Source organism: Cellulomonas endophytica, from assembly GCF_004123805.1.
GTDB classification, from domain to species: Bacteria; Actinomycetota; Actinomycetes; order Actinomycetales; family Cellulomonadaceae; genus Cellulomonas; species Cellulomonas endophytica.
Map to the genome: position 1 here is coordinate 1 of NZ_RWJX01000028.1, position 49,210 is coordinate 49,210.

The window sequence follows — 49,210 nt, forward strand, 5'->3', positions numbered from 1 at the left end:
AGGCCACCAGGACCTTCCACCCGCGCCGCACGGCCTCGAGAAACTCCGCAAGCTCCACCTTGGTCCTCTTCCATCCACTCGGGGGGGCCGCCGCTGCGGCCGGGCACGGCGTCGGCCGCACGGCCCGCCGCGACGGCGTCGCGCCGTCCACGCACCACGGGTGCGTCCGGGGCCGAGACTAACGGGGCGCCCTCGGGCAGCGGACCCCCCGGGACGTGATCTCCCTCGCGCGGGCGCCCCCGCCAGCGGCGTCGCGTGTCCATTTCACCCGTTTCGCCCAGCGCCGCCGCGGGGCCGCGTCACCCGGACGGCCGAGAGCGGCGCCCCGGGTCCGGGACGCCGCTCTCGGCGGGGTGCCGCGCCGAGGACGGCGCGGGCGGTCGCGGGTGGGGCCCGCTAGCGCGCGATCTTGTGCCAGCCGGTGGGGCGATCGGCGCCGCCGCGCAGGCGGGCGCGGAGCACCTGGACGGCCGCGACCGGCGGGACCGCCTGCATCCCGACGGCGACGAGCGGCCCCGGCAGGGTCACGCCCGGCAGGCGCCCGGCGTAGACGACGCCCGCGACGACGGCGGCGGGCAGGGCCACCGTGGTGAGCGGGGGCACGGCGGCCAGGCCGGCGACCGCGGCGGTCCAGAAGCCGAGGTTGCCCACCGTGATCCGGTAGAGCTTGTGGGCCACGTACGTGCGCCCCGCGGGCCGGCGCAGGAGCTGCGGCAGGCGCGGGATCTGCTCGGACAGCTGGCCGCGGGCGATGCGGGTGCGCCGCCGCCACTGCTCGCGGGGCTCCGCGGCGTCCTCCTCGGTGAAGATCTCGTCGTGGATGACGACGAGGCGGTCGCGGAGCAGGTACTCCGTGGCGAGCCAGAGGTCGTCCGAGACGGTGCCGGCGGGGACCGCGAGGTAGTCCGAGCGGCGCGTGGCGAGGAACTCCCCCACGACGCCGAGGTTGCCGCCCATGGCGGCGGCACCGGCCTTCGCGCTCTGCTCGTACCGCCAGAACAGGCCCTCGCCCGTGCCCCGCTCCGTCTTGTGCCCGGAGACGAGGTGCGCCTCCCGCAGGGCCTCGAGGACGAGCGACGGCCAGGAGTCGGGGACGATGACGCAGTTCGCGTCGGTGAAGACGAGGACGTCGGCCGTCGAGCGCTCGGCGGCGAGGTTCGCCGCGCCGGGCTTGCCCGCCCGCCCGACCTCCAGCACCTCGTCGGCACCGGCCGCGCGCGCCGCGGACGCGGTCTCGGCGTCGGAGGCGACGACCGTCACGCGCGACTCCCCGGCGTGCGAGGCCAGGGCCTTGTGCAGCGAGACGACCGTCGCCCCGACGGTGCCGGCCTCGAGGTAGGCCGGGACGACCACCTCGATGCTCGGGCGCTCCGGCAGCGGGGCCAGCGGCGCGAAGGTGGGCGTCGAGGGGAGGTTCCTCTCGAGGGCCGCGGCGAGCCGCGGCAGCACCAGGCCGGCGCCGAAGACGGCGGCACCGGCGGCGGCGGTGACGAGCGCTGGTCGGTTCATGGGGTGTCCTCCCGTCGTCGACGCGGGGCCGGGCCCCGGGCGTCGAGCGCCAGAGTAGACGTCCGGCCCTGGCACCGACCGGGCGTCACCCGGTTGCCACCCGTCGGCGTGACGTGAGCCACAGGGCCCGACGGCCGAGCTCGACCCTCGGGTCACCCGAGAGTGTGGTGTCGCACTTCACCCCTGCGGAAGGGGGAGGAAACCGCCCGGATCAGGACAGACTGGGGGCACCGAGCAGGGAGAGCGCCGCCGTGCGCGCCGACGCCCCCGGGCGGGCGGTCGGCGCGGGGCGCACGACGACGAGGGGACGCGGGGTTTGCTGGAGGCACGCCGGGGCAGGGCCGCACGCCGCTGGACGGCGGCGGCCGTCGTCGTCGTCGCGGCGGTGGCCGTCGCGCTGCTGCTCACCACCCTGCGCCCCGCCCCGGCACCCCCGACGCCGGCCGACCCGCTCCCGCCGGCGGGCGACGGCACGCTCTCGGGCGTGTACGGCCACGGCGCACGGGTGGAGCGGGTGGAGGAGTTCGAGCGCTGGCGCGGGCGGGACGCGGAGATCGTCGCCGACTTCCTCGCGGACGACGACTGGTCCTCCATCTCCGACCCGTGGCTCGTGCGGCAGTGGAAGGGCACGAGCTACCGCATGGCCTGGTCCGTCCCGATGCTCCCGCAGGGGGACGACACGATGCAGGAGGGTGCGGGCGGCGCCTTCGACGAGCACTTCGTCGGGCTCGCGCGCACCCTCGTCGAGAACGACCAGGCCGACTCCGTCATCCGCATCGGGTGGGAGATGAACGGCAGCTGGTACCCGTGGTCGGCGCTCGACGACCCCGAGGCCTACGTCGGCTTCTGGCGGAACATCGTCACCGCGATGCGCTCCGTCGAGGGCCAGGACTTCCTCTTCGAGTGGGCGCCCCAGCCCGGCGAGGGCTCGCGCGCGTTCGACAAGGAGAGCGCGTACCCCGGCGACGAGTACGTCGACCTCGTCGGGAGCTCCCTGCACGACCAGAGCTGGGCCCACGAGCCCGACGAGGACGAGGAGCGCTGGGAGCACGTCGTGACCATGGAGGGCGGCCTCCAGTGGAACGTGGACTTCGCGGCGGCCCACGGCAAGCGCAACTCCCTGCCCGAGTGGAGCCTGTCCTCCCGGTGCGACGGCAACGGCGGCGAGGACGACCCGTTCTTCATCGAGCGCGTGGCCGACTGGGTGGCGGCGCACGACTACTACTACGAGACCTACTTCCACTACTCCAGCTCCACGGAGTGCAACCGCGTGCACGCCCTCGACCCCGAGCTCTTCCCGCAGGGCGTGGCCGCCTACCTCGAGCGCTTCGGCGGGGACGAGCCGGCCGCGACCTCGACGGAGGACGTGGACGCGGCCCGCGAGGACGCGGCGACGGACCAGGAGGAGCAGGAGGAGGAGCAGGAGCCCCTCGAGCCCGCGGGAGCCGACGCCCGGGTGATGGTGAGCTGGCTCTCCGACCGCTCCGGGGCCCGTCCGCTGTGGTGGATGGGCGTCTCGACGGACGTCTTCGTCTTCCTCGAGGGGACGGAGGGCGTGACCCGCGTCCGGTACCACCTCGACGACGAGTCGGCGTCCGGCGAGCCCCTCGCCGTGCGCGACGCCGCCCCCTTCGACCTCGAGGGCGGCGACCCCGAGGTGGCGGCCGCCTGGGACGTGCGCGACCTCGAGCGGGGCAAGCACGTGCTGACCGTCGTGCTCGAGTCCGCGGGCGGCGAGCGCGTGCTGCACATCCCGTTCCTGCGCTGACGGGCGCGCCCGCCCCGCGGGGGCCTCTCCGCCGGGATCGTCGGGCGACCTGCCGGGCCTCGCGCGTGCCATAGCACCGCGCGCCCCGCCATATGGCAAGGATCACCCCGAAAGGGCGAATTTCACCCCACTTCTCACCCGTATGGTCGAGGCACGAGGCGTCCGGAGGTCGTGGACGCAGCCCGGGGACGGCACGGGGCGGTGCCAGTTCCGGCGGGCACCCGGCGAGGCCCGAGGCCCGCCGGCGCCCGCGCCCGGGGACGGGACCGAACGAGGAGAAGCATGCACACCACCACAGGACGGCTCCGGCGCGCCCGGACGGCCCTGCGCGCCGCGGCCGTCGCCGCCGTCGCCGCCGCGCTGACGACCGCGGGGCTGGCGACGCCGGCCGCCGCCGCCGACCGGGAGACGCTCTCGGGCGTCTACGGCCGCGGCGCCCGCGTCGCCACCGTGCAGGAGTTCGAGCGGTGGCGCGGGCGCGACGCCGGCGTCGTCATGGACTTCGTCGACGGCCGCTCGTGGGAGACGATCCGGGACGCCTACGCCGTGCAGTACTGGGCCGGCCGCGGCTACGAGACGGTCTACTCCGTGCCGATGCTCCCCGAGGACAGCGGCTCGATGCGGGCCGGGGCCGACGGCGCGTACGACCGGCACTTCGCCGAGGTCGCGCGCGTCCTCGTCGCGACGGGCCAGTCCGACGCCGTGGTGCGCATCGGGTGGGAGATGAACGGCCGGTGGTTCCGCTGGTCCGCCGTCGCCGACCCGGGCACCTACGTCGCGTACTGGCGCAGCATCGTCGACGCCATGCGCGCCGTCCCGGGTGCGTCCGACCTGCGCTTCGAGTGGTCCCCGCAGCCCGGAGACGGCGCCCCGGGCTTCGTGCCCACGCGGGCCTACCCGGGCGACGCCTACGTCGACGTCATCGGCAACTCCCTGTACGACCAGAGCTGGGGCCACTCCCCCTCGCAGCGCGAGCAGCGGTGGCGGCACTTCGTCTCCATGCCCTACGGGCTGGAGTGGACCGTCGGGTTCGCGCGCAGCCACGACAAGGAGCTGTCCCTGCCCGAGTGGGGCCTGTCCCACCGCTGCGACGGCAACGGCGGCAACGACGACCCGTACTTCATCGAGCGGGTCGCGCAGTGGACGGACGAGCACGACTACCTCTACGAGACGTACTACGACTACACCGGGCCCAACCCGTGCGACCAGCAGTTCCGCATGGGCAGCGGCCGGTTCCCCGCCGGCGCGGCCGCCTACCGGGAGCACTTCGGCTCGGGCGCGTCGGCCGACGAGGACGGCACGCCGTCCCGCCCGGCCCCGGCCCCCGCCCCGGCCCCCGCGCCCGGCGTCGGCACGCCGTCCGGGGACGACGAGCTGCGGGTCAGCTGGTCCTCGGACCGCGCCCGCAGCCAGCCGCTGGAGTGGATGGGCGTGTCCGCGCGCCGGGTGTTCGTCACCGCGCGCACCGCGTCCGACGTGGAGCGCGTGCGCTTCTACCTCGACGACCCGGACGCGTCGGGCACGCCGCTGGGCGTGGACGCCTCCGCGCCGTTCGACCTGCGCGGCGGGACGGCGTCCCGTGCGCTGCCGTGGGACGCCCGGGGCCTGTCGGGCGGCCGGCACACGCTGACGGCCGTGCTCGAGACCGCGTCGGGCAGCCGCACCCTCACGGTGCCGTTCCTCAGCCGCTGACGCCACGTGCCCGGCACCGCACCGCCCGGGGACGACGGAGGGCCGGGACCCCTGGGGTCCCGGCCCTCCGTGCGTGCGGTGCCGGTCCGACGGCCCGCACGAGCGCGCGCCGTCAGCGCCCGTGCACCACGCGGTAGTCGTCGTAGGAGGCGCCGAGGAGGCCGAGCACGAGGCCCGCGCCGCGCGCCACCTGCTGGGCGCCGGCCACCCGCCGCGCGGTGCTGCGGACGCCCAGCAGCGTGCGCACGACCCCGCCGAGGACCGTGAGCACGCCCATGCCGACGCGACGCACGTACCGCACGGGCGACCCGTCGAGGGCCCGCAGCGTCGCGCTGCGCACGAGGCCGTAGCGGTAGTGCCGGGCGACGAGCCAGCGCGCCGAGATCCGGCTGACCGGCACCTCCTCGGACACCACGGCCTCGTCGGCCCACACGATCCGCCGGCCCAGCCGGTGGACACGCTCGAAGAAGAACGTGTCGGAGCCGCCCTGCATGCCCACGGACGCGAAGCGCAGGCCGTCCTCGGTGAACACCTGCCCGAGCACGAGGACGTTGCTCGTACGCGCGTAGTTCAGCTCGGTGCCCGTGGGGAACCGCTCGCGCTCGTAGAACCTCCCCTCGACGACCCAGGCCGGCGGCGTGCCGACGAAGACGGGCTCGACGGTGCCGGTGACGACGTCGGCCCCCGTGCTCTCCTGCACCTCGAGCAGGACGCGCAGCCACCCGGGCACCACCACCTCGTCGTCGTCGAGCACGAGGACGGCGTGCAGGGGGTGCTCCGTGCCCGCCGGCGCGTGCCCGCGGGCCCACTCCAGCGACGCCTCGATGCCGGCGTTGCGCGCCACGGGGATGCCCGGCACGGGCTCGTGGACGTAGAGGAGCTCGTGCGGGTAGCCCGCCGCGCGGGCGGTGACGGCCTCGCGCGCGGAGGCGCCGGGGTCGTTGTCGACGACGACGACGGCCACGCGGACCGGGCGCGACGCCGGCTCGAGCGCCGCGAGGGAGTCGAGCAGCGCCGCGAGGCCGACGGGACGCAGCTTCGTGCAGACGTCGATGGCGACGAGCAGCGGCTCGGCGGCGGCGCTCACGCGGCCACCTCCGTGCTGCGGCGGCCGGCGAGCACGCCGAGCACGAGCCGCTCGAACCGCTCGGCCGTGGGCAGCGCGGGGCGCTCCTGCGGCAGCGGCCCCACGAGCGCCTTCGCGATCGCCGTCCCCATCGCCGGCCCGTCCTGCGGCGGCACCGGCACGACCCACCCCGGGTAGAGCGGGGCGAAGGGACCCATCGCGCGGGTGGACGTCATGACCACGACGCTCCCGCTGCCGAGCGCCTCGCCCAGGGCCGTGAGCCCGTTGAGGCTCTCGTCCTCGACGAGGGGCAGGACGAGGACGGTCGCGCAGCGGTACAGCGCCCGCACCTCGTCGAGGGAGACGGCTTCCTTCGCGCCCGCCGCGGGCACGTGCACCGCCACGGAGTCCGAGGGCTGCACGGGGCAGCTGCGGTCCGCGACGACGACGAGCGGGAAGCCCTCGGCGCGCTGGGCCGCCACGAGGGTGTCCCAGTCCCGCTTGCTCTTGCCGATGGCGAACGCGAACGGGCGCCCGTCCCGGGCGGCGGGCGGCAGGAGGTGAGAGATGTCGGTCCCGGCGGCGCCGTCGCCGAGGAAGTCCTGGCTGGCCCCCCACGGCACCCAGAAGGCGTCCTGGTCCGGCCGCAGGGCGGGCCCGACGGCCTCGAGGTCGCGGGGGCTGAGGAAGGCGAGGGCGTCGTGGCCCGCGAAGACGCGGGCGAACAGCCCCGGCCGTTCCCGCAGCGCGCCGGGGAGCCCGTGGACGAGCGTGACGACCCGCCGTCGGGGCACGAGGCGGCGGACGAGGCCGGGCAGGAGCGCGCCGTAGGTGTAGGTGGAGTAGACGACGTCCGCCCCGGAGACGAGCCCGCGCAGGTTCGTCACGAGCACGCGCGCGGCGCGCTTGTCGTGGAACCAGCCGGGCAGGCTCTCGCCGACGAACCGCGCGCCGAAGCCGGGCGGCGTGAGCTCCTGCACGCCGAACAGCAGGTGCCGCGCGTACCGCCCCTCCCGGAACCGCCCGACGTTGTCCCGCAGGTTGTACTCGTTCGCGACCGCGACGCGGATCACCGGCCCGCCCCTCTCTCGATCTTCTGCACGATGCGGTCCCGGAGGGGCCGGAGGGTGGCCTCCCAGGACCAGGAGCGGGCGACGGCCGCCCGCCCCTCGGCCGACAGGCGCGCGAGCTCCGCCGGGTCGGCCAGGAGCCGGGCCACGGTGCCCGCGAACTCCCGGGGGTCGTCGGCCACGACCACGCCGTGGCCCCACAGGTCCTCCATGCCCTCGGCGCCCAGCCGTGTGGAGACCACGGGCCGGCCGTGCGCGAGGGCCTCCACGATCTTCAGGCGCGAGCCGCCTCCGGTGAGGAGCGGGCAGATCGCCAGCGCGCTGCCCGTGTAGACCGGCCCCACGGCCGGCACGTCCCCGCGCACGTCCACGCCGTCGACGTGCAGCCCCGTCAGGGCCGGGCCGGGCGAGCGTCCCGCCACGGTGACCCGGGTCGCCGGGCGCGCGGCCCGCAGGTGCGGCCAGACCTGCCGGGCGAACCACAGGACGCCCTCCTCGTTCGGCTCCCAGTCCAGGGAGCCGACGAACGCGACGGTGTCGCCCGAGGGCGGGGTGGGCTCGGCGGGCAGGACCGCCCCGTTGGGCGCCACGAGCGCGTCCACGCCCAGCGCGAGCAACCGGCGCCGGTCGTTCTCCGACACGCACGAGACGATCGGCACCTCCGCCCCGAGCCGGCGCTCCCACGCGCGCATCCGCCACACCTCGGCGGCCAGCAGTCGGCGCTGCACCGGGTCGCGACGGGCGGCCCGCTGCGCCAGGAGGTCGCTCTCGACGTTGTGCAGGTCGAGGGAGTCGATGCGGCTCACGGCGGGCACGGCGACCGCCATGTGCGGGAAGCCCACGTGCAGGTGGGTCCCCGGGGTGAGGAGGGAGGCCACGCGACGGGCCATGGCGGCGGAGAACCAGCGGCCGATGACGAGGGACCCGGCCGCGAGCGTGCCGCGCACGTCGTCCGACCCCTCGAAGGCGTGGACGGTGACGCCCTCGGGCACCAGCGCTTGGTCCGGCTGGGCGCCGAAGCCGACGACGTGGACGTCGTCGACGACCGTGCCGAGCATGGCCGCGACGTTCGACTCCCGCAGGGCCGCACCGCTCGTCGAGGGCCAGGGCACCTGCTTCGTCACCAGGACGGCGCGGGTCACGCGCTCACCGCCTCCCACCACTGCCGGGCGACCGCGTCCGGGTCGCAGAGGACCGAGAGCTCCGCCTGCGCCGCGGCTCCGAGACGGGCGAGCGCGGCGCGGTCGTCGTCGGCTCGCCGCAGCCCCGCCGCCACGCCCTCGACCTCGGGGTCGGGGGCGTGCAGGCCGGTGCGGCCGTCCCGCACGAGCTCGGCGGGCCCGCCGCCGACGACGAGCGCCGGCACCCCGAGCAGCGCGGCCTCGGCGACCGTGCGCCCGAAGGCCTCGCCGGTCGCGGCGCTGACGAGCAGGTCCGAGGCGGCGATCCGCTCGAGCACGCGGTCGTGGGGCAGACGCCCCACCAGGTCCGCGTCGGGCCAGCGCCCGCGCAGCTCCTCCAGGCCCTCCGCACCCCGCAGCGGCGCGCCGACGACCTCGAGGGCCACGTCGCGGCCCTCGTCGAGCAGGCGGCGGTGCGCCGCGAGCACGACGTCGACCCGCTTCTCGCGGTCGAGCCGCCCGACGACGAGCGCACGCAGCGGCCCGCCGGCGGCCCGGTCGCCCGACGCGCCGGCACCCCCGCGGGACCCCGCGGGGATCGCGACGGGCCGCGGGACGACCCGGACGCGGCGGTGGGGGAAGCGCCCGACGTGCTCGAGGGCGGTGCGGCTGACGCTGACGCTCCGGCCGGCCGCGTACGTCGCGGCGGACTGGACCGCCGCGCCCGCGGGCGTGAAGGGGCCGTCGTGCAGGTCGAGCACGACCCCCTGGCCGCGCAGGCGCCCGGCGAGGGCGAGGGGCAGGTGCAGCCACATGCTGAAGCTCACCACCGGCCCGCGGCCCCACAGCGGGAGGCCGGCGAGCGCGGCCGCGCCGAGGAGCATCGCGCCGGGCGTGCCGGCCGCGCCGACCTCCGTCCCGAGGCCGGTCAGCCGCAGCACGTCGCGGTGGCGCAGGGCGAGGGTGGCGTGGCCTCGGGCGCGGGCCCGCTCGAGCAGCTCGCCCTCGGGGGCCGCGACCCGGGCGGGGACGGGCACGCCGTCCAGCAGGGTCAGCAGGCTCTCCTCCGCGCCCCAGCACGCGGTGCTGAGGGACACGACCGTCAGGCGGTCGGGGGTGGTGCCGGTGGCGGGCGGTGTGCCGGTGCGGGGGGTCACCCGGCTCCTCTCGTCGAACGCTCCCCCGGCGCCGCCGGGGCGTCGCCGGGACGGTGCCCGGGCGGCGGACCCCGCCGTGCGGGCCGCGGGCACCGGCGGCACCGGCGCGGGGCCGGTCGTCCGTCGGGTGCTCGGGCCGCGGCGGGGAGGGGGCCTGCGGACCAGGGTCCGCCGGCCCGTCCGGGCTCGGCCACCCTAGCCCAGCGCCCCCGCCGGGCGGGGCCGACCGGCCGCCGCCGTCCGTGAGCGACGTCACCGGCGCCGCGCGCGCCGGAAGGGCCCCGCGAGGGCCCCGCGAGGGCCCCGGGAGTGCGCCGGCGAGGGCCGGGCACCGTCCCCCGGCTCAGGTGCCGTGCAGGTGGCGGTACTCCTGGTAGCGCAGCCCCACGGCCCCGGCGACGAGGCCGCCCCCGTACCAGCACTCGCGCAGCCCCTGCACGGCCGCGACGGCGCCGGACCGGTGCAGGCCCGCCCCGGCGACGGCCGCGACGCCCTCGGCGATCTTGCGCACGCCGCCGAGGGCGCGGCGCGCGCGGCGACGCGCGGAGGCCCCGTCGCGGACGAGGGTCGTGCTGCGGCTGGTGCCGATGCGGTACGCCCGACGCAGCACCCAGCGCAGCCGCGCCCGCGAGGCGGGGACGTCCTCGACCATGACGGCCTCGTCGACCCACAGCATCACGGCGCCGCTCCGCTCCATCTCCACGAAGAGCTCGCGGTCGGAGCCGCCCGTGTGGCGCAGGGACTCGTCGAAGGGGCGCGGGCGGGGGGGCATGGCCGCGCGGCGGACGAGGACGCCGCAGGTGCGGACGTGGTGCCCGGGCAGCTTCGTCCCCGTGGGGAAGCGGGTGCGCTCGAAGAACCCGCCGTCGGCCATCCACGCGGGCGAGCCCACCGGCAGGTGCGGCACCGACGGGCCGATGACGACGTCCGCGCCGGTGAGCCGCAGCTCGTCGACGAGCCGGCGGAGCCAGTCGGGGCGCGGCGCCTCGTCGTCGTCGAGCCAGCCGAGCACCTCGACGTCCCCCGCGAGCTCCACGACGCGGTTGCGGGCCAGCGGGATGCCCCGCTCGGCCTCCACGTCGACGACGAGCGGGAACGGCAGCCCGGGGCGCAGCCGCTCGGCCACGGCCCGGCCCTGCGCGCCCACGGCGTCGTTGTCGACGACGACCACGCGCACGTCGACGTCCAGGCCCGTCACGTCGAGCGCGGCGACCGCGCGCAGGAGCCTCTCCAGGCCGTGCGGCCGGCCGCAGGTGATGATGCCCAGGGCGATCGTCAGCGGCGGCGGGGACCCGGGTCCCGGTGCGTCGACGGGGTCGGCGGGGCGCACGGCCTCACGCGCCCGTCTGCCGGCGGGCGACCTGGCTGCCCACGCCGACGACCGCGGCGAACGTCCGGGGGAACAGCAGGCGCATCGCGGCGCCGTAGACGGCGAGCGCGAGGACGCTCACCCCGACGAAGGCCACCGCGAGGTGCGCCTCGCCCTCGGCGGGCCGGAAGGGCGTGTAGGCCGCCCACCACACGCCGACGGCGAGCACCGTCGAGGCCGCGGGCGGCAGGAGCATGACGACGTAGCGGTCCAGGCCCAGCCCGACGGTGCGGCGCAGGACGTGCGCCACGTTGGGCAGCCACGTCGCGTAGGCGGTGACCGTGACGGCGGCGGCGACGCCGACGATGCCGCCGAGCCACAGGCCGACGACGATGCCGACGATCTGCAGGCAGACGCCGAGGGTGCTCCAGAAGAGGACGAGGCCGGCCTCGCCGCGCGCCGTCGCCAGGGGCGAGAGCAGCATCCGCACGATCATGGGGATGCCGGCCAGGGCCAGGACCTGCAGGGGGACGACCGCGCCCTGCCACTCGTCGCCGAACGCGACGGAGACGCCGGCCTCCGCGCCGATGACCATCACCCCGAAGAGCGGGAAGGCCACGACGGCGACGGCCTGCGTCGCGGTGAGGAACCAGGACGTGGTGCGCTCGTCGTCGTCCTGCAGCCGGGCGAAGATCGGCAGGGCCACGCCGTTGACGACGGAGCCGATCATCTGGATCGGCATCCGCAGGAGCCGGTAGGACAGCGCGTAGAACGCCAGCTGGGCCGGGCTCGTCACGCGCCCGATGAGGATGTTGTCGACGTTGCCGCCGATGTAGATCATCACCTGCGTGACGAGCATCTTGCTGCTGAAGCTCGCCATGTCCCGCAGGCTGCGCCAGGAGCCGCGCCAGCTCACGTCCCGCGCGAGCATCACGAGGCCGACGGCGATGACGACGTCGTTGACGAGGATCTGCACGACGAGGGACCAGTACTCCGCGCCCAGCAGCGCGGCCACGACGCCGGCGACGCCGCCGGCGAGGACGCCCGCCGCCTGCAGCTGCGCGAACTCGCGGAAGCGCAGGTGGCGCCGCACGAGGTTCTCGCGGACGAGGGTGATCCCGCGCAGGAAGAGCGCGATGCTCAGCACGCGGAGCACGGCGGTGAGCTCGGGGGTGCCGAAGAAGTCGGCGATGGCCGGGGCCGCGACGAGCGTGGCGACGGCGAGGGTCGTGCCCATCGCGAAGTTCAGCCAGGCGACGCTCGCGACGTCCGTCGGCCGCAGCTCCTTGCGCTGGATGAGGGCGAGCCCGAAGCCCTGGTCCAGGACCACGACCGCGAACGTCGTGTAGAGGGTGGCCATCGAGAAGATGCCGAAGTTCTCCGGGCCGATGAGGCGGGCCAGGACGAACGTGAAGACGAGCCGCCCCAGCAGGGAGGCGACGGAGGCGAGGAAGTTCCACTTCACCGAGGAGAGGGCGTGGGACTTCAGGTCGCCCTCGGGGCCGCGGTCGACGTCGTCGGCCGCGGCGGGCCCGGCCGGGGCGGCGGGCTCGGCCGGGGCGACGGGAGCGGCCGTGCCGGGGGTCGCCGCGAGGAGGTCGCCGCCGTCGGGGCGGTCCTCGGGGTCGCTGGTCACGTCGCGCGCCTCTGCTGCACCACGTGCACCCGTCCGGTGCGAAGGCATGCCGCCAGGGTACGGGCGGCCCTTCGCGCACCCCCGGCCCGGAGGGGTCCGGGCGCTGTGACCCTCACCTCGCGCTGACCAGGGCGTCCGCCGGCCGCGCGCCGCCGTGGGGGCGACGCCGCTGGTCAGGGCGTTCACCCGGGCGCCGGAGGGTGAAGTCCCGCGGTGTCACCCGCGCGCGTGGCGGACCGGGTGAACTCCGCCGTCCCGGCGCGACGGACGGGGCCGCGCCCTACGCTGGGTCCGAATTGCCCGGATGGCCGGCTGCGCGACGCGCCCGTCCCCGGGCCGCCCGGCCATCGTCACGGGAGGGGACCGTCGCCGTGAGCCCGCATCTGCGCGTCGCGCTGCTGAACAACTACTCCATGCGGTACGCGCTGCGGAAGTACGAGCGCGGCATCTACCCGGGGCAGCACCTGTGGGGGCACCCCCTGCACGGCTCCCCGCGGCAGACGGCGTGGACCATCCCGCGGTGGTCCATCGCCGCGCACCTGACGAACGCCCCTCCCGGGGCCGAGTTCCTCCGCAAGGCCGTCATGCGGACCCTCGGGGACGTGGCGGCCGCCGCGTGGGTGCTGCTGCACCTCGCCGAGGTCGACGTCGTCTACGCGGCCGACGGCGGCAGCTTCGCGGCGCTCGCGGCGCTGCGGCGGCTCCACCTGTTCCCGCGGCCCGTCGTCGCGATCGTCCACCACGTCCCCACCTCGCGGTGGCAGCGGTGGACCCTGCGGGGCCTCGACGGGTGCGTCTTCCTCTCGGAGCACGTCCGCGAGCGCTGCGCCGCGTTCCTGCCGGCCGCGCAGCCGCAGGTCACGCTGCCCTGGGGTCCCGACCTGCACTCGCGCATCTACGCCGAGACGGCGCCGCACGCCGAGCGGGTCGACTTCGTCTCCGCGGGCAAGACGAACCGCGACTACCGGGCGCTGCGGGCGGTGGCCCGCCGCGACCGCCTCACGGGCTACATCTTCGAGGCGTCCACCACCACCGCCTTCCGGGACGGCGAGGAGACGCGCACGGAGTACTCGCCGCCCTACCCGGAGATCGTCGCGCGCGTGAAGTCCGCCGCGGCCGTCGTCGTCCCGCTGCGCCGGGGCGAGGTCCTCGCCGGCATGACGGAGGTGGCGGACGCGATCGCCGCGGACGTGCCCGTGGTGACGACGGCCTCCGTCGCGTTCCCCTACGACCTCGAGGCCGTGCGGGCGGGGGTCGTCGTGCCGCCCGGGGACGAGGACGCGCTCTCGGAGGCGCTGGCCCGCTGCCGCCGGGGCGAGGCCGGCACGGCGAAGCACCTGGAGCCCGACTACAACATGGAGCGGTTCTCCACGGGGCTCGACGCGTTCCTCACCTCCGTGGCCGACCGCACGGCGGCGCCCGCGCTGACGACCACCGCCTGACCGGGCGGACCGCCCGACCGGCGGCACGGGCCGCGCACGCGGCAGCGCCCCCACCGCCGAGCGGTGGGGGCGCTGCCGTGCGCGGGCCCGGGCGGGGTCAGCGCGTGAAGGTCACCTGCGAGTACTTCGACCCGAGGGCCGTGGCGTACTTCACCGTGATCGTGTGCTGGCCGGGGGCGAGCGCCGTGACGTCGAAGGCGTTGGCCGCCGTCGCCGTGCCGCCCGCGAGGTCCCAGGGCGCGGTCTTCTCCGTCGAGTACGGCGTCCGCTGCATCTGCGGGTCGTCGACGTACCAGGTGATCTGGAGCGGCGTGAAGTCCGGCGTGGCGAAGACGTACACCTTGCCGGTCAGGGTGGAGCCGTCGAGGACGACGCCGTTCGCGCGGTTCGCGGTGGTGCTGACCTTGACCAGCGCCGTCATCGGGTCGACCGGCACGGTCCCGGGCGGGCACTCCTCGGCCGTGGAGGGGCCGGTCGGGGTCGTGGGCTCCGGGTCCGGCAGGAACCGCGCCTTGTACGCCTCGCGGGCCAGGGGGAACGGCCCGCCGGTGATGGTGTGCACCTCGCAGGAGTTCGGGTTCCGGTCGAAGTAGCTCTCGTAGTAGTAGTCGTGCGCGTCGATCCAGGCGTCGAGCTGGTTGATGAAGTAGACGTCGTCACCGCCGCCGTGGCCGTCGCAGCGCTGGGCCAGGCCCCACTCCGCGATGGAGTTCTTCTTGCCGTGGGCCTTCGCGAAGTCCGTGCTCCACTCGAGCCCGCCCTTCATCGTGACGAACTGCGCCCACCGCTCGGCGGACTGCTCGGGCGCCAGGCCCCAGTTCTGGTCGTACAGGCTCATGCCGATGAGGTCGACGTACGCGTCGCCGGGGTAGGCGCTGGCGTTGTCCCACCCGGTGGGGCCGCCGACGTTCGGCGCCCACTCGAAGAGGAAGGCCTGGCCGGGCACGGAGCGCATCGCCGTGACGATCTTGCGCCAGTACTCCGTGTACGCGACCGGGTCCTTGAGCGCCGACCAGCGGAACCAGTCGCCGTTCATCTCCCAGCCGATGCGGACGACCGCGTTCGACTGCCGGGCGTTGACGAGGTTCGTGGCGATCTTCTTCCAGTAGGCGTCGTACGCGCCGGTGGCGCCCTTCTGGATCGTCGTCGTGGTGTCGGCGGGCAGCATCGGCGCGGCGAGGGCGATCTGGTAGCCCTTGCCGTTCCAGCCGTTCATGACCCACGGGTCCGTCAGGGAGGTCCACGACGTGGAGTCGAGGAAGTCCGTGGCGATCCCGGCCTTCGCGCCGCGCCAGGTCTCGAAGGCGGCGAGCTTGGTGAGGTCCCGGGCGCCGACGTAGACGCCGGACCGGGTGTCGGGGTCGACGGCCGCGGTGGCCGAGGTGGTGGTGGCGAGCACGCCGCCGACCGCGAGCACGGCGGCGAGCGCCGTGCTGAGGCCGCGGCGCAGGCGCCGTGCGGGGGTGGTGGTGTCCACGGGAGGCTCCAGGTGGGGGGCGGTTGGCCGGCCGCCCCCTCCCCACGTCCCGAGGCGGGGGCGACCCTGATGCCCCCTCGTCGTCCCGGCCCGTCGGGCGCTTGACCGGGGGCGGGGTCGATCGGGTGACCCGAACCCCTCAGTTCCCGCTCCCGGGGGTCGGAAGTCCCCTCCCGGTCCGCCAGACGGGGCACGGCCCCTCCGGCGCTACGGTGGCGCCATGGCCACGCTGTTCACGCGGATCCTCGCCGGGGAGATCCCCGGCCGCTTCGTCTGGGCGGACGACGAGGTCGTCGCGTTCGCGACCATCGCCCCCATCACCGACGGCCACGTGCTCGTGGTGCCGCGCGCGGAGGTCGACGCCTTCACCGCCGCGCCCGACGCGCTGCTCGCCCGCCTCACCGCCGTGGCGGCGCGCATCGGCCGCGCGCAGGAGCGGGCGTTCGGTGCGCCGCGGGCCGCGCTCCTCGTCGCCGGCTTCGAGGTCCCCCACCTGCACCTGCACGTCCTGCCGGCGTGGGACGAGAGCAGCCTGACGTTCGCGAACGCCCGCCAGGACGTCCCCGCCCCCGAGCTCGACGCCGCGGCCGAGCGGCTGCGCACCGCCCTGCGGGAGGACGGCCACGGGGCCCACGTGCCCGCGGCGCTCGGCTCCCCGGCCCTGTAGCGGGCCCGGGCGGCGCGGAGCCACCCGTGCGGGTGCCGCCGCCCCTGCCGAGGTCCTCCGCGCGGCGTCAGACCGTGACGGGGAGCCCGACGAGGCGGCGCAGCTCGCCGATCTGCTCGTCCCAGCGGGCGGCCTGCACCTTGCGGGCGGTCAGGAGGGTCTCGGGCGCGTCCCGGACGGCGGTCTCGAGCGCGCGCACGACGGCGTCGGGCTCGTTGTGCGCGTGGTGGGCGTACGGGAAGTACTCCCGCGCGAACGGGAAGTCCGAGCACACGAGGGGGCGGCCGGCGTACACCGCCTCGTAGGCGGACCGCTGGACGGAGCGCGGCGCGGTGGTCAGCGCGAGCACCACGTCGCACGCCGCGAGCTCGGCCTCGTACGGCTCGGGCCCGAGGAAGCCCAGGAGCTCGAGGTTGGCGGGCAGGGCGTCGCGCAGGGACGCGGGCGCGGAGCCGCGCTCCCCCGTCATGACGAAGTCGTGGTCCGGCATCCGCCGGGCGACCTCGGCGACGACGTCGACGGGCTCGTCGACGTCGAAGACCGCCGGCACGAGCACGCGCGTGCGCGCCCCCGGGCGGGGCTCCCACACGGGCGGCAGGCTCTCGGGCGGGCCCTCGTGGACGATCGTCGCCCGGCCGCCCCAGCCCTCGACGACGCGCACGTACTCGGGGTTGTTCACGAGGACGACGAGGGCCGCCCGCGCGAGCCGGCGCGTGACGGGCACGGCCCGCCGCCCGCCGGCGTTGTCCTTGTCCCCGAAGGAGCCGGGGTGGTTGTCGAGCACGAAGCGCGCGCCGAGCAGCCGGGAGACGGCCGCGACGAGGACCCCCGGCAGCGCCGGCGGGTTGGTGACGAGGACGACGTCGGGACGGCGCCGGACGAGCTCGCGCACGGTGACGAGGACGCTGAGCGAGCGCTGCACCGTGACGTGGAGGCGCTTCACGCGCACGACGGGACGGATGTGGAGGGCGTCGGCGCCCAGCGCGGACGAGATCTCCCGGACGCGCCCGCCGTGCCGGTGCCAGGTGACGTACAGGAGCTTCGGGGTCGGGCGCGGCTGCTCGCGTCGGGTCATGCCCGAATTGTGCGGGTTCGGTCAGTCCTCGGCGAGGGGGCCACGGACGGGGGCGGCGGTGTCCTGCACCACACGGTCCACCGAGGGCACCGCGCCCCTGCCCGTCTCGCGCGCGGCGTAGACGAAGAGCGAGTGGTAGGAGAAGCGGACGAGGAACGCCACCGCCAGGGTGACGGCCGTCGTGAGCACCACGTTCCAGCCGGCCCGGTCGACGAGCAGGTACGTCGCGTACACCCGCACCGCCGCCTCGATGCCGTTGAACGAGACGGAGGCCAGGAAGCGCTGGCCGCGGGGCCGCGCCTGTGCGATGAGGTCGCGGAAGACGAAGCGCTCCGCGAGCAGGAAGTTCGTGACGATCGTCAGCGCGGAGGCCAGGACCGAGGCCGCGAGGTAGCCCATGTGCTCGGCCGTCAGCACGGCGACGAGCCCGATGTTCAGCACCGCGCCGAACGCCCCGATGAGCGCGAAGCCCGACATCTTGCCGAAGCGCAGCGCGACGAGCTGCCGCAGGAAGTCCACGCCCTGCCGGAACGTGGCCTTGGACTCCCCGGCGAACCGCTCGCCGAAGACGAACGGCTCCTCGACGATGCGCAGCTTGCGCCGCTGCCGGGCGATGATCTCGAGCAGGATCTTGAAGCCGCGCGGCTGCAGGGACGCCGTCTCGACCGTGGAGCGGCGCAGGACGAAGAACCCCGTCATCGGGTCCGTGCACTGCGCGAGCCGCGAGGGGAACATGGCGCGCGTGACGATGGTCGAGCCCTTGCTCACCATCCGCCGCACGCCGTTCGCGAGGCCGCCCGCGTCCCCCGTCCCCGTGTAGCGGGAGGCCACGACGAGGTCCGCGCCGCTCTCCGCCGCCGTGCGCACGAGCACCGGGATCATCGCCGGGGGGTGCTGCAGGTCGCCGTCCATGACGAGCACGAGGTCGTGCCGCGCCCGGGCGACGCCCTCGAGGACCGCTCCCCCGAGCCCGCCCACGGGCACCTCGCGGTGCAGCAGGGCGACGGGCAGCGCCGTCGTCCGCGCCGCCACCGTCTCGATGACCTGCGGCGTGCCGTCCGTCGAGTCGTCGACGAAGACGAGCTCCGCCTCCAGCCCCGCCGTGGCCTCGGCCACCTGCCGCACGAGCTCCTCGACGTTGCCGGCCTCGTTGAACGTCGGGACGACGATCGTCACTGCCGTGCGTGCGGTGCCGTCCATGCACGTCCTCTTCCTGTGGACCCGTCGCTGGCGTCGGGTTGTCCTGCTGCTCGGGGTCGGCCGGGCGGGTGGCGGACCGGGACGCTCCCGTCGCGGGGGACTCCCACCGGCGGGTCTCCGACGGTAACAGCGGCACCTCCCGCTGCCGAGGGCGTACGGCGAACTTCGCCCGGTCGGTCGCCGTCCGGTACGCCACACCCCGCGGTGGCTCAGTCGAGGTCGTCGAAGCGCTGGAAGATCTCCCACTCGTGCGCGCCGTACGCCGTCCGGACCGTGCCGGTCCGCTCGAAGCCGAAGGCCTCCATCCGCGGGAGCAGCGATGCGCTCACCGGGTAGGAGCCGTCGAGGAAGACGAGCTGAAAATGGTTGTCGGTGAGCGCCGCCTCGTAGGCGTCGAGGCCGTGGAGCCCCTCGTGGAAGAAGCTGCCCTCGTAGGTCGCCGACCACTGCGCCGGCTCCGTCGCGTCCCGTAGCGCGTACTCGAGCGGTTCCGGGTTGTCACCGAGGATCTGGATGCCCGGCATGGCCTCGACCGAGTAGCGCAGCACGGACGCGAGGTCGTCGGTCTCCGGCCACACGTCGTAGAGGCGCGCGGAGCCGAACAAGCCCTGCAGGAGACCGGCCCAGAGCACGGCCAGCGCGACGAGGACGCCGAGCCGGTGCTCGACGAGGCGGGCGATGAGCAGGCCGGCGAGGGGCGCGCCGAGGACCAGCCCGAGCACGACGTGCTTCGTGAACGACACCTCCTCGCCCATCGCCACCTGGTATCCGGGGGCGGCGCACATCGCGACGAGCAGGGCGAGCGCCAGCAGCAGACGCCGGCGTGCCAGCAGGAGGGCACCCGCCCCCATGAGCGCGTAGGTGACGCCCGCGACCTCCAGGAGGGTCCCCACCGTCTCCGGAACGTGCCCGGTGACCATGGCCTCGCGGTCCGTCGTCGTGGTCGTCAGGCCTCGAAGCAGGGGACGCGCCCAGGTCAGGACGGAGACGACGAGCACGGCACTCGCCGTGAGGGTGGTGGCCGCTGCGTGCTGCAGCGCCGGGCGGAGGTCCCGGCGGCGCCGCACGCCCGCGACGAGGGCGACCACGACGAGGAGCGGCAGGTCGATGGCGGACGCGTACTTGAGCAGCACGGCTGCGGCGGCGAGCAGGCCCGCGAGCACCGACCACCCCTGGGACCGTCGCCGCACCTGCGCCCGGACGCAGAGCGCATACGCCCAGGCCACGAGCATGAAGGAGGGCGCGTCGTACGTCGCGAAGTGCGAGACGTGCAGGACGGTGGGGGTCAGCGCGAAGGCGAGGGCGGCGGTCGTCGCGACGGTCGTCCCTCGCCGCGCGCCCAGCAGGTCGCGCGACGCGGAGTAGACGGCGACGGTGGCCGCCAGCATGCACAGCGTCGAGAAGGAGCGCACGAGGCCGAGACCGCCGACGCCGTCGAGGAACCCGGCGAGCACCGGGTAGAGCTGCGGTGCGCCGGAGAAGTAGGCCGCCGGGTCCACGACAGGCCCGGGTCCTCCGGACCAGGCTCCGATGATCAGGTGCCCCGTGTAGATGTAGAGCGCCTCGTCCTGGAACGCGCTCCGGTCGAGCCGGACGGCGGCGATGAGCTGGACCAGCAGGACCACGCCGAGCGGCAGGTGCCGGACGCGGCGGCCGACGGCCCCGGCCACGCGGCGCGGCAGGAGCGAGCGGACGGTCAGCTCCCAGGTCGGTACCGTCGCGAGCGGGACGGTGCCAACGGCGGTCACCGGCCCCCCCCGAGCAGGAGGGGCAGCGCGTCTCCGGGGGAGCGCACGAGCACGGCGTCCGCCGGGGCCGAGGGGCGCAGCGCGGCGGATGCCACGGGAAGGGCGACGTACGCCATGAGGAGCGCCAGCGCGAGCGTCGACCAGTACTCCCCCAGCCCGTGGTGCACGACGCCGAGCGTGAGGCCGAGTGCCACCAGCCCCTGGGTCGCCAGCAGGTACCCGCCCATGAACCGCCGTACCCGGTGCGCGACGGGCGACCGGACGGCCCGCGCCCCGGTGGGCACCCATTCCGCAACCCTCCCGCGGAGCATGTCGAGGATGCAGAAGAGGTGGGCGAAGCCGTAGATCGTCTGGACGCGCAGCACCTCCGGCCGCCACCGGCTCCGTGACACGGCCGGCAGGACCACGAGCCACAGGAGGACGGCGCCGGCCAAGGGGAGCGAGTTCTCCGGGGCGATGCTCCCCGGGAAGAAGAACGCCATGACGAGCAGCGGCAACGGCGCGACGACCGCGAACAGGGCGGTGTTGACGTAGTAGAGGAAGCCGGCCCAGAACGAGAGGCGTTGGCGTCCGCTGATGCTCTCGTCTGCGATCCATCGGCGGTCGGTCATGAGGGCCATCGAGCCCTCGCACCACCGGTACTGCTGGGCGATGAAGGCGTCGAGGTCGTCGGGGCAGACACCACGGCTGAGGACGACGGGGACGTAGCGCAGGGAGAAGCCGGCGTCGCGCATCCGGACCCCGGTGACGACGTCCTCGCTGTGCCCGACGAGCGGGAACCCGCCGATCGCGTCGAGCGCGGCGCGCCGGTAGACCGCGGACGTCCCCACGCAGATCGCCGCGTCGACGGCGTCGCGCGAGGGCTGGATGAAGCGGAAGAACATCTCCTGCGTGGCGCCGGCGCAACGCTCGAGCCACTTCATCGACCGGGCCGTGGCGAAGAACTGCGGGCTCTGGACGATCCCGACCGCCGGGTCGTCGAGGTACGGCACCAGCTCGCGGAGCAGGTCGGGGCGCGGGACGAAGTCGGCGTCGAGGATGAGGACGTGCTCGCCCTCGGTCCGTTCGAGGGCGTGCTGCAGGTTGCCGGCCTTCTTGAACGCCGAGCCGGGCCGCGCGAGGTAGCGGGCGCCGAGCGCGACGGCGAGCCGCTCCACCTCGGGACGCGCGGCGTCGTCGAGGAGGTGCACGAGCAGGCTGCCGTCCCAGTCCAGCCGGAGTGCTGCCGCCGTGGTCGTGGCGAGGACCTCGAGGTCCTCCCCGGAGGTCGGGATGAAGACGTCCACCGACGGGGCGACCACAGGATCCCAGGACCGGACAGTGGCCACGTGCTCGCCGAGGGTGAGCCGGCGCCGTCGCGTCGAGGTCACGAGGGCGAGAGCCTGCTCAACGAGCATGAGCCCCAGGGGGACGAGGAAGACCAGCGTCCAGTAGGACCGCAACGCCAGGCCGGCGAGGCTGGCCGCGACGCCGGCGAAGGCCAGCGCGCTGAGGACGAACAGCCACCTGTGCTGCCCGCCCCGCAGGTACGCGAGCTTCTCGTCGTCCGTCGGCCCGTCCAGGGCGGGCACCGAGGCCGTCGGCGACAACGGCACCAGCGGTGCGGGAAGAATCCCCCGCGCGACGGGCTCGAGCGTGGCAGTGCTGTCAGACATGCTGTCCTCGGGATCTGGGGGCGACCGGCAGTGCGCGGCCGTGGGAACGGGTGCAGGGGCGCGGCGGAGCGACGCCCGCGCAGGGGCGCGCCCTGCGCGGGCGTGGCGAGCTCCGACCGCTCTGCGGTCAGCGGGCGGAGAGGTCTCTCGCGGCCCCGACGCCCTGGACACGCGTGATCCGGTCCACCGACGCGGGGAGCGTCGGGGCTGGCCGCCTCCGCGGCGCGTACACAACGAGGGAGTGGAAGGCGAAGCGCACGAGGAAGGCCAGCGCGAGCGCGACCGCGGTGGTGGGCGCCACGTGGAGGCCGGCGTGCGTCACGAGCACGGAGACGACGGCGATCCGCACCAACGCCTCCACGTTGTTGAAGGTGAACGACGCGACGAACCGTCGCAGCCGCGGACGGGCGTGCCTGGCCAGGTCTCGGAACACGAGCCGCTCCTGCAGTGCGAAGTTGAGCAGGATCGTCAGCTCGGCGGCCAGCCACTGCGCCGGCACGTGGTGGACGTGCCCGGCCGTCAGGGCGGCGACGAGGAGCACGTTGAGCACCGCGCCCAGGGCCCCGACGAGCGCGAAACCCGAGAGCTTGCCGAACCGGAGGGCCAGGAGCTGACCGAGGAAGTCCAGCCCCTGTCGCAGCGACGCCTTCGACTCGCCGGCGAAGCGGTGCCCGAAGACGAATGGCTCCTCGACGATGTGCAGCCGCCGCGGCTGCCGGGCGATGATCTCCAGGAGGATCTTGAAGCCGCGCGGCGCCAGGTCGTCCAGGTCGACCTGCCGCCGGTTCAGGACGAAGAACCCCGTCATGGGGTCCGTGCATGCGCGGAGCTTGGCCGGGAACATCGCCCGGGTCAGGATGGTGGAGGCGGACGAGACCAGGCGGCGGATGCCGTTCGCCAGTCCCTCGGGGTCTCCCGTCCCCGTGTAGCGCGATGCGACGACGAGATCGGCCCCGGACTCGCTCGCGGTGCGCGTGAGGACCGGGATCATCGCCGGCGGGTGCTGCAGGTCACCGTCCATGACGAGCACGAGGTCCGTCCGGGCGGCACGGACACCCTCGAGCACGGCCCCGCCGAGCCCTCCGGACGGGATCTCGCGGTGGAGGAGCCGCACCGGGACACCCGACTCGCCCGCGACGCGCTCGATCACCTGCGGCGTGCGGTCGCGGGAGTCGTCGACGAAGAGCACCTCCACGTCTAGGGCCGCGGTCGCTGCCTCGATGCGGCGGACCAGCTCCTCGATGTTGCCCGCCTCGTCGAACGTCGGCACGACCACCGTCACCGCGTCCCGCGCCTGCACCCGCTCGTCCATGCGTCCTGCTCCCTTGTGTCGTCGCTGCGACGTTAAGAGGTCGGGAAGTGTCCGATTCGACCGAAACGGACGGTTCACCCGGACGGCGTGGGAGCAGCACCCGTCGGCGACCGCCGCTCACCCGAGCGGCGCACCCGCGCGGGCTCTTCGTCCGCCGGCGCTCGCGAGGCAGCCATCTGCGGTCCTCGGCGGTGGTCCAGGGGCCCGGGAGCGGTAGGCGTCCAGTTCAGGGCAGGCGCAGCACCCGCAGGTCCTCGGCGACGACGCGGTCGATGCTGGCGCGCAGCGACGCCGGGGTGTCGACGCCGGCGCGGACGAACCGGCCGGACAGCTCGTCGAGCTCGCCGTCCCCGAACGCCCGGACGAGCTCGGCGACCTCCTCGACCGACGTCCAGTCCCTGCGGTCGTCGTGCAGCGGCATGCCGGCGGTCATGTCGGTGCGGACGACCCCGGGCGCCAGGTCCAGGGTGCGCAGGCCTCGGTCGCGGTACTGGTGGTCCAGCAGCGACGTCAGGCGTGACAGCGCGCCCTTGCTGATGGCGTAGCCGGTGTACTGCGCCTGGCGGCGGTGGCCGGAGCCGGAGTTGACGTCGAGGACGCGGCCGCCGCCGCGTGCGAGCATCGCGGGCAGCACGGCGTGGGTGACGAGCATCGGGCCGCGCACGTTCGCCTCGACGAAGCGCCACTTGTCTCGACGACGACTGCCGTGACGGGCGGCACAACTCGGTGCACCGGACGTCGCAGTCAGCAGAGCGGCGCCACCAGCCGGACGGTCTGCGTGGATCACGGCGCGACGGGCACGGTGAAGCGGCGGCCGGCTACGTCGATGGTGACGGCCCTCGTCGTCCACCCGCTCTGGTGCAGGAGGACCACGACGGCGCCGTCGGGCTCTTGGAAGGCGACCTGCGTGACGTTCGCCGCGGTCGAGGACGACCCCACACGGACGCTCCCGCGCGGCAGGAAGCGCGAGGCGTGGGCCAGGACGGCCAGCTCCCCGCTCCACCTGGCCAGGTCGCCGTCGAGCGTGACGAAGCCGGTGCAGGTGCCGCAGCCCCCGACGTGGGGGCCGCCCGTCGGGTCGGGCGCGAGGTTCCACTCCAAGACCGCCGACGCCCAGTGGTCGAGCGCGGGCAGCACGACGCGCGAGGAGTGCCAGTAGAGGGAGTCGGCGAAGGCCTGCGCCTCGGTGGTGCCGGCGGCCCCGGTGCCCGTGCACTCCGTGACCCGGACGCGCTCGTCCGGGGCGAGGGCGTGCACGGCGTCCTGCGCCGCGGCGTCACCGGAGCAGCAGTGGGAGGCGGTACCGGCGAGGTGCGGTGCGGCAGGTCCGGTAAGCAGGCGTGCGACGTGGTCGCGATCCGCACCGGAGTCGCCGTCGTGAACGCCCCAGGTGTGGTCGGAGCCCAGCACCTCGGTCGTCAGGCCGGCGGCACGCAGAGCGGGCGACATCCGGACGGCTCCCACCTGGCTCCCGATCGGATGACGAACGGAATACGGGCGTCCGTGACTCGCGGTCGACCGATGTCAGGCAGCGACTCGCGGTCATCTACCTCGTGTCACGTCGACCCGGAAGGGTGAATCACACCGACGGTACGGCCCTACGGCACCGCCCCTCGGGGCGCCAGCAGGGCCGGCAGCACGGCACGGGTGACGAGCACCGGCCCGCACGCGTCGGCCTCGACCACGCGCCACCTGTGCTCGATGCCGCACTGCGAGGGAGGCGCTCCGGCGCCGCACCGCACGACCTGCAGTGCGTGCGTGATGCAGATCACGTCGCAGTCTCTCCGTCACCCATGTCGGAAAGGCACCATTGGTCCGGTCGCGCCGTGGCGTCGGCGCCTTGGAGGGGTGCGCACCGTGCAGCAGTACCCGCTGGTCGAACGCGAGGAGCTCGAGGAGGCGCTGCGGCTCCTGGGCGACGGACGGCGGCGGGGCCTGGCCGTCGTCGGCGGCCCGGGGGTCGGCACGTCGACCTTCGTGCAGCAGCTCCTCGACCGCACGAGCACGCCGGCCCTGGCGCTGCGGGCGCCGAGCACCGTCCGCCACGTGCCCTACGCGGCCCTGCTGCCGCTGCTGCGCGAGGAGCCCGACGCGCTCGGGCACCCCGCCCGCACGCTCGCCGCCGCCTCGCGGCTCCTCGCGACGCTGGGCAGCGGGACGCCCGTGACGCTCGTGCTGCACGCCGCGCAGCACGTCGACACGGACAGCGCGCTCCTCCTCCTCGCGCTGACGGCCGACGAACGGTGCCGTCTCGTGCTCGTCACGGACGGCGTCGAGCGCCTCCCGCCGGACCTGCGCGTCACCGTCCAGGACGGGGTCCTCGGCACGGTCCGGCTCCCGCCCTTCACCCCCGCGCAGCTGGCCCGCCTCGTCGAGGGACGCTGGGGGGTGCCGCTGCCCCACCGGTCGCTGGACGTGCTCCACGCGCTGACCCTGGGGCACGCGCGGTCGGCCGCCGCGGTGCTCGACGCGGGGGGGTGCCGCGACGGCGGGTCCGGCGGCGCCGCACGGCACGGCGACCCGGTCGCGCGCCTGGAGCCGGTCCTCGACGCCCTCACGTGGGGGGCGCCGCCGCTCGCCGCCCTGGGGGCCGCCGTGCCGACCGCCCACGCCGCCCTCTCCGAGGTCGAGGTGGCGCTCCTCGACGCCCTCGCGCTCTCGGGCGGGCTGCCGGTCCGTCCCCTGCGCCGCGCGGTCGACCAGGACGCCGTCGACCGGCTCGTCGCCGGTGGCCTCGCCCGGCTCGTCGAGCGCCAGGAGACGCTCGCCGTGCCGATGGACGCGGTCGTCGCCGCCGCGCTGCGCGCGCAGGCGGGCCCCACCCGGCGCGACCGGCTCCTGGCCGCGTGCTTCCCCGACGGGCCGACGACGACGGACCGCGCGGGCGCGGGGCGCTGGGTCCGCTGGGCGGCGGCATGCCGGGTGGCCGTGCCCGCGGAGGTCGCGGCGGACGTGGCGGTCGCGGCGGCCGGACGCGAGGACGTCGGCGGGGCCCGCGCGGCGCTCGCCTCGGTCCCCGTGGCCGGACGGACCGCCGTCCACGCGGTGCTCTCGTCGGTGACAAGGGCGCTCGCGGGTGGCGGGCCGGTGGATTACCTGCCCGAGGACGGGCTCGCCGCGCTCGACCTGCACGACGACGCCGTGCTGGAGGCGGTGACGTGGGCGCTGGAGAAGGGTGCCGACGTCGTCCCGGTCCCGGGCCGGCCCTCCTGGTCCGAGGCCCTGTGGACGCGCCTGCCGCACGCTGGGCGCGACCGTCTCGCGGTGACGGCCGAGGGGCTGCGCGGGTGCCGCGAGCTCCACGACGGCCGGGTGCTGGCGGCGGCCACCATCCTCGGCTCGGAGACGTCGCGCCCCGTCCCGGCCCCCGTCCCCCGGGCCGCCGGGGACCGGTGGCGCCACCTGCTCCTCGACCGGGCGGACGTCGCCCGCGCGCTGACCGCGGGAGCGGCGGCCGCGGCGCCGTCGCGGGGCCGGACGGGCCCGACGGCGGGGCCCGACCAGCACCTCGTCGAGCTGCTCCTGCGGTTCCTCACCGGCGAGGCGGTCGTGGCGGCCGAGCTGGCGGGCACCGGGCGGGACCAGGACGGCGCCGCGCCGGACCTGGGCGACGTCCGGCCGCCGCCCGCGGTGTACCGGCTCGACCTCGTGCGGGGCCTCACGCTCCTGGTGCGCGGGAGCCTCGCGGACGCGCGGGACCTGCTGCGGCCCGTCGCGGCCGCGCGGCGGGCGTCGGAGGCCCTCCCGTCGCGGATCGCCCGCGCCGCCCTCGCCGTCGTCGTCGCCCTCGAGGGCGACGACGTCATGGTGCCCGACCTGTCCGACGACCCGGTGCTCGTGCGGGCGCCGTGGCTGGTCCGTCGGTCGTGCCGGCTGCTCGAGCTCTGGGCGCGCGCCGCCGCGGGCGAGGAGTCCGCCGCCGAGGGGCTCCTCGAGGAGGGCACGGCCGACCTCGCCGCCGGGCGCCACCTCACCGCCACGCGCTTCCTGCTGGCCGCCCTCGTCGTGGGGCACGAGGCGGCGGCCGCGCCGCTGCTCAGCGCCGCCCGCCAGGTCCGCGGCCCGCTCGCCGCCTGGGCGCTCGGGCTCGCCACCGCGGTGCGCGACGGGGACGTGGACGCCCTCGTCCGGGTGGCGGTGGAGGCGGAGGACCAGGGCCAGCACGTGCTCGCGCTCGGCGCCGCCCGCCTCGCCCGTGCCCAGGGGCGGGCCCCGGTCGACGCGGACCTCGCACGGCAGGCGCGCGCCCTCCGGTCGCGGGCGCCCCGGTCGACGCCGGCACCCCCCGGGGCGTCGCGCCACGGCCGGCTCACGGCGCGGGAGGACGAGATCGCCCGGCTCGTCGCGCGCGGCATGCCGAACGCCGAGGTGGCGCGGCTCCTGCAGCTGTCGGTCCGGACCGTCGAGGGACACGTCTCGAACGTCTTCACCAAGCTCGCCGTCACCACGCGCAGGGGGCTCGCGGAGGCGCTGCCGAGCGCGAGCGGACCGTCGACCACCGCTCCTCTTCGCTCGATCGGGTGATACCTGGGTAGTCGGAACGGGACGAAACGGACAAGACACGTAGTCGCCCCGGTGCCGGCCCGTGCGCGGCCCCTCCTACCGTCGGGCCGTCCGGACGACAGGGGCGCCCGCGCCCCCGTCTCCCTCCCGAGCCGAGGACCGCTGATGCTGCTGACGAGCCAGCTCCTGCCCGACCAGTGGTACATGGTCGGCGAGATCACCCCCGAAGACCTGTGGAAGGCGTTCCCCCTGGCCTTCGCCGGCCTCGTCGTGTGGGGCCTGTGGGTCTACCGCGTCGTCCTGTCGGCACGGGCCCAGCCCGTTCTCAACGACTTCCGCACGACGACGTCCGTGGTGGTCCCGTCCTTCCACGAGGACCCCGACATCCTCATGGAGTGCCTGGCGACCTGGCTCGCCCAGGACCCCACCGAGGTCATCATCGTCCTCGACCTCGCCGACACCGAGGCCGAGGCGCGCATCATCGCCCTCGGGGACCCCCGCGTCCGCCCGGTCATGTTCCAGCACGCCGGCAAGCGCTCGGCCCTGGGCGTCGGGATCCGGCAGGCGACGAGCGAGGTCCTCGTGCTCGTCGACTCCGACACCCAGTGGCTGCCCGGCCTCCTGGACGCCGTCCAGATGCCCTTCGCCGACCCCGAGGTCGGCGGGGTCGGCACGCAGCAGAACGTCTTCGCCCGCGAGACGAGCGTCTGGCGCCGCATCGCCGACTGGCTGGTCAACCTGCGCTACTACAACTACGTGCCCGCCATGGGCGCCGCCGGCGCCGTCGCGTGCCTGTCCGGACGCACCGCCGCCTACCGCCGCGCCGCCGTCGTCCCCGTGCTGGAGAACCTCGAGAACGAGTTCTTCCTCGGCCGCCGCTGCATCGCCGGCGACGACGGGCGCCTCACCTGGCTCGTCCTGGCCTCCGGCTACCGCACCGTGCACCAGTCCAGCGCCCGCGCGCTGTCCATGTTCCCCGCCACCTTCCGCGCCTTCGTCAAGCAGCGGGTCCGCTGGAGCCGCAACTCCTACCGCTGCTACCTCACCGCCGCCGCCAAGGGCTGGCTCTGGCGCACGCCCTTCGTCACGAAGGTCACCGTCCTCCAGATCCTCCTCACCCCCGTCACGATGGGCATCACCTTGGGCTACCTGCTCTTCGCCCGCATCGACGGCACCGGCGTCAGCGTCGTCCTCGCCGCCGCCTGGCTGCTCCTGGGACGCGGTGTCCGCGGCTGGTCGCACCTGCGCCGGCACCCGAAGGACCTGCTGATCCTGCCGCTGCTCACGCTCGTCGTGATCCTCGTCGCGCTGCCCATCAAGCTCTACGCCTTCGTCACCATGAACAAGCAGGGCTGGCTGACCCGGCACGCGGACCAGACCGGCGGCGACGGGCAGACGTCGTCCTCGCTCGGGCGCCGGGAGCGCACGTCCGTGACGGACGTGCTGGTCGGCGCCGGCGCCGCGGCCGCCGGCGCCGGCGCCACGACGGCCCTTGCCACGCCGGCCCCGGCCCTCTCCCTCGACGGCGACGCGACCGGCCGGACGGAGGTGCTGGCATGAGCCGCGCGCGCACGACCGGGCGGCGCGCCGCGGGCACGCTGCTCGCCGCCGCCGTGCTCGGCACGGGCCTGCTCGTCGCCCCCCCGGCCGCGTCCGCCACGTCCGCCGAGGAGCCTTCGGACGAGGCCACCGCTGGGCTGGAGTACCCCGGCAACGCGCAGACCGAGCCGGCGCTCGTCGCCGACGAGGAGGACCGGCTGGCGGACGTGCAGACCGTGGGCCGCATGATCCAGTGGGGCAAGCTGCCCGTCTTCGGCGCGTACCGCCTGAGCACGGGCAACGCCTACACCCTCGTGCTCACCCGCCGCAGCGAGCCCTACGCCATCGCCGACCTCCTGCGGCTGGCGCCGCAGACCTTCGTCCGGGAGCCCGACGGCACCTACGTGCTCAGCGAGAACATCGTCGTGCAGCCCGGGGCCCGGCTCGCCCTCTCGGACACCGGTCCCCTCACCATCCGGATGGCGAGCGACACCGACCGGTTCGTCTCCATCGTCAACCTCGGCGGCGAGCTCGAGGTCGTCGGCACCGAGGCCTCCCCCGTCACCATCGCGAGCTGGGACCGCGACGCGGGCCGGGCCGACACCCGCACGGAGGACGGACGCGCCTACGTCCGGTCCGTGGGGGGCAAGGTCACGCTCGAGGGCGTGCACTTCGAGGACCTCGGGTTCTGGAGCGGGCGCACGGGGGGCGTGGCGCTCACGGGCGTGGACCGTCCGAGCGAGGGCGCGCTGGAGGAGTACGGCCGCGACCTCGGCGACGCCGTCGCCGAGAACAACCGGGCCTCGGGCCTGGACGTACCTTTCGGCGTCGTGCCCGACGCGAACCAGCCGCCGGTCGACCCCGCGGCCCCCGTGGACCCCGAGGCCGCCGCGGAGGCCGCCGCCGCCGAGCAGGACGCCGCCGCCACGGACCTGGCCGCCGCGACGGACGGCACCGCGGTGGAGGGCCTCCTGCCGGTGGGCACCCTGCCCGTGCCCTACACGGACGACGAGGACCCGGAGTACAGCTACGTGTCGGCGAAGGTGCAGGGCGCGACCTTCGACGGCAACGCCTTCGGGCTCTTCGTCTCGAGCGCGAACGGCGTGGACATCTCGGGCTCGGAGATCCGCAACAGCATCGTCGACGGCCTGGTGATGCACCGGTACGTCGTCAACGCGGCCGTCGCCGACACGGTGTCGTCCGACAACGCCGGCAACGGCATCGTCCTCGCCCGCGCCACCACCGGCATCGTCGTCAGCGAGGTGACGAGCCGGCGGAACGGCGCGAGCGGGATCGTCCTGCGGGGCAGCGCCCTGGCCGACGGCCCGAGCGCCACCGGCATGGCGGTCGGCGACTACGGGAACAACTCGATCAGCAACAGCCGGTTCGACGACAACGCCCGGTTCGGCATCGAGATCATCGGCGGCGACAACATCTCGGTGAACGCCAACGACCTCGCCGGCAACGACATGGGGATCGTCGTGCGCGACGAGGCGTCCGACGTCACCCTCGTCGGGAACCACCTCGAGGAGAACGTCCGGCACGCGATCGCGCTGCGGGACGGCGCGTCCGACGTCGGCATCTCCGGCAACGTCATCGCCGGCAGCCCCACGGCCGTCTACGTCCGGGACTCCACGGCGGTCGTCGAGCGCAACACCATCACGGCGGCCACCTCCCACGCCTTCACGGTGGTGGGCGCCAGCGCGGGGACGGTCATCGAGCAGAACACGGCCCAGGGCCGCGGCCCGAGCGCGATCGACGTCAAGCGCGCCGAGGACGTGACCGTCGGCGAGAACGACCTGTCGGCCTGGACGAGCACGAAGCCCTTCTGGACCATCGTCCGGAACACGTTGCAGCCCCTCACGGTCATGTGGATCCTGCTGGGCCTGCTCCTCGTTGCGACCGCCCTGGCCGGCACCCGGCACCGGCGGCGCCGCACGCGCACCCACCCCTACGAGGCGCAGCGGCGGCTGGCCGAGCTCGTCCAGATGCCGCCGCTCGTCCGGGTGGAGCCGGCGCTCGTGGGCGCGTCGTCGGCGCCCGGTGACGGGACCGCACCCGCCGGCGCGGCCGGGGCCCCGGGCGGGGGCCGGCACGCCGACGGGAGCGCGGGGTGAGGCGGCGACGCGGTCTGGCCGCGGCAGCGGTGGTGGCAGCCCTCCTGACGGGGTGCTCCGCCGCGGCGGCCCCCGGGCCGAGCGCCACGGCGTCCGCAGTCGCGGGCGACCCCGTCGAGCGGGAGACCCCGTCCGGGGCACCGCTCGTCGGGTCCGACGGCTCCGTCCGCCCGGCCGACCCCTCCGCGTCCGCCGACGGCGGCTCGGACGGCGGGTCCGACGGCGGGTCGGGGGACGACGAGGACCAGGGCGACGGGGACGACGAGGAGCAGGACCAGGACGAGGACCGGGACAAGGAGGACGAGGTGCGACGGATGGAGGCCCCGACGACGTTCCCGTCGTGGATGACGCGGCCCACGCCGGAGTCGGGCCTGTGCCCGCGGCCCACGGTGCGGGTGCGCGACGCCGAGGAGCTGCAGGCCGCGCTCGACGACGCCGGCCCGGGCACCTCCATCCTCCTGGAGCCTGGGACGTACGACGGCGAGTTCGTCGTCCGCGCCTCCGGCACCGCCGACCGCCCGGCCGCGCTGTGCGGGCCGGCCGACGCCGTCCTCGACGGCGACGGGTGGCGCGCGGGCTACGTCCTGCACCTCGACGGCGCGCAGCACTGGGTGCTCCAGGGGTTCACCGTCCGCAACGGCCAGAAGGGCCTCATGGCCGACGGCACCGTCGGGACGACGATCAGCGGCCTCACGGTGTACGGGACCGGCGACGAGGCGATCCACCTCCGCAAGCACAGCACCGACAACCGCGTCGTGGACAACGTCATCAGCGACACGGGCCACCGGCGCGGGAAGTTCGGCGAGGGCGTCTACATCGGCACGGCGACGAGCAACTGGGAGCGCATCACCGCCGGCGAACCCGACCGCAGCGACCGCAACGAGGTCGCGCGCAACGCCGTCTACGCGACGACGAGCGAGGCCATCGACGTGAAGGAGGGCACGTCCGACGGCCTGGTGCAGGCGAACCAGCTCGACGGCTCCGGCCTGACCGACGCCGACTCCTGGGTCGACGTCAAGGGGAACGACTGGGTCGTCCGCGACAACGTCGGACGGACCAGCCCCCTCGACGGGTTCCAGACCCACGACGTCGCCGAGGGCTGGGGCACGCGCAACCTGTTCACCGGCAACCGCGGCACGCTCGACGCCGCCGAGGGGCACCTCGTCGCCCTCCGGCCCGTCAACGAGAACGTCGTGCTGTGCGACAACCGGCTCGAGGGCGGCGGCCGCTCGGCCGGCCTGTCCAACGCACCGTGCTCCTAGGCCCCGGCCGACGCAGCACCTCCACCCCCCCCCGGCACCGAGGAGACGCGAGAGATGAACCACCAGCACCGCACCGTCCGCCTGGTCGAGCCCGTCGCGGAGCGGCCGCGCATGACCGTCATCGGCACCGGCTACCTCGGCGCCACCCACGCCGTGTGCATGGCCGCCCTGGGCTTCGAGGTGCTGGGCGTCGACGTCGACGCCCGGAAGATCGAGGCGCTCGCCGCGGGCCGCGTGCCCTTCTACGAGCCCGGCCTCGAGGACCTGCTGCGGGAGACCCTCGCGACCGGCCGTCTGCGGTTCACGCAGGACTTCGCGCAGGCCGCCGCGTTCGGCGACGTGCACTTCGTCTGCGTCGGCACGCCCCAGACGAAGGGCTCGCAGGCCGCCGACCTCACCTACGTCCACGCGGCCGTCGACGCGCTCGGCCGCCACCTGCGGCGCAAGGCCCTCGTCGTGGGCAAGTCGACCGTGCCGACCGGCACGGCGGCCCAGCTCACCGCCCGGCTCCAGGCCGTCGCGCCGGCCGGGGACGCCGTCGAGCTCGCCTGGAACCCGGAGTTCCTCCGGGAGGGCTACGCCGTCGCCGACACGCTGTCCCCCGACCGCCTGGTGCTGGGGACGTCCACGGCGTGGGCCTCGGCCCAGCTGCGTGCCGCGTTCGCGCCGGTCATCGACAAGGGCACGCCCGTGGTGGAGTGCGACCTCGCCACGGCCGAGCTGGTCAAGGTCGCCGCGAACTCCTTCCTGGCGACGAAGATCTCCTACATCAACGCCATGGCGGAGGTCTGCGAGGTCACCGGCGCCGATGTCAACCTGCTCGCCAAGGCGCTGTCGTACGACGAGCGGATCGGCGCGCGCTTCCTCAAGCCGGGCCTGGGCTTCGGCGGCGGCTGCCTGCCCAAGGACATCCGTGCCTTCGCCGCCCGGGCCGAGGAGCTGGGCGTGGGCCAGGCGGTCGCGTTCCTGCACGAGGTCGACGCCATCAACGTCCGCCGGCGCCACCGCACGGTCGACCTCGTCCGCGAGCTCGCCGGCGGCAGCCTGCAGGGCGTGCGCGTCGCCGCGCTCGGCGCCGCCTTCAAGCCCAACTCCGACGACATCCGCGACGCCCCGGCCCTCGACGTGGCCCGCATGCTGCACGAGGAGGGGGCGCGGGTGCGGGTCTACGACCCGCAGGCCATGGACAACGCGCGCCGCTCGTACCCCGAGCTCGAGTACGCGGACTCGCTCCCGGCGGCCGTGCACGAGGCGGACGTCGTCGTCCTGCTCACCGAGTGGGACCAGTTCCGCCACGCCGACCCCGAGATGATGGGCTGGCTCGTCGCGCAGCGGAAGGTCGTCGACGGCCGCCACGCCCTGGACGCGGACGCCTACCGGGCCGCCGGGTGGGACTACCGCGCGCTCGGACGTCCCCTCATGCCGCGGACCGTGGACCTCGGCACCGCCGACGCCGACTCCCTCGAGTTCGCCCTCCGTCAGGCCGGCGCCGCCCCCGCGCCCGCCTGACACGGCGCCGGCCCGGGTCCCGTGCTGGGGACCCGGGCCGGACGCCCTGCGCCGCCCCGGGCGGCGCCTCAGGCGGTGGGGCTGATCGCCTTGCCGTTGGAGCCCACGAGCCCCTTCGCCGCACCGGGGGCCGCGTTCGTCGCGTCGACGACGTTCCCCGAGGCCGGGTAGAGGCCGATACCGAAGCCGGGGACCGGGCACTCGACGACGTTGCCGCGGAAGACGTTGCCCGTGCCGTAGCCGCTGTACACGGTGTGGGTCTGGAAGCCGTCGAGGAACGCACCGGACGCCGCGCGGACGACGTTGCCCTCGATGAGCCAGCCGTTGCCCTTGGCGTCCACGGCGGAGTCGGCCGAGTTCTCGCCCGAGTGGCCGACGTTGACGAACACGTTGCGCCGCAGCGTGCCCGACTCGGTGCCCTCCTTGAGGTCCGCGCCCTCCGCCGGGATGTTCGTGAAGACGTTGTCCTCGATGAGGACCCGCTCGGAGTTGTCGCGTCCGTCCGTGCAGCTGTACTTCGACCAGTTCGAGTTCGCCGAGCCGACGTAGACGCCCTCGCCGTAGCGCGGCGCCCGCAGGCCGGTGTCGTGGACGAGGGAGCCGCGCAGCACGCCGTCCGCGGAGCAGGCGCGGAAGTGCACGCCCTCGTCGCCGATGGTGCCGACGTCGACGCCCTCGAGGACGGTGCCCACCGAGCCGTCGAGGACGATGCCCTTCGTCGCGTCGCGGACGGACAGGCCGAGCACGCGCCAGTGGTCCCCGGTCACGTGCAGCCCGTAGTCCCCGGTCACGCCGCTGGAGGCCAGGACCGCCGTGCGCGGGCCGCGCAGCGTGATGGGCTGCGCCGCCGTCCCGTCGGCCGCCGCCGTCCAGCGCGAGCCGCCGGAGCGGACGTACCGACCCGGCGCGAGGTCGATGACCGTGCCCGGGCGGGCCGAGGCCAGCGCCCTCTCGAGCTGCGCGACGGTGCTGACGCCGACGACGCCGGACGCACCTGCTCCCGGGGCAGGGGTGGGCGTGGGGGCAGGGGTGGGCGTGGGGGCAGGGGTGGGCGTGGGGGTCGGGGTGGGCGTGGGGGTCGGGGTGGGCGTGGGGGTCGGGGCGGAGGTCGGGGTCGGCGTGGGGGCCGGGGTCGGGGCGGGGGCGGTGGGCATCGGCGCGGAGGTGCTCACGGTGAAGCGGACCTCGGCGCGCAGCAGCGACGCCTTCTGCGCGTCGTAGAGCCGCACCTCGAGCTCGTGCGCCCCCGCGGCGAGCGTCAGGGGCCAGGTGAAGGGCGCGGTGGTGTCGGCACCGAGGTACGTGCCGTCGACGAGGAACTTCACCTTGGCGGTGCCGGAGACGACCGGAGCCGCGACGGTGACCGACGGTGCGACGACGGACCCGGCGAGCGGGACGCCGCCGACCGTGGGGCCGGGGGCGGCGGCGCCGGCACCGGGCGCCAGGACGAGGGCGAGGGGCAGCGCGGCGGCGGCCGCGAGCGTCCGCCGGAGCAGGGTCGAGGTCATGGCGGAGGTATCGGCACCTCTCACCCGCTGCTTGAGATCCCGGCGGACCCGCCACGCCTCCGGGTGGTGCGCGCCCGTCCGCACGCGCGGGCCACCGACCCCGGTCCGGCGGCTCACGGCAGGCGGAGCACCCGCAGGTCCTCGGCGACGACGCGGGTGGCGCACGCGCGCAGCGACGCCGGGGTGTCGACGCCGGCGCGGACGAAGCGGCCGGACAGCTCGTCGAGCTCGCCGTCCCCGAACGCCCGGACGAGCTCGGCGACCTCCTCCACCGACGTCCAGTCCTTGCGGTCGTCGTGCAGCGGCATCCGGGCGGTCATGTCGGTGCGGACCACCCCGGGCGCCAGATCCTGGGTGCGGATGCCGCGGTCGCGGTACTGATGATCCAGCAGCGACGTCAGGCGCGAAAGCGCGCCCTTGCTGCTGCCGTAGCCCGTGTAATGCGCCTGGCGCCGGTGGCCCGAGCCGGAGTTCACGTCGAGGACACGGCCGCCGCCGCGTGCGAGCATCGCGGGCAGCACGGCGTGGGTGACGAGCATCGGGCCGCGCACGTTCGCCTCGACGACGCGCCACATGTCCTCGACGTCGTCCTCGGCGAAGGGTCGTTCGGCGGCCTCGATGACGCCGGCGTTGTTGACGAGGAGCCCGATGCCCCCCTGCACGGCCAGGCCGGCCTCGCTGCTGGCGACGGCGCCCGCCACCGCGGCGCCGTCGACGAGGTCCGCCGCGGCGACGACGACGTGCCGGCCGAGGGCGCGCACCTCGTCGGCGACGGCGTCCAGGCGCGCCCGGGTCCGCCCGACGAGGGCGAGGTCGTAGCCCGCGGCGGCCAGGCCCAGGGCGATGCCCCGGCCGATGCCGCGGCCGGCTCCGGTGACGAGGGCGGTCCGGGGGACGTCGACGGGGTGCACCACCTCAGCATCCCAGCCCGGACGCGCCGACGGCCGCCCCGGGGGCCGGGACGGCCGTCGTGCGGGTGAGAGATGCCTCTCAGAGGGCTCAGGCGAGCGCGAGCGCCGAGGGCTCGATGGCGGTGCCGCGCGGCCCGCCGCGCAGGGCCAGGCCCACGAGCTGGCGCAGCGGCTGCACGCGCTCCCGGGCCGGGGCCACGGGTGCCTCGGGCGTCCAGGGGACCTCGTCGACGACGAGGTCGTGCGTGGCGAGGATCTCCAGCAGGAGCCGGCGGCCGCGGGCGGTCAGCCGGTCGAGGTGCACGCTCGAGCGGTGGACGGCGAACAGGCCCGACGCCGGGTCGGAGCAGCCCGTGACCGCCGTGCCGGGCAGCAGCAGGCGGGACAGCGCCGTGACGGCGTCCTGGCTGAGGCGGTCGGCGTGCGGGGTCTCGGCTGTGCCGGTGTCCCGGCTGCCGACCACGAGGTCGAGGCTGCGGGCGCGCAGGGTGTCGACGAGGACCGGGATCATCTCCGGCGGGTGGCTGAGGTCGGCGTCCAGGACGGCGACGACCTCGCCCCGGGCGAACATGAGTCCCTCGGCCACGGCGCTGGCCTGGCCACCGGGCTCGAAGCGGTGGTGCATGCGCAGGGGCAGCGTCGAGAACGTCGCCTCGGCGGCGACCGCGGCCATGGTCCCGTCCGTCGAGTCGTCGACGTACAGGATCTCCGCGTCCCAGCCACGGAGGGCGTCGTTGAGACGACGCACCAGCTCGGCGACGTTCTGCTCCTCGTCCCGTGACGGGACGACGACGGTGAGCTCCACGAACACCCTCTCCCTCGGTCGGCGACGTGCGGTGCCGCTCACCGTCGAGCGGGCTGCCCTCAGTAGAACAAGGATCGGCAGCGGGTGAAAGTCGAGACGGTGCCGGGTGAAGAACGCTCACGAGGCGTTCACCCTGCGGACACCGGTGGTATGGGACCCCGTCGCTGGTCAGCGGAGCGCGCGGCCCCGCAGCGGCGGGCTCGCGTGACCTGCGCCACGTGCCATGCCCGCCACCACCTCGCGGAGGGCGTCGAGGCCCGAGTGCACCGGCCGCAGGTCGAGCTCGCGCGTCGCCCGTCCGGTGTCCATGAGCGGGACCTCGAGCGCCATGTCGAGCCAGCCCGGCCCGGCCGGCGCGAGGCGCGCGTGCCACGCCGCGGACAGGGCGAGCCGGGCGGTCGTCGCCGGGACGTCACGGACCTCGCCGCTGCGGGTCATGATCGTGGCGACCTCCGGCGCCGTCACCACGCCGGGGCCGGCCACGTTGAAGGCGCCCCGGGCCTGCCGGACGACGACCTCCCGCAGGGCCTCGGCCAGGTCGTCCGCGTGGACCGCCTGGAGCCGCAGGCCGCTCGGCCACGGCAGGAACGGCAGCCCGCCGTCGAGGAGGCCCACCGGCACGAAGGGCCCGAGGAAGTAGCGCGCCTGCTCGTGGCCCGCACGCCGCTGGAACACCAGCGCCGGTCGGACCCGGGCGACGACCGTTCCCGGCAGCCGCTCCTCGGACTCGTCGAGCAGCGCCTCGACCGCGGCCTTGTCGACGCTGTACGACGAGGAGCGGATGCCGCGCGTCGGCCAGTCCTCGGTGCGGGGCGTGAGGTCCGGGCCGGGGCTGTACGCACCCACCGAGGAGAGGACGACGAGGTGCCGCACCCGGGCACGGGCGACCGCCTCGACGACCCGCCGGGTGCCGCCGACGTTCACGCGGCGCAGGTAGCCGCGGTCGTGGCTGGGCTGGATCGCCCAGGCGGCGTGGACGACGGCGTCGGCGCCGCGGAAGACGGCCGCGAGACGCTCGACCGTGCGCTCGTCGGGCCCGGGGTCGGCGAGGTCCACGCCGACCCACTCCGCCACGTCGTAGGGCGCGGGCGGCGTGGTCCGCGGCGGACGGCGGACCACGCCGACGACCGACGTCACCGACGCGTCCCGGCGGAAGCGGCGCAGCAGGGCCGTCCCCACGTTCCCGCTGGCCCCGACCACGACGACTCTCATGGCGCCAGCCTGGTGGACCGCGCCGCGACCCGCACCTCGGCACCGCCGCTCCGCCGCGTCGCCGGCGCAGGCCGCCCTAACTCTCGGGTAGGTCTAGGGTTGGCTCGCCCCGCGCCCGTGGCCGACCAGGACCCGAGACCTCCGGAGGTGCCGTGACCCCGCCCCGCCGGCCCGCCCCGCCGCTGCCGCCCGACCCCTCGGCCGCCGCCATCGCGTGCGCGGACCTGCTGCGCCGCGCGCCCGACGGGATCGGCCTCGTCGACGCGCGCGGGACCCACGTCGCGGTGCCGCCCGCCCTCGTCGACGTCCTCCTGCGCGCCGCGGACCGGCTCGCCTCCGGGGCGCCGCCCGTCGACGACGACGGCGGGTGGCTGCGGACCGGCCAGGCGGCCGCCATGCTCGGGGTCAGCCGCCGCACGCTCGTCCGCCTCCTCGACGACGGCCGGCTCCCCTACGACCGGACCGGTCCTGGCGGCCACCGCCGGCTGCGGCGCCGCGACGTGCTCGCCCACCTCGACGACCGACGTGAGGACCCCCCGGCGTCCGGGTGACCCACCGGCCCACGGGTCAGCGCCGCCGCCCACCGGACGATGGGCCGCTCATGAGCGCACGGACGGCAGCCCCTGCCTGGCACGATGCCGCCGTGCGCCTCTCCCCCGACCGCGTCGCCTGGGTGGACGTGGCCAAGGGGGCGTCGGTCGTGCTCGTGGTGCTGCACCACACGCTGCTGGCGCTCACCGCCACCGGGTACGCCCCCCGCGTCCTGCTCGAGGCGAGCACGGCCCTCGGCACCCTGCGCATGCCGCTGTTCTTCCTGGCGTCCGGGCTGTTCGCCGGGAGGGCGCTCGCCGGGCCCTGGGGCCCGCTGCTCCGGCGGCGCGTGGCCCTGTTCGCCTGGGTCTACGTGCTGTGGTGCGCGCTGCGCCTGCCGTTCTTCTCGCTGCTGGCGCACGGCCTCGACCTCGCCGCCTGGCCGTCCCCCGCCGTGCTGGTCCACGCCCTGTGGCAGCCCTCCTCGAGCCTGTGGTTCGTGCACGCGCTCGCCGTGTTCTCCCTGGCGGGCCGCCTGCTCCGGCCCGTGCCGGTGCCGGTCCGCCTCGGGGGCGCCGCGGTGCTGTCCGCGGTCGTGGGCAGCGGGCTCGTCCCCGTCGACAGCTACGCCTGGCGCAGCATGGGGGCCTACCTCGTCTTCTTCCTGCTCGGCGCCCACGGCTCGGGGGCCCTGCGGCGTGCCGTCGCCCGCCTGACGCGTCCCGCCGCGGCCGCGGGCGCGCTCGCGCTGGGCGCGGCCTTCGCCGTGGCCACCGCTGCGGTCCACGGGTCCGAGCTCGCCCGGGTCCCCGGGGTCCGGCTGGGGGTCGGGCTCGTGGCCGTCGCGGCCGCCGTGCTCGCGGCGGCCGCGGTCGGGGACGGGCGGCTCGCCGCGGTCCCCCGGCGGCTCGGCACCCGCACGCTCGACGTCTACCTCGTGCACGGCCTCCTGCTGGCTGCGGCGCTGCACGTGGTCGTCGCCGTGGTCCCGGCGCCCGCCGGGGGGCCGCCTCCCCTGCCGGCGGCCGCCGGGCTGACGGTGGCGCTCGTCGTCGGGTGCGTGACGGGCTCGCTCGCCGTCGGGCGTGCGCTGCGCCGTGCCGGCGCGGGCTGGCTGTTCGCGCTCCCCGCGCCGCTCTCCGGCCGCCGGCCGGCGACCTCGGCCACCGCGGGCCGTGGCGCGGGAGTCGTCCCCGCGCCACGGCCCCTCGCCGGCGCCACCGCGTCCTGACCCCCGGTCCTCACGCGCGCCCCTACCCTCGTCACCAGACGAGCAGCGCTCCCGCCAGGAGCAGGCACAGCCCCGCCACGCCCAGACCTGCGGTGACCCACAGGGGCGGCCGCAGCGGGGCCGCCTCGACGGGGCCCGCGCCGCGTCCGAGCCGGACGAGGAGCACCGCGGCGACGACGGACGCGGCCGTGCCGGCGAGGAGCAGGAGGGCGGCGAGCACGCCTCAGCTCGAGGTGCCGACGACGTCGACGACGAAGACGAGCGTGTCGCCGCCCTTGATGCCCGCCTGGGGGACGCCCCGGTCGCCGTAGCCGAGGTGGGACGGGATGGACAGCAGCACGCGGCTGCCGACCTGCTGGCCCACGAGGCCCTCGTCCCAGCCGGCGATGACGGAGCCGACGCCGATGGGGAAGCTGATGGAGGAGCCGCGGTCGTAGGAGTTGTCGAAGACGGAGCCGTTCCAGCTCTGGCCGAGGTAGTGCACCTCGATCTCGTCGCCCGCCTCCACGAGCTCGCCGTCCCCGCGGGACAGGACGACCACCTGGAGGTCGGCCGGCGCCGCACCGGCGGGGAACGTGAGGGTCGGCTTCTCGCCGAAGGAGCCCGAGACCTCGGGCAGGGCGGCAGACGTCATGGTGGGGCCTCCGTGGTGGTGGGTGGGTCGTCGCTCATCCTGCCCTGCCCCGCCGACACGCACCGCACCGGGGACCCGCACCTCGTCGGGCCGCGCCTCGACGCCCGCCCCGGGGACGGCACGACCCCCGGGAGCGGTGCTCCCGGGGGTCACGGGCCGTGCGTGCGACGAGGTCAGTCGTCGCCGCGCAGGATGGCGATGAGGCGCAGCAGCTCGAGGTAGAGCCAGATGAGCGTCACGAGCAGGCCGAAGGCGCCGGCCCAGGCGTAGCGGGCGGGGACGCCCTGGCGCACGCCGCGCTGGATGGAGTCGAAGTCCATGATGAGGCTCATCGCGCCGAGCACGACGGCCACGAGCCCGACGACGAAGCCGAGGGGCCCGGCGCGCAGCTCGACGACCCCGGTCACGGAGAGCACCAGGTTCACCAGCGAGAACACGAGGTAGCCGACCAGGCCCACCATGAGGATCCGCGTGAACTTCGGCGTGACCCGGACCTTGCCGGAGGAGAAGAGGAACAGCGAGGCCGCGAACACCGACACCGTCGCGAGGACGGCCTGCAGGACGATGCCGTCCCAGCGCGCGTCGTAGAACGCGCTGATGCCGCCGAGGAAGAAGCCCTGGGCGACGGCGTACAGGCTGATGAGCACGGGGCTCGGCTCGCGCTTGAATGCGTTGACCAGGCCCAGGACGAGGCCGACGAGCGCGCCGCCGATCCACAGGAACGGCATCGTGTCGACGAGCATCCACGACGCGGTGGCCGCCACCACGAGCACGGCCAGGAGCCCGCCCGTCTTCATGATGACGTCGTCGTACGTCATGCGGCCGGTGTCGCGCGTCGTCGCCGCGGGGGCGCCGTACATCGTCTCGAGGGTCGCCGCGTCCGCCGCCGGGGCGCCGTACGTGCCGGCGGACATCACCGACGCGTCGCGGCCGGGCCGCTGCTTGGCGGGGTCGCGGAACACGGGGGAGTTGCTGAACACGGGATTGGCCATCGGGGCTCCAGGTGCTCCTGACTCGGTCGTCTCGACGGGCCGTCACGGCCCGACGTGGTGCTCAACGTAGCGGTGGTGCGTTCCGTTCCCCTCCGGGGCGACCCCGGTCCACCCTCAGGGACGCACCCGCGCGGGGTCAGGGCGATCCCCCTGCGGTGGGACCCCGCGGGCGCCGAAGGATCCGCCTCGCGACGGGTCCGCCGCCACCCCGCGGCCCCCTAGCGTCGTGCCCATGATCGAAGCCCAGGGTCTGACGAAGAGGTACGGCGCGAAGACCGCCGTCGACGACATCTCCTTCACCGTGCGCCCCGGCCAGGTGACGGGGTTCCTCGGCCCGAACGGGGCCGGCAAGTCCACGACGATGCGCATGATCGTGGGCCTGGACCGGCCCAGCGCCGGCACGGTCACGCTCGACGGCCGCCCCTACGCCGCCCTGCGCTCGCCGCTCACGGAGGTCGGCGCCCTGCTGGACGCCAAGGCCGTCCACACCGGCCGCAGCGCGCGCCAGCACCTGCGGGCCATGGCCGCGACGCACGGCATCGGCCGCAAGCGGGTCGACGAGGTCATCGACATGACCGGCCTGCAGACCGTCGCCGGCAAGCGCGTGGGCGGGTTCTCGCTCGGCATGGGCCAGCGGCTCGGCATCGCCGCGGCCCTGCTCGGCGACCCGCGCACCCTCATCCTCGACGAGCCGGTGAACGGGCTCGACCCGGAGGGCGTCCTGTGGGTGCGCAACCTCGTGCGCTACCTCGCCGCCGAGGGGCGGACGGTCTTCCTGTCCTCGCACCTCATGAGCGAGATGGCGCAGACCGCCGACCACCTGCTCGTCATCGGCCGCGGCCGGATCCTCGCGGACGCCCCCGTCTCGCAGGTCGTCGCCGCGGCGACCTCGCAGACCGTGCGCGTCCGCTCGCCCCAGGTCTCGACCCTCGTCGAGCTGCTCGCCCCGCACGGCGCGGGCGCCACGGTGGTGGAGCCGGGCCTCGTCGACCTCACGGGCGTCACCGCCGCCGAGGTCGGGGAGGCCGCCGCGTCCGCGGGCGTGGTGCTCCACGAGCTCTCGCCCCGGTCCGGCTCGCTGGAGGAGGCGTACATGTCCCTGACCCAGGAGGCCGTCGAGTACGTCACGCACGGCACGCCCGACGCGGCGCCCGGCACCCTCACGGACGACGCCCGTCCCGCCGGCACCCCCGACCCCGCCCTCGTCGCCGCCGGCGGCCGGCACGCGACCCACGACGGAGGCACCCGATGAGCACCGCCACCCTCTCCCCCGCCGCGGTCGACCGCGGCCGTCCCGGCCCCTCCTCCCCCGCCACCCGGGTGACCTTCGCCCGCGTCCTGCGCGCGGAGCGGATCAAGCTGTGGTCCCTGCGCTCGACGTGGTGGACCCTCGGCCTCACGGTGGTCGCCTTCGTCGGCATGGTCGCCGGGATGAGCGCCCTCGTCCGCTCCCTGGCGCCCGAGGAGGCCGCCGAGGCGGCGGCGGGCGGCGCCCCGCTGTCCGCCGAGGCCGTGTACTCCATCGCGGTGCAGCCCGCGTCCCTCGCGGCGGTCGTGCTCGGCGTCCTCGTCATCACCGGCGAGTACTCCACGGGCATGATCCGGTCGACCTTCGCGGCGGTGCCCCGCCGGCTGCCGGCCCTGTGGGCCAAGGCGATCGTCGTCTTCGCCGTCATGCTCCTCACCGCCGCGCTCGCGGTGGCGATCGGCGTCGCCGTGTCCTGGCTCATCCTCGACGGCCGTGGGCTCGCCCTCGACCTGTCGGAGGGCGACAACCTCCGGCTCCTGGGCGGGTCGGCGCTGTACCTGGCCACCCTGGCGCTCTTCGCCTTCGCGGTCGGGGCGCTCGTGCGGCACTCCGCCGGCGCGCTGGCGACGGTCTTCGGGCTGCTGCTCGTGGTGGAGAACGTCGTCGCGGCGGTCCCGTGGGAGCCCCTGCGCTGGGTGCGCCCCTTCCTGCCCGCCAGCGCAGGCTCCCGCGTCACCCTCCCCGAGGAGTGGCAGGGCATGTTCGCCAACGAGCAGATGTACGCGGTGGACCCGGGGCTGTGGGGCTCCTACGCGATCCTCGTGGCGTGGGCCGCCGTCCTGCTCGCGATCGCGGCCGTGCTCGTCCGGCGCCGCGACGCCTGACGCGGGTCCCCCGCACCACCTCCGACGGCCCGGCCGGGCGAACCGGCCGGGCCGTCGGCGTCCCCGTGCGGGCGCGGGGAGGGGCCTCGGGACGGGGACCCCGACGGCGCGGACGCCCCCGAGGGGGAGGTTAGGCTCCCCTTCCATGACCCAGGCCCCCGTGCGCGCCCCTCGTCGCCCCGCCGCGCTCGCGGCCCGGGTGGTCCGCAAGGAGCGGCTCACGCCGCACCTCGTGCGCCTCGTGCTCGGCGGCGGCGACCTGGCGCGCTTCGAGCCCTCGCCGCACGCCGACTCCTACGTCAAGCTGGCGTTCTGCCCGCCCGGCGCGCGGCCGCGGACCGAGGACGGCCGGGTCGACCTCGCCGCCGTGCGGGAGGCCCTGGGACCCGACGCGGTGCGGCTGCGGGCCTACACCGTCCGGGCCTTCGACGCGGCCGCCGCCGAGCTCACCCTCGACGTCGTCGTCCACGGCGACGAGGGGCTCGCCGGTCCGTGGGCGGCCCGGGCCGCCGGCGGGGAGGAGGCGCTCGTGGTCGGGCCCGGCGGGGCGTGGTCGCCCGACCCCGCCCACGCCGCGCACCTGCTCGTCGGGGACGCCAGCGCCCTGCCGGCCGTGGCGGTCGCCCTCGAGCGCCTGCCGGCCGACGCCGTGGGCCACGCGGTGCTCGAGGTGCCCGGGCCCGAGGACCGGCTCCCCCTCGTCGCCCCCGCCGGCGTCCACGTCACCTGGCTCGGGACCGGGACGGGGCGGCCCGGGCGGGCGCTCGTCGAGGCCGTCCGCGCCCTGCCCGCGCTGCCGGCGCCGCTCGGGGCCTTCCTGCACGGCGAGGCCGAGGCGGTGCGCGAGCTGCGGCGCCACCTGCGCCAGGACCGCGGGGTCGCCCGCGAGGCGCTGTCCGCCTCGGGCTACTGGCGGCTCGGGCTCGACGACGAGGGCTGGCGCGCGGCGAAGCGCGGCTGGGTCGAGGCCGTCGAGGCCGAGGACGCCGCCTGACCCTCGTCGAGACCGCCCCCGGCGCGCGGCGCGGCGCCGGCGTGCCCGTTGGACGGGGCACCCGTCCCCGCGAGCGGGCCTGCGGGCACCTCCGTGCCCGGCGCGCGGCCCTGCGACCGGCCGGGGGTGGCACGGCGCCGCCACGGCAGGAGCGCCAGCACGCCGACGGCCCACAGCGCGAGGACCACGAGGTCGCCGCTGTTCACGCCGTGCGACACGGTCACCGCCAGCACGTGACGGCCCGCGTACGGCCCGTGGCCGAGGACGAGCAGGCCGGCCAGCGCGGTGAGCACGGCGGCCACCAGGGCACGAGCGGTCCAGGACATGGGAGGACCCTAACGACCGGGTGTGTCGAGGGTGTGTCGGCGCCGTGAGACGTGCGCACGAGGGGCACGGGAGCCACTCGCACGGGTGACACGCACCCGCCTGGGCACGGGCCGTCCGGGGTGCCCCCGCCGGGGTTCGAACCCGGACTGGGCCGGGTTTAAGCCGGCTGCCTCTGCCTGTTGGGCTACGGGGGCGGCGACCCGCGCCCGCCGCCGGGCTCGGACGCAGGACCGGGCGCCGCGGGTCGCAGGACCCGCGACGCCCGGCCGGGGCGTGCTCCCGGCCAGGCCGGGCGAGGCGTCAGGGACGCGGCGCGTTCTGCTTCTCCTGCGCCGCCGGGGAGCCCTGCTCCTCCTTGATCGCGGGGATCGACGGCTCTGTGCCGGTCGTCTTCGCGTCCTTGACCGCCGCGGCGATCTCCGGGTCGCGGACGGGCGGCTCCTGGACGCGCGGCTTCGACGGCTGCGACGCGGCGCGGAACTCCGCGCGCGGGTCGTGGATCGCGCCGAGGGCGACGACCTCGCGGCGGAAGACGAGCGCGCCCGTCCAGCCGGCCGCGATGCGGACCTTACGGTTGAGCGTCGGCATGGCGCTGACGTGGTAGCTGCGGTGCAGCACCCAGGCGAGGAACCCGCGGACCTTCACCTTGCCGAACATCTGCGCGACGCCCTTGTAGACGCCGAGCGACGCCACGGCGCCGATGTTCTTGTGGCTGTACTCCGTCGGCTCGGCCGAGCGCAGCACGAGGGCGAGGTTGTCCCCCAGGTGCTTGGCCTCGCGCAGCGCGTGCTGGGCGTTCGGGGGGCAGGTCTTGCCCGGCTGCGTGAGGTCGGGGACCGCCGCGCAGTCGCCCGCGGCGTACGCGTCGGCGACGACGGTGCCGTCCTCCTGCACCACCTGGAGCTTGGCGTTGCAGATCACGCGGCCCAGCTTGTCGAGCGGCAGGTCCGAGTGCTGCAGCACGGGGTTGGCCTTCACGCCGGCGGTCCAGACGACCGTCTCCGCGTCGAACTCCGTCTTGTTCGACAGCACGACGTGGCCGTCGACGCAGGAGTTGAGGAAGGTCGAGAGGTGGATCTCGATGTTGCGCTTGCGCAGCTGCTCGAGCGTGTAGCCGCCGAGCTCCTCGCTGACCTCGGGGAGGATGCGCGTGGAGCCCTCGACGAGGACGAAGCGGAGCTCCTCCTCCTCGATCGCCCGGTAGTACTTCACCGTGTCGCGGGCCATGTCCTCGACCTCGGCGAGCGCCTCGATGCCGGCGAACCCGCCACCGACGAAGACGAAGGTGAGCATCTTGCGCCGCAGCTCGGGGTCCCAGGTGCTCGCCGCGACGTCGATGCGGTTGAGCACGTGGTTGCGCAGCGCGATGGCCTCCTCGACGTTCTTGAAGCCGATCGCCTGCTCCGCCAGGCCCGGGATGGGCAGCGTGCGCGCGACGGACCCGAGGCCGACGACGAGGTGGTCGTACGTCACCCAGTAGGGCTCGCCCTCCTCGGGCGTGATCTGCACGGTGCGCTCCGCGTGCTTGATCTCCGAGACCTTGCCCTGGAGCACGTCGACGTTCTTCAGGGCCCGGCGGTGGGGCGCGACGGCCCACCGCGGGTCGATCGACCCGGCCGCCACCTCGGGGAGGAAGGGGTAGTACGTCATGTACGGGCGCGGGTCGACGACGACGATCGCCGCCTCGCGCTTGCCGAGCTGCTTGCGCAGGCGGTTGGCGGTGTACAGGCCCACGGTGCCGCCCCCGAGGACGAGGACGCGGGGCACCTTGCGGGGCTTGGTGGAGCTGGCGGACTCGGGCATGGGACCACCGTACCGGCGGTGGCCGCACGGTGCCGCACGCGGTCCGGGCCCCCCGGGCGTGATGCGCGGCACGCCCCGGGGCTCAGGCGGCGACGAGCCCGAGCGCGATCCCGTCGAGGATGTCGTGCTCCGAGGTGACGACGTCCCCGAGCGCCCCGCCGGCGGCGGCCACGTCCCCGGCGACGCGCTGCACGACCGCCTCCCACACGAGCGCGCCGGCGCCGATGACGTCGACGCGGCCCGGGTGCATGAAGGGCAGGGCGGCCCGCTCGTCCCGCGGCCGGCGCAGGAGGTCCTCGCAGGCCGCGAGCACGCGGTCGACCGGCAGGGTCGAGCCGTGGATGCGGGCGGGGTCGTAGCGGTCCAGCCCCAGGGCGTGCGCGGTCACCGTGGTCACCGTGCCCGCCAGGCCGACGAGGGTCCGCGCCCGCGACAGGTCGACGTGCCCGGCCGCCTCGTCGAGCGCCGCGGCGACGTCCCGCCGCGCGGCGGCGACCTCGTCGGGGGCCGGGGGGTCCGAGCGGAGGTGGCGCTCCGTCATCCGGACGCAGCCCACGTCCATCGACCAGGCGGCGTCGGGGGCGTCCGTGCCGAGCACGAGCTCCGTGGAGCCGCCCCCGAGGTCGACGACGAGGTACGGCCCCGGGTGCGCGCCGAGGTCGCCGACCGCGCCGCGGAAGGACAGCGCCGCCTCCTCCGCCCCGGCCACGACCTCGGGCACGACCCCGAGGGCCTCGCGCACGCCGTCGACGAACTCGTCGCGGTTCTCCGCGTCCCGGGTGGCGGACGTCGCGACGAACCGCACCCGCTCCACGCCGAGCTCCTCGCAGCGCCGGGCGTACCGGCGGCTGGCGTCCAGGGTGCGTGCGAGCGCCTCGGGTGCCAGGCGGCCCGTCCGGTCGACGCCCTGGCCCAGGCGGACCACCTCCATGCGCCGGTCGACGTCCGTGAGGGTCCCGCCCTCGACGTCGGCGACGAGGAGCCGGATGGAGTTGGTCCCGCAGTCGATGGCAGCCACGCGCGTCACGGCGCCCATGGTGCCAGCCGCGGGGCCGGTGGCCGCACCCGAGCCCGGCACCGGTGCTCGTCGGACGAGCCCGGCGCTCCCGGTCAGCAGGTGCAGCGGTCCGGGCGCCATGCGTGCGCGACCGCGGCGAGCACCTCGTCGCCGAGCGGGTTGACGCCCGGGCCGGCCGCGAGCGCGTGCCCGGCCAGGACGTGCAGGCACTTCACGCGCGTGGGCATGCCGCCGGCCGAGATCCCGGCGATCTCCGGCACGTGCCCCAGCTCCTCGCGGTCGGCCAGGTAGGCCTCGTGCGCCCGCGCGTACGCCGCCGCGAGCTCGGGGTCCTCCGCGAGGCGCTGGGTCATCGTGCGCATGACGCCCGACGCCTCGAGGGTGCTCACGGCCGCCACCGCGGGCGGGCACGTGAGGTAGTACGTCGTGGGGAAGGGCGTGCCGTCGTCGAGGCGGGGCGCCGTCCGGACCACCGTCGGGCGCCCGCAGACGCAGCGGGCGGCGACGCCGACGACGCCGCGCGGGGGCCGGCCGAGCTGCTCGCGCAGGACCTCGAGGTCGGCGGGGGCGACGGCGGAGGTCTGCGGGGGCACGTCCCCATCATCGCCGATCCGCGGAGGTGGCCCCGGCCGCGGTGCCCTCAGGGGGCGGGCGTCGCCGCGGGGTCCGCCGGGTCGGCGGGGTCGGCGGGGTCGTCGGCCGAGCCGTCCGCGTCCTCGCCCGGCACGGCCGGGTCGGTCGCCTCCGGTGCCGTCGCCGACGGGGCCGGAGGGGTCACCGGCGAGGCCCCTGCCTCCTCGACGGAGGACCAGATGGTCTGGTACCAGGGCCGGGTGCTGCCGTCCTCCGCCAGCCCGGTGCCGGTGACGGGGCCGGCGGGCGCGACCGCCTCCGGCACGGTGCCCGGGTCGACGACCCGGTAGGCGGTCTCGCCGGGGAGCACGAAGGACAGCCGCTCCCGGGCCTGCGCCCGGACGAAGGCGGGGTCGTCCCAGCGGTCGAGCTCCGCGCCCAGGTCCTCGTTGGCGGCCCGGGCGGCGCCCACCTGCGCCTCGAGCCGGCGCAGCTCCGCGGCCTGCTCGAGGTAGGCGCCGAGGGTGGGCTGCACGAGCACGAACGCGGTGATGACGACGACGGCGAGGACGAGCACCCGGACCGTGAACAGGCGCGGCACGCCCGTCCGCGGCACCGCCTCCGGGACGCGGCTGCGGCGGGGCGCGGGCTCCCCCGGCGCGGCGCCCCGGCCCCGCGGGGCGCGCGAGCCGGCACGGCCGCCA

At 75.7% G+C, this 49,210-nt stretch carries 41 protein-coding genes and 1 tRNA gene; 14 read left to right on the plus strand and 28 right to left on the minus strand.

The window, feature by feature from the left end:
* Positions 1–396: 396 nt before the first annotated feature.
* Positions 397–1,509 (minus strand): glycosyltransferase, encoded by a 1,113-nt coding sequence (locus EJA20_RS10045; RefSeq protein WP_129338021.1) that lies wholly within the window; start codon positions 1,507–1,509, stop codon positions 397–399.
* A 316-nt stretch (positions 1,510–1,825) separates the two neighbouring features.
* On the opposite strand from EJA20_RS10045, the gene EJA20_RS10050 reads away from it, so the two are divergent.
* Together EJA20_RS10050 and EJA20_RS10055 are read left to right on the plus strand one after the other, a co-directional pair.
* On the plus strand, positions 1,826–3,277 hold the full coding sequence (locus EJA20_RS10050; protein ID WP_129338022.1) for a glycosyl hydrolase: 1,452 nt from the start codon (positions 1,826–1,828) through the stop codon (positions 3,275–3,277).
* 282 nt (positions 3,278–3,559) lie between these two features.
* Positions 3,560–4,969, plus strand: coding sequence for a glycosyl hydrolase (locus EJA20_RS10055; RefSeq protein WP_129338023.1), 1,410 nt, complete (start codon positions 3,560–3,562; stop codon positions 4,967–4,969).
* A gap of 112 nt (positions 4,970–5,081) precedes the next feature.
* On the opposite strand, the gene EJA20_RS18685 is transcribed toward EJA20_RS10055, so the two are convergent.
* From EJA20_RS18685 to EJA20_RS10080, 6 genes are all read right to left on the minus strand, one after another.
* Positions 5,082–6,056 (minus strand): glycosyltransferase family 2 protein, encoded by a 975-nt coding sequence (locus EJA20_RS18685; RefSeq protein ID WP_164983922.1) that lies wholly within the window; start codon positions 6,054–6,056, stop codon positions 5,082–5,084.
* A complete protein-coding gene (locus tag EJA20_RS18690; protein WP_164983923.1) occupies positions 6,053–7,108 on the minus strand; it encodes a glycosyltransferase family 4 protein in 1,056 nt (351 codons plus the stop codon). Before EJA20_RS18690 ends, EJA20_RS18685 begins: the two co-directional genes overlap by 4 nt.
* Positions 7,105–8,247, minus strand: coding sequence for a glycosyltransferase (locus EJA20_RS10065; RefSeq protein WP_129338025.1), 1,143 nt, complete (start codon positions 8,245–8,247; stop codon positions 7,105–7,107). The genes EJA20_RS18690 and EJA20_RS10065 overlap by 4 nt, the downstream gene beginning before the upstream one ends.
* A complete protein-coding gene (locus tag EJA20_RS10070) occupies positions 8,244–9,383 on the minus strand; it encodes a glycosyltransferase (RefSeq protein ID WP_129338026.1) in 1,140 nt (379 codons plus the stop codon). Before EJA20_RS10070 ends, EJA20_RS10065 begins: the two co-directional genes overlap by 4 nt.
* Before the next feature lie 343 nt (positions 9,384–9,726).
* Entirely contained in the window at positions 9,727–10,713 is a 987-nt protein-coding gene (locus EJA20_RS10075; protein WP_129338027.1) for a glycosyltransferase, read from the minus strand.
* Positions 10,714–10,717: 4 nt separating this feature from the next.
* On the minus strand, positions 10,718–12,328 hold the full coding sequence (locus EJA20_RS10080; protein WP_129338028.1) for a lipopolysaccharide biosynthesis protein: 1,611 nt from the start codon (positions 12,326–12,328) through the stop codon (positions 10,718–10,720).
* Positions 12,329–12,699: 371 nt separating this feature from the next.
* Here EJA20_RS10080 and EJA20_RS10085 point away from each other — a divergent pair, with 371 nt between their 5' ends.
* Positions 12,700–13,770: a glycosyltransferase gene (locus EJA20_RS10085; protein ID WP_129338029.1), complete on the plus strand. Its 1,071-nt coding sequence runs from the start codon at positions 12,700–12,702 to the stop codon at positions 13,768–13,770.
* 97 nt (positions 13,771–13,867) lie between these two features.
* On the opposite strand, the gene EJA20_RS10090 is transcribed toward EJA20_RS10085, so the two are convergent.
* Complete coding sequence (locus EJA20_RS10090) at positions 13,868–15,247, minus strand: glycoside hydrolase family 26 protein (RefSeq protein WP_129338030.1); 1,380 nt, start codon at positions 15,245–15,247, stop codon at positions 13,868–13,870.
* Positions 15,248–15,467: 220 nt separating this feature from the next.
* Between EJA20_RS10090 and EJA20_RS10095 the strand changes: the two genes are divergently transcribed.
* Positions 15,468–15,914, plus strand: coding sequence for an HIT family protein (locus EJA20_RS10095; RefSeq protein ID WP_129338031.1), 447 nt, complete (start codon positions 15,468–15,470; stop codon positions 15,912–15,914).
* 67 nt (positions 15,915–15,981) lie between these two features.
* Here the strand turns inward: EJA20_RS10095 and EJA20_RS10100 are convergent, their stop codons facing one another.
* The 7 genes from EJA20_RS10100 to EJA20_RS10130 form a co-directional block, all read right to left on the minus strand.
* A complete protein-coding gene (locus tag EJA20_RS10100; protein WP_129338032.1) occupies positions 15,982–16,989 on the minus strand; it encodes a glycosyltransferase in 1,008 nt (335 codons plus the stop codon).
* A gap of 21 nt (positions 16,990–17,010) precedes the next feature.
* Positions 17,011–18,189 carry a glycosyltransferase gene (locus EJA20_RS10105; protein WP_129338033.1) on the minus strand — a complete coding sequence of 393 codons (1,179 nt, stop codon included), beginning with the start codon at positions 18,187–18,189 and terminating at the stop codon, positions 17,011–17,013.
* A gap of 209 nt (positions 18,190–18,398) precedes the next feature.
* A complete protein-coding gene (locus EJA20_RS10110) occupies positions 18,399–19,937 on the minus strand; it encodes a glycosyltransferase family 39 protein (RefSeq protein ID WP_164983924.1) in 1,539 nt (512 codons plus the stop codon).
* Entirely contained in the window at positions 19,934–21,592 is a 1,659-nt protein-coding gene (locus EJA20_RS10115) for a glycosyltransferase family 2 protein (protein ID WP_129338035.1), read from the minus strand. Before EJA20_RS10115 ends, EJA20_RS10110 begins: the two co-directional genes overlap by 4 nt.
* A gap of 127 nt (positions 21,593–21,719) precedes the next feature.
* Positions 21,720–22,904, minus strand: coding sequence for a glycosyltransferase (locus EJA20_RS10120; RefSeq protein ID WP_129338036.1), 1,185 nt, complete (start codon positions 22,902–22,904; stop codon positions 21,720–21,722).
* Between the two features lie 226 nt (positions 22,905–23,130).
* Entirely contained in the window at positions 23,131–23,754 is a 624-nt protein-coding gene (locus EJA20_RS10125; RefSeq protein ID WP_338068817.1) for an SDR family NAD(P)-dependent oxidoreductase, read from the minus strand.
* Positions 23,688–24,353 (minus strand): glycoside hydrolase family 30 beta sandwich domain-containing protein, encoded by a 666-nt coding sequence (locus EJA20_RS10130; RefSeq protein ID WP_129338037.1) that lies wholly within the window; start codon positions 24,351–24,353, stop codon positions 23,688–23,690. The genes EJA20_RS10125 and EJA20_RS10130 overlap by 67 nt, the downstream gene beginning before the upstream one ends.
* Before the next feature lie 408 nt (positions 24,354–24,761).
* Here EJA20_RS10130 and EJA20_RS10135 point away from each other — a divergent pair, with 408 nt between their 5' ends.
* The 5 genes from EJA20_RS10135 to EJA20_RS10155 all read left to right on the plus strand — a co-directional run bounded on the left by EJA20_RS10135 (position 24,762) and on the right by EJA20_RS10155 (position 33,834).
* Positions 24,762–27,428, plus strand: coding sequence for a helix-turn-helix transcriptional regulator (locus EJA20_RS10135; protein WP_164983925.1), 2,667 nt, complete (start codon positions 24,762–24,764; stop codon positions 27,426–27,428).
* A gap of 144 nt (positions 27,429–27,572) precedes the next feature.
* Complete coding sequence (locus EJA20_RS10140) at positions 27,573–28,967, plus strand: glycosyltransferase (protein WP_205687445.1); 1,395 nt, start codon at positions 27,573–27,575, stop codon at positions 28,965–28,967.
* Complete coding sequence (locus EJA20_RS10145; RefSeq protein WP_129338039.1) at positions 28,964–31,063, plus strand: right-handed parallel beta-helix repeat-containing protein; 2,100 nt, start codon at positions 28,964–28,966, stop codon at positions 31,061–31,063. The genes EJA20_RS10140 and EJA20_RS10145 overlap by 4 nt, the downstream gene beginning before the upstream one ends.
* A 32-nt stretch (positions 31,064–31,095) precedes the next feature.
* The gene (locus EJA20_RS10150) at positions 31,096–32,325 is read left to right on the plus strand and encodes a right-handed parallel beta-helix repeat-containing protein (RefSeq protein WP_240675330.1); all 1,230 of its coding nucleotides are present in this window, start codon (positions 31,096–31,098) and stop codon (positions 32,323–32,325) included.
* A gap of 54 nt (positions 32,326–32,379) precedes the next feature.
* Entirely contained in the window at positions 32,380–33,834 is a 1,455-nt protein-coding gene (locus tag EJA20_RS10155) for a UDP-glucose dehydrogenase family protein (protein WP_129338040.1), read from the plus strand.
* A gap of 68 nt (positions 33,835–33,902) precedes the next feature.
* Here EJA20_RS10155 and EJA20_RS10160 read toward each other — a convergent pair whose 3' ends face one another.
* The 4 genes from EJA20_RS10160 to EJA20_RS10175 form a co-directional block, all read right to left on the minus strand.
* On the minus strand, positions 33,903–35,342 hold the full coding sequence (locus EJA20_RS10160) for an Ig-like domain-containing protein (protein ID WP_129338041.1): 1,440 nt from the start codon (positions 35,340–35,342) through the stop codon (positions 33,903–33,905).
* Between the two features lie 113 nt (positions 35,343–35,455).
* On the minus strand, positions 35,456–36,253 hold the full coding sequence (locus tag EJA20_RS10165; protein ID WP_240675331.1) for an SDR family NAD(P)-dependent oxidoreductase: 798 nt from the start codon (positions 36,251–36,253) through the stop codon (positions 35,456–35,458).
* 88 nt (positions 36,254–36,341) lie between these two features.
* Positions 36,342–37,058: a glycosyltransferase gene (locus EJA20_RS10170; RefSeq protein WP_164983926.1), complete on the minus strand. Its 717-nt coding sequence runs from the start codon at positions 37,056–37,058 to the stop codon at positions 36,342–36,344.
* 168 nt (positions 37,059–37,226) lie between these two features.
* Complete coding sequence (locus EJA20_RS10175) at positions 37,227–38,270, minus strand: NAD-dependent epimerase/dehydratase family protein (RefSeq protein ID WP_129338044.1); 1,044 nt, start codon at positions 38,268–38,270, stop codon at positions 37,227–37,229.
* A gap of 152 nt (positions 38,271–38,422) precedes the next feature.
* On the opposite strand from EJA20_RS10175, the gene EJA20_RS19105 reads away from it, so the two are divergent.
* Positions 38,423–38,821 (plus strand): helix-turn-helix domain-containing protein, encoded by a 399-nt coding sequence (locus EJA20_RS19105; protein WP_205687446.1) that lies wholly within the window; start codon positions 38,423–38,425, stop codon positions 38,819–38,821.
* A gap of 92 nt (positions 38,822–38,913) precedes the next feature.
* Positions 38,914–40,032 (plus strand): acyltransferase family protein, encoded by a 1,119-nt coding sequence (locus tag EJA20_RS10185; protein ID WP_164983927.1) that lies wholly within the window; start codon positions 38,914–38,916, stop codon positions 40,030–40,032.
* A gap of 31 nt (positions 40,033–40,063) precedes the next feature.
* On the opposite strand, the gene EJA20_RS10190 is transcribed toward EJA20_RS10185, so the two are convergent.
* The 3 genes from EJA20_RS10190 to EJA20_RS10200 form a co-directional block, all read right to left on the minus strand.
* A complete protein-coding gene (locus EJA20_RS10190) occupies positions 40,064–40,252 on the minus strand; it encodes a hypothetical protein (protein WP_129338046.1) in 189 nt (62 codons plus the stop codon).
* Positions 40,253–40,255: 3 nt separating this feature from the next.
* Complete coding sequence (locus EJA20_RS10195; RefSeq protein WP_129338047.1) at positions 40,256–40,666, minus strand: FKBP-type peptidyl-prolyl cis-trans isomerase; 411 nt, start codon at positions 40,664–40,666, stop codon at positions 40,256–40,258.
* Between the two features lie 173 nt (positions 40,667–40,839).
* Positions 40,840–41,658 carry a Bax inhibitor-1/YccA family protein gene (locus EJA20_RS10200; RefSeq protein WP_129338048.1) on the minus strand — a complete coding sequence of 273 codons (819 nt, stop codon included), beginning with the start codon at positions 41,656–41,658 and terminating at the stop codon, positions 40,840–40,842.
* 232 nt (positions 41,659–41,890) lie between these two features.
* Between EJA20_RS10200 and EJA20_RS10205 the strand changes: the two genes are divergently transcribed.
* The 3 genes from EJA20_RS10205 to EJA20_RS10215 all read left to right on the plus strand — a co-directional run bounded on the left by EJA20_RS10205 (position 41,891) and on the right by EJA20_RS10215 (position 44,785).
* On the plus strand, positions 41,891–42,910 hold the full coding sequence (locus EJA20_RS10205) for an ABC transporter ATP-binding protein (protein WP_129338049.1): 1,020 nt from the start codon (positions 41,891–41,893) through the stop codon (positions 42,908–42,910).
* Entirely contained in the window at positions 42,907–43,791 is an 885-nt protein-coding gene (locus EJA20_RS10210) for an ABC transporter permease (protein ID WP_129338050.1), read from the plus strand. Before EJA20_RS10205 ends, EJA20_RS10210 begins: the two co-directional genes overlap by 4 nt.
* Before the next feature lie 145 nt (positions 43,792–43,936).
* Positions 43,937–44,785 (plus strand): siderophore-interacting protein, encoded by an 849-nt coding sequence (locus EJA20_RS10215; protein ID WP_129338051.1) that lies wholly within the window; start codon positions 43,937–43,939, stop codon positions 44,783–44,785.
* On the opposite strand, the gene EJA20_RS10220 is transcribed toward EJA20_RS10215, so the two are convergent.
* The 6 genes from EJA20_RS10220 to EJA20_RS10245 all read right to left on the minus strand — a co-directional run.
* A complete protein-coding gene (locus EJA20_RS10220) occupies positions 44,698–45,111 on the minus strand; it encodes a hypothetical protein (RefSeq protein ID WP_129338052.1) in 414 nt (137 codons plus the stop codon). The two genes, EJA20_RS10215 and EJA20_RS10220, sit on opposite strands and share 88 nt — an antisense overlap.
* A gap of 121 nt (positions 45,112–45,232) precedes the next feature.
* Positions 45,233–45,306: transfer RNA gene (locus EJA20_RS10225), tRNA-Leu, on the minus strand.
* A gap of 106 nt (positions 45,307–45,412) precedes the next feature.
* The gene (locus EJA20_RS10230; RefSeq protein WP_129338053.1) at positions 45,413–46,915 is read right to left on the minus strand and encodes an NAD(P)/FAD-dependent oxidoreductase; all 1,503 of its coding nucleotides are present in this window, start codon (positions 46,913–46,915) and stop codon (positions 45,413–45,415) included.
* 82 nt (positions 46,916–46,997) lie between these two features.
* Positions 46,998–47,942 carry a Ppx/GppA phosphatase family protein gene (locus EJA20_RS10235; RefSeq protein ID WP_276319529.1) on the minus strand — a complete coding sequence of 315 codons (945 nt, stop codon included), beginning with the start codon at positions 47,940–47,942 and terminating at the stop codon, positions 46,998–47,000.
* 83 nt (positions 47,943–48,025) lie between these two features.
* Positions 48,026–48,526 (minus strand): DUF501 domain-containing protein, encoded by a 501-nt coding sequence (locus EJA20_RS10240; protein ID WP_129338055.1) that lies wholly within the window; start codon positions 48,524–48,526, stop codon positions 48,026–48,028.
* 47 nt (positions 48,527–48,573) lie between these two features.
* A partial coding sequence (locus tag EJA20_RS10245) for an FtsB family cell division protein (RefSeq protein WP_240675332.1) occupies positions 48,574–49,210 on the minus strand: 637 nt, incomplete at its 5' end.

Bases quoted from the DNA above. Each gene is read 5' to 3' on its own strand.
- EJA20_RS10215 (WP_129338051.1), top strand. From the start codon at position 43,937: ATGACCCAGGCCCCCGTGCGCGCCCCTCGTCGCCCCGCCGCGCTCGCG.
- EJA20_RS10115 (WP_129338035.1), bottom strand. From the start codon at position 21,592: ATGTCTGACAGCACTGCCACGCTCGAGCCCGTCGCGCGGGGGATTCTT.
- EJA20_RS10095 (WP_129338031.1), top strand. From the start codon at position 15,468: ATGGCCACGCTGTTCACGCGGATCCTCGCCGGGGAGATCCCCGGCCGC.
- EJA20_RS10120 (WP_129338036.1), bottom strand. From the start codon at position 22,904: ATGGACGAGCGGGTGCAGGCGCGGGACGCGGTGACGGTGGTCGTGCCG.
- EJA20_RS10230 (WP_129338053.1), bottom strand. From the start codon at position 46,915: ATGCCCGAGTCCGCCAGCTCCACCAAGCCCCGCAAGGTGCCCCGCGTC.
- EJA20_RS10105 (WP_129338033.1), bottom strand. From the start codon at position 18,189: ATGGACGGCACCGCACGCACGGCAGTGACGATCGTCGTCCCGACGTTC.
- EJA20_RS10175 (WP_129338044.1), bottom strand. From the start codon at position 38,270: ATGAGAGTCGTCGTGGTCGGGGCCAGCGGGAACGTGGGGACGGCCCTG.
- EJA20_RS10210 (WP_129338050.1), top strand. From the start codon at position 42,907: ATGAGCACCGCCACCCTCTCCCCCGCCGCGGTCGACCGCGGCCGTCCC.
- EJA20_RS10155 (WP_129338040.1), top strand. From the start codon at position 32,380: ATGAACCACCAGCACCGCACCGTCCGCCTGGTCGAGCCCGTCGCGGAG.
- EJA20_RS10130 (WP_129338037.1), bottom strand. From the start codon at position 24,353: ATGTCGCCCGCTCTGCGTGCCGCCGGCCTGACGACCGAGGTGCTGGGC.
- EJA20_RS10140 (WP_205687445.1), top strand. From the start codon at position 27,573: ATGCTGCTGACGAGCCAGCTCCTGCCCGACCAGTGGTACATGGTCGGC.
- EJA20_RS10045 (WP_129338021.1), bottom strand. From the start codon at position 1,509: ATGAACCGACCAGCGCTCGTCACCGCCGCCGCCGGTGCCGCCGTCTTC.
- EJA20_RS10200 (WP_129338048.1), bottom strand. From the start codon at position 41,658: ATGGCCAATCCCGTGTTCAGCAACTCCCCCGTGTTCCGCGACCCCGCC.
- EJA20_RS10160 (WP_129338041.1), bottom strand. From the start codon at position 35,342: ATGACCTCGACCCTGCTCCGGCGGACGCTCGCGGCCGCCGCCGCGCTG.
- EJA20_RS10055 (WP_129338023.1), top strand. From the start codon at position 3,560: ATGCACACCACCACAGGACGGCTCCGGCGCGCCCGGACGGCCCTGCGC.
- EJA20_RS10195 (WP_129338047.1), bottom strand. From the start codon at position 40,666: ATGACGTCTGCCGCCCTGCCCGAGGTCTCGGGCTCCTTCGGCGAGAAG.
- EJA20_RS10205 (WP_129338049.1), top strand. From the start codon at position 41,891: ATGATCGAAGCCCAGGGTCTGACGAAGAGGTACGGCGCGAAGACCGCC.
- EJA20_RS10100 (WP_129338032.1), bottom strand. From the start codon at position 16,989: ATGACCCGACGCGAGCAGCCGCGCCCGACCCCGAAGCTCCTGTACGTC.
- EJA20_RS10220 (WP_129338052.1), bottom strand. From the start codon at position 45,111: ATGTCCTGGACCGCTCGTGCCCTGGTGGCCGCCGTGCTCACCGCGCTG.
- EJA20_RS10145 (WP_129338039.1), top strand. From the start codon at position 28,964: ATGAGCCGCGCGCGCACGACCGGGCGGCGCGCCGCGGGCACGCTGCTC.